The organism is Mycolicibacterium vulneris (assembly GCF_002104765.1).
GTDB classification, from domain to species: Bacteria; Actinomycetota; Actinomycetes; order Mycobacteriales; family Mycobacteriaceae; genus Mycobacterium; species Mycobacterium vulneris.
Genome location: NZ_NCXM01000034.1, coordinates 1 through 57211, shown reverse-complemented (window position 1 = coordinate 57211; position 57211 = coordinate 1). Strand labels below are relative to the sequence as shown.

The following is a 57211-nucleotide window of genomic DNA, read 5'->3' as shown; positions in this document are numbered from 1 at the left end:
AACGGCGTGAACCCGATCGGCTGACCGGCCTTCTCACTGGTAGGGGTTGGGAACCCGCCCCGCGCTGGCCTCGGTCAGCTCGGGCAGCGTGGAGAACGTGACCGCAGGTAACCGCAGGTCGCCACCGCTCTTGAGGTGTGCGCGTCCCCACGAACCGCGGTGGAAACGCAGCCCGTCGATGTCGTCCCAGCGCACCCGCCGGCTGCCGAAAAGCGTCCGAACGGTCACGCCCTGGTCGTCGGCGACGGTGCGGAGCCGGACGATCATCGCCGACAGCAGCACCGGAAGGATCAGCAGCGGGAACGACGGCGGCCACAGCATCACCGGAATCAGCAACCCCAAGATCAGGAACCCGACGGCAAGATGCGCTATCGGCGACACCTTGATCACGACTGGCGCTGCGGAGGGTGTTTGGGGGGACGAACCGGTAGCCACCCCACCATCATTTCACCCGGCACCCGGGCTCGGTCCGGCGAGCGCCCGCCCGGCGACGCCGTCGCCAACCGCGCTGGTGACCGGGGCGCCGAAGATCACGGATTTGACTGCTGAGCTGTGCGAAGGCTACCGTCGGACGCTATGGATACCGCCGGAAAGCCCGGGATGCTCGTAGTAATTAGTCAGCGCGTTGGTGGCTGACTTGCTCTTGTGCATGTGAAGCAATCCAGCACCAACGCGCAACCCTCGTGCAGCAGATGAGCTGTCGGGGGTTTTTTGTTGCCCCCAGCGAGACTCCCGGAATGAATAAGGACTGAACGACAGTGAGCGCTCCCATCAGGCAGCACGCCTCCGCGGCACCGGACGCTGCCGACATCGCCACGGACGCGGCCAAGCCCGCCGCGAAGTCTGCGGCCGGCAAACCGAAACGTATTGGGCCCGAGCAACTTACCGGCGCACAGTCGGTGATCCGCTCGCTGGAGGAACTCGGCGTAGAGGTCATCTTCGGCATCCCCGGCGGCGCGGTGCTGCCCGTCTATGACCCGCTGTTCGACTCGAAGAAGCTGCGCCACGTACTGGTCCGCCACGAGCAAGGCGCCGGCCACGCCGCCAGCGGCTACGCGCACGCCACCGGCAAGGTCGGCGTCTGCATGGCGACGTCGGGGCCCGGCGCCACCAACCTGGTGACCCCGCTGGCCGACGCCCAGATGGACTCGATACCGGTCGTCGCCGTCACCGGCCAGGTCGGGCGCTCGCTGATCGGCACCGATGCGTTCCAGGAAGCCGACATCTCGGGCATCACGATGCCGATCACCAAGCACAACTTCCTGGTCCGCTCGGGCAACGAGATCCCGCAGGTGCTCGCCGAGGCGTTCCACATCGCCTCCTCGGGCCGCCCCGGGGCGGTGCTCGTCGACATCCCCAAGGACGTGCTGCAGGGCCAGTGCACGTTCAGCTGGCCGCCGCGGATTGATCTGCCCGGCTACAAGCCGAACACCAAGCCGCACAGCCGGCAGATCCGTGAGGCCGCCAAGCTGATCGCGGCCGCCCGCAAGCCGGTGCTCTACGTGGGTGGCGGGGTCATTCGCGGTGAAGCGACCGAGCAGCTGTACGAGCTGGCCGAGCTCACCGGCATCCCCGTGGTGACCACGCTGATGGCGCGCGGCGCGTTCCCGGACAGCCATAAGCAGCACATGGGCATGCCCGGCATGCACGGCACCGTCGCCGCGGTGGCGGCCCTGCAACGCAGCGACCTGCTGATCGCCCTGGGAACCCGCTTCGATGACCGGGTGACCGGGCAGCTGGACACCTTCGCCCCCGAGGCCAAGGTCATCCACGCCGACATCGACCCGGCCGAGATCGGCAAGAACCGGCATGCGGACGTGCCGATCGTCGGCGACGTGAAAGCCGTCATCATCGAGCTGCTCGAGCTGCTGCGCCAGGACGGGATTCCCGGGAAGCTCAACATGACCGAGTGGTGGGCCTACCTGAACCAGGTTCAGTCCACTTACCCGCTGAGCTACGACCCGCAGAGCGACGGCAGCCTCGGCCCGGAGTACGTCATCGAGAAGCTGGGCCAGATCGCCGGTCCGGACGCCCTGTACGTCGCCGGCGTCGGCCAGCACCAGATGTGGGCGGCCCAATTCATCTCGTACGAGAAGCCGCGCACCTGGCTCAACTCCGGCGGGCTGGGCACCATGGGGTTCGCCATCCCGGCGGCCATGGGCGCCAAGATGGCGCGCCCGGACGCCGAGGTGTGGGCGATCGACGGCGACGGCTGCTTCCAGATGACCAACCAGGAGCTGGCCACCTGCGCGATCGAGGGCGTGCCGATCAAGGTGGCGCTGATCAACAACGGCAACCTGGGCATGGTGCGCCAATGGCAGACGCTGTTCTACCAAGAGCGGTACTCGCAGACCGATCTGGCCACTCACTCGCACCGCATCCCGGACTTCGTGAAGCTGGCGGAGGCATTGGGTTGCGTCGGATTGCGTTGCGAGCGTGAGGAAGACGTCGAAGACGTGATCAACCAGGCGCGGGCGATCAACGATCGCCCGGTGGTGATCGACTTCATCGTCGGGGCCGACGCGCAGGTGTGGCCGATGGTGGCCGCCGGCACCAGCAATGACGAGATTCAGGCGGCCCGCGGAATCCGCCCGCTGTTCGACGATGAGAGCGAAGGGCACGCCTGATGCACATGCATACCCTGTCGGTGTTGGTCGAGGACAAACCCGGCGTGCTCGCCCGGGTGGCGGCGCTGTTCTCGCGGCGCGGGTTCAACATCGAATCGCTGGCCGTCGGTGCCACCGAGCAGAAGGACATGTCGCGGATGACCATCGTGGTGTCCGCCGAGGAGACCCCGCTCGAGCAGATCACCAAGCAGCTCAACAAGCTGATCAACGTCATCAAGATCGTCGAGCTCGACGACGACAACTCGGTGTCCCGGGAATTGGCGTTGATCAAGGTGCGCGCCGACGCCGGCATCCGCAGTCAGGTGATCGAAGCGGTGAACCTGTTCCGCGCCAAGGTGATCGACGTGTCGCCGGAGGCGCTGACGATCGAGGCGACGGGTGACCGCGGCAAGATCGAGGCGCTGCTGCGGGTCCTGGAGCCCTTCGGGATCCGCGAAATCGTCCAATCCGGAGTGGTGTCGCTGGCTCGCGGTTCGCGCGGAATCGGCACGGCCAAATAAGTTTTCAGCTGAAACAAGAAGGAGATAGTGAAGTGGCTAACCCGTCTGGGGAGACATTGCCGATGTTCTACGACGACGATGCGGACCTGACGATCATCCAGGGTCGAAAGGTCGGTGTCATCGGATACGGCAGCCAGGGACACGCGCACTCGCTGAGCCTGCGCGACTCGGGCGTGCAGGTGAAGGTGGGCCTCAAGGAGGGTTCGAAGTCGCGGGCCAAGGTGCAAGAGCAGGGCCTTGACGTCGACACCCCCGCCGAGGTCGCCAAGTGGGCCGACGTCATCATGCTGCTGGCGCCCGACACCGCGCAGGCCGACATCTTCAAGAACGACATCGAACCCAACCTCAAGGATGGGGACGCGTTGTTCTTCGGCCACGGCCTCAACATCCACTTCGACCTGATCAAGCCGCCGGCCAACGTCACCATCGCCATGGTGGCACCGAAGGGCCCGGGGCACCTGGTGCGCCGGCAGTTCGTCGACGGCAAGGGAGTGCCCGCGCTGATCGCCGTCGACCAGGACCCGAACGGCGACGGCGAGGCGCTGGCCCTGTCCTATGCCAAGGCCATCGGCGGCACCCGCGCCGGTGTCATCAAGACCACCTTCAAGGACGAGACCGAGACCGACCTGTTCGGTGAGCAGGCCGTGTTGTGCGGTGGCACAGAGGAATTGGTGAAGACCGGTTTCGACGTGATGGTCGAGGCGGGCTACCCGCCGGAGATGGCCTACTTCGAGGTGCTGCACGAGCTCAAGCTGATCGTCGACCTGATGTACGAGGGCGGGATCGCGCGGATGAACTACTCGGTGTCCGACACCGCGGAATTCGGCGGCTACCTCTCGGGTCCGCGCGTCATCGACGCCGGCACCAAGGAGCGGATGCGAGAGATCCTGCGCGACATCCAGAGCGGCGAGTTCACCAAGAAGCTGGTCGCCAACGTCGAGGGCGGCAACAAGCAACTCGAGCAGCTGCGCAAGGAGAACGCCGAACACCCCATCGAGGTCACCGGCAAGAAGCTGCGCGACCTGATGAGCTGGGTCGACCGGCCGATCACCGAAACGGCCTAGCGTTTTCGCGCCGAGCTTCGTCGACACTGAAACTACGCACACCCGTTGCGGCGTGTCGTGTGCGTAGTTTCAGTGTCGCGGCGCAGAACCCAGCCGGTCGGCGACGGCGACCACCCGGCGGGCCAGATGCTCGAGCGCGGTGCCGGTCGGTTCGTCGAATTCCTTGATGTTGTCGTGGGTGGTGACCAGGCTCGCCCCATAGGGATTGCCGTCGACGAACTTGCACGGGTCCGTGTATCCCGGCGGCACGATGATGCCGCCGAAGTGCATCAGCGTGATGTAGAGCGAGAGCAGGGTGGTCTCCTGGCCGCCGTGCACGGTGTTGGACGACGTGAAGCCCGCGTACACCTTGTCCGCGAGCTTGCCCTGCGCCCACAGCCCGCCCAGCGAGTCGAGGAACGCGCGCAATTGCGCTGCCGGAGAACCGAACCGGGTCGGCGAACCGAAGATCACCGCATCGGCCCAGACGATGTCGTCGCCGCTGGCCGTCGGAAGGTCTTTGGTGGCCTCATAGTTCGCCGTCCAGGCCGGGTTGTGGGCGAATGATTCGGGATCCTGTGTTTCGGCGACGTGCCTCAGGCGGACTTCGGCCCCCGCCGACTCGGCCGCGGCGGCCACGCGCTGCGCCATCGTAGTGCCATGGCCGGTGGCCGAGTAGTAGATGATCGCAAGCTTCGTCACGGCGTCATCGTAGGCCGCAGATCCGGGATCGTGTCGATCCCGAATTCCCGGCGCAATAACGTGCGTGCCGCGTAGTAGCCGGCCATGCCGTGCACACCGCCGCCCGGCGGCGTGGCCGCGGAGCACAGGTACACCTTGGGAATGGGTGTGCGCCAAGGGTTTAACCGCGGCGTCGGGCCGGCGATCGCCCGCCAGGCGGAGTTGCCACCCATCCCGATGTCGCCGCCGACGTAGTTGGCGTTGTGGTCGCACAACCGGGCGGCCGGCACCGCGCGCGCCGCCACCACGACGTCGCGGAAGCCGGGGGCGAACCGCTGGACTACCGCGGTCACCGCTTCGGTCGCGTCGACGGTGGACCCCGCCGGCACGTGGGCGTAGGTCCAGAAGGGCCGGCGACCGGCGGCATCGATGCGGCCGGGGTCGACCACGTGCGGCGACGCGGCCAGCACCATGGGCCACTGCGCGTGACGGCCCGCGGCGATGTCGGCCTCGGCGCGAGCCATCTGCGCCCGGGTGCCGCCGAGATGCAGGGTCGGGGCCTGCCGCAGCCGGGGGTCCGACCACGGAATCTCGTCGTTGAGCACGAAGTCGACCTTGGCAACCCCGGGACCAAAGGCATAGCGCCGCAACGCCTTAGCGTAGCGAGCGGGCAGGGCTTCGCCGTAGATGCGCAGCAGCGCGGTCGGCGCGGTGTCGAAGGCGGCGACCCCGCCCGGCGGCGACGTCACCTCGGTGCCCGCCGTGAGCTCGCCCCCATGCGCGCGCAGGTCGGCGATGAGGGCGTCGGTGATCGCCTGGCTGCCGCCCACCGGAATCGGCCATCCGACCGAGTGCGCGAGGGTGGCCAGCATCATCCCGGCACCGGCCGCGGTCAGCGACGGCATTCGCGAAATGATATGCGCGGCAACGCCGGTGAATAGCGCGCGGGCGTCCTCGCCGGCCAGCGTCCCCCACGCCGGGGTGCCTTGGGTCAGCATCCGCAGACCCAGCCGCAGCGCCGACGGCAGCGAGTTCGGCACCGACCTTTTGTCGCCCAGCAGCAGGGCCACCACGTCGTCGGAACGCTCGACCAGCGGGCCGAGCAGGCGTTTGAAGGACGCGCCGTGCTCGAGTTCGGCGCAGGTGCGGTCCAGGTCGCGGTAGGCGATGACCGCGGGGCGCCCCGGCAGCGGGTTGGCGTACGAGATCGCGGGCACCGCCAGCTGGACGCCGCGGGCGGGCAGGTCGAATTCTTTGAAGAACGGCGACGCCAGCGCCAACGGGTGCACGGCCGAGCAGATGTCGTGCAAGACTCCCGCAGAATCTGGGTCGGGTGCGGTCCGCGCACCCCCGCCAAAGGTCGGCTGAGCTTCGACGACCTGCACTTTCAGGCCGGCCCGGGCGCAGATTGCGGCAGCCGTCAACCCGTTGGGTCCGCTGCCGACGATGGTGACGTCCACGCGTCAATTACAGCCGATAGGCTGGCCGGGTGAATCTGCCTGTTGTACTCATTGCCGACAAGCTCGCCGAATCCACCGTCGCCGCCCTGGGCGACCAGGTCGAGGTGCGCTGGGTAGACGGCCCCGATCGGGAGAAGCTGCTGGCGGCCGTACCGGAGGCCGATGCGCTGCTGGTGCGTTCGGCCACCACGGTCGACGCCGAGGTGCTGGCGGCTGCGCCCAAGCTGAAGATCGTCGCCCGCGCCGGGGTAGGCCTGGACAACGTCGACGTAAACGCGGCCACCGAGCGCGGTGTGCTGGTGGTCAACGCGCCGACGTCGAACATCCACAGCGCCGCCGAACACGCGCTGGCGCTGCTGCTGTCCGCGGCCCGCCAGGTTCCGGCCGCCGATGCCACGCTGCGCGAGCACGCCTGGAAGCGGTCGTCCTTCTCGGGCACCGAGATCTTCGGCAAGACGGCCGGCGTGGTGGGCCTGGGCCGGATCGGGCAGCTGGTTGCCCAGCGGCTCAGCGCCTTCGGCACCCACCTGATCGCCTACGACCCCTACGTGTCGCCGGCGCGCGCCGCGCAGCTGGGCATCGAACTGCTGACGCTGGACGAACTGTTGAGCCGCGCCGACTTCATCTCCGTGCACCTACCGAAGACGCCCGAAACCGCGGGCCTGATCGACAAGGACGCGCTGGCCAAGACCAAGCCGGGCGTCATCATCGTGAACGCCGCCCGCGGTGGCCTGGTGGACGAGGCCGCGCTGGCCGACGCGGTGCGCAGCGGCCACGTGCGCGCGGCCGGCCTGGACGTCTTCTCCAAGGAGCCGTGCACCGACAGCCCGCTGTTCGAGCTGCCGCAGGTGGTGGTCACACCCCATCTGGGCGCATCGACCGAAGAGGCGCAGGACCGGGCCGGCACCGACGTCGCGGCAAGCGTGAAGCTCGCTCTGGCCGGGGAATTCGTTCCCGACGCGGTCAACGTCGGCGGCGGGGTGGTCAACGAGGAGGTAGCGCCCTGGCTGGACCTGGTGCGCAAGCTCGGGGTGCTGGCCGCCACGCTGTCCGACGGCCCGCCGGTGTCCTTGTCGGTGCAGGTGCGCGGCGAACTTGCCTCCGAAGATGTTGAGGTGCTTAAACTTTCGGCGCTGCGCGGGTTGTTCTCGGCTGTCGTCGAGGGGCCGGTGACGTTCGTCAACGCCCCGGCGCTGGCCGAAGAACGCGGCATCACCGCCGAAATCGGCACCGCGTCGGAAAGCCCGAACCACCGCAGCGTGGTCGATGTACGCGCGGTTGCGCACGACGGCACCGCCGTCAACGTCGCCGGCACGCTGTCGGGGCCGCAGCTGGTGGAGAAGATCGTGCAGATCAACGGGCGCAACTTCGATCTGCGCGCCCGGGGCACCAACCTGGTGATCAACTATGTCGATGCGCCCGGCGCGCTGGGCAAGATCGGCACCCTGCTGGGTTCGGCCGGAGTGAACATCGAAGCCGCACAACTCTCCGAGGACGCCGAGGGCCCGGGTGCGACGATCCTGCTGCGCCTGGACCGCGACGTGCCGGGTGATGTGCGGGCCGAAATCGGCGCAGCCGTCGGCGCCAATAAGCTTGAGGTGGTTGATCTGTCGTGAAGCTCGCGGTGATCGAAGGCGACGGCATCGGGCCCGAAGTCATATCCGAGGCCATCAAAGTTTTGGACGTGGTGCTGCCCGGGGTGGACAAGACGAGCTACGACCTGGGTGCGCGGCGCTACCACGCCACCGGTGAGCTACTGCCGGACTCGGTCGTCGACGAGCTGCGCGCGCATGACGCCATTCTGCTCGGGGCGATCGGTGACCCGTCGGTGCCCAGCGGCGTGCTGGAGCGAGGGTTGTTGCTGCGCCTGCGTTTCGAGCTGGACCATCACATCAACCTGCGGCCGGGCCGGCTGTATCCGGGAGTGAACAGCCCGCTGGCCGGCAACCCCGACATCGACTTCGTGGTGGTGCGCGAGGGAACCGAAGGGCCCTACACCGGCACCGGCGGCGCCATCCGCGTCGGAACGCCCAACGAAGTCGCCACCGAGGTAAGCCAGAATACGGCTTTCGGTGTGCGCCGGGTGGTGGCCGACGCGTTCGAGCGGGCCCAGCGGCGCCGAAAGCACTTGACGCTGGTGCACAAAACCAACGTGCTGACCTTCGCCGGCAGGCTGTGGTCGCGCATCGTGGCCGAGGTCGGACGCGACTATCCCGACGTCGAGGTGGCGTATCAACACATCGACGCCGCGACCATCTTCATGGTCACCGACCCGGGCCGCTTCGACGTGATCGTCACCGACAACTTGTTCGGCGACATCATCACCGACCTGTCGGCGGCGGTGTGCGGCGGAATTGGCTTGGCGGCCAGTGGAAATATCGACGGCACCCGGACCAATCCCTCGATGTTCGAGCCCGTGCACGGCAGTGCGCCGGACATCGCGGGCCAGGGCATCGCCGATCCGACGGCCGCCATCATGTCGGTGGCACTGCTGCTCGCCCATCTCGGTGAGGACGCCGCCGCTACGCGGGTGGACCGGGCCGTCGAGCAGTATCTCGCAACGCGTGGGGACGAACGGCGCGCCACCACCGAAGTCGGCGAACGGATTGCTGCCGGGCTCTAGTTTCCAGGCCGGGCGGCACCAACCGCGTCGGCACCAGCGGCACCGCCGCCAGCGGGAACAACGCGCACAACATCCACGCGGGGGGGTATTTCGCGGCCGAGATCAACGCACCGAACAGCGGGGGGCCGGCGGCGGCCATGATCCGCTGGGTGGTGTTCTGGATGCCCAGGGCGCGTCCGCTCCAGTAGGGGCCGGCGAATTCGGTGATGGCCGTGGCCTCTAACCCGTTGTCGAGGACCGCGATCACCGAGATGGCGACCATCAGCCCCGCCTGCCACCGCGAGTTCACGTAGTCGGCCCACGCCAGCAGCAGCAGGATCAGCACGGCGGCGGCCGCGATGTAGCGCACCGGCCGCATGCGCGAGCCGAGCCGATCGGACCAGCGGCCCACGGCCACGCGTCCGAGCGCACCGAGCAGCTGCGACAGGGTGACCAATCCGCCGGCGGCCGCGACCGACCAGTGCAGGTTCTTGATCAGCCACACCAGCATGAACGTCACCGTGACCGTTTGCGGCATCATCATCAGGCCTGCCACCGCGTGAATTCGCCATAGCGTCAACGACCCTCGATACGGGCTGGCAAGTTCCTGATCGCTGGCACTGGCGCGGGGTTTGCGCGGCGGGTCGACGATTCCGACGACGCTCACTACCGCTCCGAACACGCACGCCAGCGCGGTGAACCGGAGCCCGGCCTGCGGCCCGTGTTCGGCGAGCTCGGGAATTATCATCGCGCCCAAGGCGATTCCCAGCGGCTGCGCGGTTTGGCGGATGCCCATGGCCAGCCCGCGCTGGTGTGGTGGGAACCAGGCGGACACCAGCCGCCCGCCGGCCGTGTTGCAGCTGGCGGCGGCCATACCGCCGAGGAAGAGGTATACGGCGATCATCACCATCGAATGCGCCGACGCCGCCGCGTACGCGGCTATGGCGGTGAGCGCCGAGCCCGTCGCCATCACCACCCGCTCGCCGACCCGGTCGAGCACGTATCCCCAGAGCACCAGCGTCACCACCATGCCCCAGCTGGGCATCGAGGCGAGCAGACCGGCCTCGTCGAGCCGGATTCCGCGCGCGCCTTGCAGCGACGGGATGAGGAACGCGACGCCGTTGATGAAGAGGAACGAACTTGCCGTTGCCAGCAGCGAAACGATCATGATCGACCAGCGGGCGCCCGCGCCGATTTCGGGCGTCGCGGCCTGGTCGGACTGCATTCCCCATGCTTGCATACCGGCGGGAAATTTACGGGCAGGACCTGTGCCGTCGCCCGTCATTGGCACCCCCAATTTCGCGCCGGATGGTGCCGGCCCGCCACGCCCGGCTACGCCGCGCTCGCGACCGTCACTGGCTCGGATGGTGCCGGCCCGCCACGCCCGGCTACGCCGCGCTCGCGACCGTCACTTGCTCGGATGGTGCCGGCCCGCCACGCCCGGCTACGCCGCGCTCGCGACCGTCACTGGTTCGAATGGTCAGCGCTCCTCAGGCCGTCACGGCCCGAATCGTCGCCAGACTAGGCTCAACCAAATGCGCCTTGGTCGAATCGCCAGCCCGGACGGTGTCGCCTTCGTCAGTATCGAAGGTGACCTCAACGACCCAGCCGAGATGATCGCGCGCGAGATCGCCGAACATCCATTCGGCACGCCGAACTTCACCGGCCGTTCATGGCCGCTGGCCGACGTACGGCTGCTCGCCCCGATACTGGCCAGCAAGGTGGTGTGTGTCGGGAAGAACTACGCCGATCACATCGCCGAGATGAAGGACATGACCGGCCCCGCCCCGGTGGATCCGGTGATCTTCCTCAAGCCCAACACCGCGATCATCGGGCCGAATGTGCCGATTCGGTTGCCGGCCAACGCATCACCGGTGCACTTCGAGGGCGAGCTGGGGGTGGTCATCGGCCGGCCCTGCAAGGACGTCTCGGCAGCCCAGGCGGCGGAGAACATCCTCGGCTACACCATCGGCAACGACGTCTCGGCGCGCGATCAACAAAAATCCGATGGACAGTGGACCAGGGCCAAGGGGCATGACACCTTCTGCCCGGTGGGGCCGTGGATCGTCACCGACCTCAAACCGCTGGACCCCGGCGATCTGGAATTGCGCACCGAGGTCAACGGCGACGTGAAGCAGCACAGCCGTACCTCGCTGCTGATCCACGACATCGGTTCGATCGTCGAGTGGATTTCGGCCGTGATGACCCTGCTGCCCGGCGACATCATCCTCACCGGCACGCCGGCGGGCGTCGGGCCCATCGAGGACGGCGACACCGTCTCCATCACCATCGAGGGCATCGGCACCCTCACCAATCCCGTGGTCCGTAAAGGAAAATCGTGACTGCACCAGCACAAGCACCCATGGTCCGGGTCCGATTCTGTCCCTCGCCCACCGGAACCCCGCACGTCGGAATGGTCCGCACGGCGCTGTTCAATTGGGCGTACGCCCGACACACCGAGGGCACCTTCGTGTTTCGCATCGAGGACACCGATGCGCAGCGCGACAGCGAGGAAAGCTATCTGGCGCTGCTGGACGCGCTGCGCTGGCTCGGCCTGGATTGGGACGAGGGGCCCGAGGTGGGCGGACCCTATGGCCCGTACCGCCAGTCGCAGCGCAGTGAGATCTATCACGACGTGGTGAACCGGCTGCTCGAAGCGGGCGAGGCGTACTACGCCTTCTCGACGCCGGAGGAGGTCGAGGCGCGCCATGTTGCCGCGGGCCGTAATCCCAAGCTGGGCTACGACAATTTCGACCGTCAGCTGACCGATTCCCAGCGCGCCGCGTTCCTGGCCGAGGGCCGCAAACCCGTGGTGCGGCTGCGCATGCCCGACGAAGACCTCGCGTGGGACGACCTGGTTCGCGGCACCACCAGCTTCGCCGCAGGGTCGGTGCCGGATTTCGCCCTGACCCGCGCCAACGGAGATCCGTTGTACACCTTAGTGAACCCGTGTGACGACGCGCTGATGAAGATCACCCACGTGCTGCGCGGCGAGGACCTGCTGCCGTCGACCCCGCGTCAGCTGGCGCTGTATCAGGCGCTGATCCGCATCGGCGTGGCCGAGCGGACCCCGCAGTTCGCGCACCTGCCAACGGTATTGGGGGAGGGAACCAAAAAACTCTCCAAGCGCGACCCGCAGTCGAACCTGTTCGCCCATCGCGACCGCGGCTTCATCCCCGAAGGTCTGCTCAACTATCTCGCGTTGCTCGGCTGGGCCATCGCCGACGACCACGACGTGTTCAGTCTCGACGAGATGGTGGCCGCGTTCGATGTGGTCAACGTCAACTCCAATCCCGCCCGCTTCGACCAGAAGAAGGCCGATGCGCTCAACGCCGAGCACATCCGGATGCTGGCGCTCGACGACTTCACCGCCAGGCTGCGCGACTATCTCAACGTCCACGGCCATCGCCTCGACTTGGACGACGCCGGCTTCGCCACTGCCGCCGACCTGGTGCAGACCCGGATCGTGGTGCTCGGCGACGCGTGGGACCTGCTGAAGTTCCTCAACGACGACGAATACGCGCTCGACCCCAGGGCCGCCGCCAAGGAGCTGGGAGTCGACGGCGCCGCAGTGCTGGATGCGGCGCTGCCCGCGCTGGATGCCGTGACGGAGTGGACGGCGCCGCAGATCGAGGCCGCGCTCAAAGCCGCGCTCATCGACGGCCTGGGCCTCAAACCGCGCAAGGCGTTCGGCCCGATCAGGGTGGGGGCCACCGGGACGACGATCAGCCCGCCGCTGTTCGAGTCGCTGGAGCTGTTGGGCCGCGACCGAAGCATGGGGAGACTGCGGGCCGCGCGCGAGATGGCCGGGCGGGACCCCGCTTGAGCGACCGGGACCACGCGTGCGAAGTGTCCGCCGAGACTTTGGTAGTCTGCACTGCGGTTTAGGAAAGGCCGACAACGGCTGGCGGCGGCGGACTCCAAAGTGCTTATGAAAGCCCGCAATCGACGCTGACCAGCGGTTTTAGGCAGCCAATGGGGTATGGTGTAATTGGCAACACAGCTGATTCTGGTTCAGCCATTCTAGGTTCGAGTCCTGGTACCCCAGCAAAACTCTCGCTAAACCCTCCGACCCTCAAGCGATTAGGTGGGCTTAGCGGGGTGAGCTATGCTGACTGCTCGGATCGTTTCTGGCCCCGTCGTCTAGCGGCCTAGGACGCCGCCCTCTCACGGCGGTAGCGTGGGTTCGAATCCCATCGGGGCTACAAATATCGCAGCTACTGGCCGGTCCCCAGGACCGCCGGTGCTGTCGATCCACCCACCGGCATGGCCGGTAGGCCGAGTTTGCGGTGATCCCACGAACGAGCCCGACGGGCCACGATGCGAACGCAGACCCGCTTGTTCATCATCTGCTCGACGAACGGCTTCATGTCGTCGCTGTAGGGACCGGTGTAGCGCTCCCACACGCTGACGCCCACGCGGTGTGAGACGTCGGGATCGTCGACGATCTCGGCCACGCCCTCGAAGGACACCCCGCGCAGTGTGTCGTACGTGTTGCCGTCCTCGATCAGAAAGCTCACCCGCGGATCGCGCTTGAGGTTGATTGCCTTCTGCGACTTGGCCTTGGTCTCCAGCCAGATCTCGCCGTCGACGACGGCGTACCACATGGCGGTCAGGTGTGGCTGGCCGTCGGTGCCGATGGTGGCCAGCGTGCCGGTGCGGCTTTTCACGACGAAATCGGCGATCTCGTCTTCGGACATGACGATGCTCGCGCGCTGATTGGTTCCCATGCCGGTCAGTCTGTCAGGCCAGCTGCGATCCGGTGTGGGCCGGTGGCTCAGAGGCGGCGGGTGAGTGCCTCGGCGGCGGACAGGAGGTCGGCGGCCCAGCGCGCCCCGGGGCGCCGGCCGATCCGGTCGATGGGACCCGACACCGAGATGGCCGCGACGACGGCACCACGGCCATCGCGCACCGGCGCCGACACACTCGCCACGCCCGGCTCGCGTTCGGCCACGCTTTGGGCCCAGCCCCGCCGCCGCACTTCGGCCAGGGTTCGTTCGGTGAATTTCGCCGTCGCGAGGACGGTTTTCTGGGTGGCCGCGTCGCTATGGGCCAGTAGCACTTTGGCGCCCGACCCGGCCGTCATCGGCAATCGGGCCCCGATCGGGACCGTATCGCGAAGGCCCGCAGCGGGTTCCAGGGCGGCCACGCAGACGCGGTCGGTGCCCTCGCGGCGGTACAGCTGCACGCTCTCACCGGTGGTTTCGCGCAACAGCGGCAGCACCGCGCTGCTGGCGGCCAGCAGCGGATCGTTGACGTGGGCCGCGAGTTCGGTGACGGCCGGGCCCAGTAGCCAGCGTCCTTCGTCGTCGCGCGCCATTAGGCGATGCACTTCGAGGGCGGCGGCCAGCCGGTAGGCCGTCGCGCGGGGCAAGGAGGTCCGCTCACACAGTTCGGCTAACCCACAGGGTGATTGGGAGATCGTGTGGAGGATACCCACGGCTTTGTCCAGGACGCCGATACCGCTATGCTGTCTCACAAGAAGATACTAGCGTCTCGTATTCTGAGATCACAGCCCGAATGGTCGGCGAGCCGCTAACGAGGCGAATTGAGGCGAGTTCGATATGGGAATCGACCAAGGGGTGGCGGGGGCCGCCACCAAACCGCGCACTCTGGCCGAAAAAGTTTGGGATGACCACGTTGTGGTATCCGGTGGTGCCAGCGAGCCGGACCTGATCTACATCGATCTGCATCTGGTGCACGAGGTCACCAGCCCGCAGGCTTTCGACGGCCTGCGCCTGGCCGGCCGGCCGGTGCGCCGCCCCGATTTGACGCTGGCCACTGAGGATCACAACGTTCCGACCACCGATATCGACAAGCCGATTGCCGACCCGGTGTCGCGAACCCAGGTCGAGACATTGCGGCGAAATTGTGCCGAATTCGGTGTGGGGCTATATCCAATGGGCGACGTCGAGCAGGGCATCGTGCACGTCGTCGGCCCGCAGCTAGGCCTCACTCAGCCCGGAATGACGGTCGTCTGTGGGGATAGTCACACGTCGACGCACGGCGCATTCGGCGCGCTGGCCATGGGAATTGGCACCTCGGAGGTCGAGCACGTGTTGGCCACCCAGACGTTGCCGCTGCGGCCGTTCAAGACGATGGCGGTCAATGTCGATGGGCAGCTGCCCGCCGGCGTGACGGCCAAGGACATCATTCTCGCGCTGATCGCCAAGATCGGTACGGGCGGCGGGCAGGGCCACGTCATCGAATATCGCGGCAGCGCCATCCAATCGCTGTCGATGGAAGGCCGGATGACGGTCTGCAATATGAGCATCGAGGCCGGTGCCCGGGCGGGAATGGTGGCTCCGGACGAAACCACGTTCGAGTTCCTGCGCGGCCGCCCGCACGCCCCGCAGGGGACGCAATGGGATGCGGCGATGAGCTATTGGCAGCAGCTGCACACCGACCCAGGGGCCGAATTCGACACCGAGGTCTACCTCGACGCCGCGTCGCTGAGCCCGTTTGTGACGTGGGGCACCAACCCCGGCCAGGGCGTTCCGCTGGCCGATGCGGTGCCGGATCCCGAGCTGATGACGGACGACGCGCAGCGCCAGGCGGCTGAGAAAGCGTTGGCATATATGGACCTTCGACCGGGCACGCCGATGCGTGACGTCGCCGTTGACACGGTGTTCGTGGGCTCTTGTACCAACGGTCGTATCGAAGATCTGCGCGTGGTCGCCGACGTGCTGCGTGGCCGCAAGGTCGCGCCCGGGGTGCGGATGCTGGTGGTGCCGGGCTCGATGCGGGTGCGCGCGCAGGCCGAAGCCGAAGGGCTGGGTGAGGTTTTCACGTCCGCCGGCGCCGAATGGCGCCAAGCGGGCTGCTCAATGTGTCTGGGGATGAATCCCGACCAGCTCGCGCCGGGGCAGCGGTGCGCCGCGACGTCCAACCGCAACTTCGAAGGACGCCAGGGTAAAGGCGGCCGCACGCATTTGGTGTCTCCGGCCGTTGCCGCGGCGACAGCCGTTCGCGGCACATTGTCTGCTCCAGCCGATTTGAGCTGACGTATTTCGACTGTTGAAGGGATGAGCATGGAAGCATTTCACACCCACACCGGTATCGGTGTGCCGCTGCGGCGCTCCAATGTCGACACGGATCAGATCATTCCGGCGGTGTATTTGAAGCGTGTCACCCGAACCGGTTTCGAGGACGGCTTGTTCGCCAGCTGGCGGTCGGATCCGTCATTCGTGCTCAACCTCAGCCCCTTTGACCGGGGGTCAGTGCTAGTCGCCGGTCCCGATTTCGGGACGGGGTCGTCGCGTGAGCATGCGGTGTGGGCACTGATGGACTACGGGTTCCGGGCGGTCATCTCGTCTCGATTCGGTGACATTTTCCGTGGCAACGCCGGCAAGGCGGGGCTGCTGGCGGCCGAAGTTTCTCAGGACGGTGTGGAGCTGCTCTGGAAGCTCATCGAGCAGAGCCCGGGCTTGGAAATCACTGTCAATCTTCAAGATCGAAATATCACCGCGGGAACGACGGTGCTGCCGTTCACGATTGACGACCACACCGCATGGCGACTACTCGAAGGCCTTGACGATATAGCCCTTACGCTGCGGAAACTCGATAAAATCGAGTCATTCGAAGCGGCGTATCCGGAGTGGAAACCGCGTACTCTGCCCACCTCTTGAGTAGTCGGTCGACGCCGATTTTCTGCTTGATCGGCTAACTAAACCGAGCCGATTTTCACCGCCCCCACCGGTCAAGGGCGGCAACCAGATTGCGAAATCGGCGGGCGCCTTGCCCTGAAATTGCGCGTGGCTCTTGGAAATTTGCTGGGTGAGGGTTTACCGTGTCCACTAGTCGGTTCAAATCGAGGACCACTAGCGTCGGAGGGATTGATGAATAAGGCAGAGCTCATTGATGTGCTCACAACTAAATTGAACACGGACCGTCGACAGGCGACCGCTGCGGTCGAGAATGTTGTCGACACCATTGTGCGTGCGGTACACAAGGGCGACAGCGTCACTATCACCGGCTTCGGTGTGTTCGAACAGCGGCGTCGCGCAGCGCGGGTGGCCCGCAACCCGCGGACCGGTGAGACCGTGAAGGTGAAGCCGACGTCCGTCCCGGCGTTCCGCCCCGGTGCTCAGTTCAAAGCGGTTGTGTCTGGCGCACAGCGCCTCCCGTCGGAAGGCCCAGCCGTCAAGCGCGGTGTGGTAGCGGGTGGTGCGGCTAAGAAGACAGCCGCGAAGAAGGCTCCCGCCAAGAAGGCTGCGGCCAAGAAGGCTCCCGCCAAGAAGGCGGCGGCCAAGAAGGCTCCGGCTCGCAAGGCCGCGACCAAGGCCCCGGCCAAGAAGGCCGCGACCAAGGCTCCGGTGCGCAAGGCGGCGACCAAGGCTCCGGCCAAGAAGGCTGCGGTCAAGAAGGCTCCGGCCAAGAAGGCCGTGACCAAGGCTCCGGCCAAGAAGGCTGCGAGCAAGGCTCCGGCCCGCAAGGCTCCCGCCAAGAAGACGACCGCGCGTCGCGGTCGCAAGTAAGCGGAGTCAAGTTCTAGACACGAATACCCTTCGGGCGGCAACGGTGCCCCCGAAGGGTATTCGTGCGCTTAGCGGCGGTCGCAAGCGCGGCGGAGCCGGGTGCAGCGGGCCGCCGCCATCGTGTTAGCGGCGGTCGCAAGCGCGGCGGAGCCGGGTGCAGCGGGCCGCCGCCATCACGCTAGGCCCGGACGTTGGCGGCCAGTGCACCACCGATGTGGTCGGCGGCCACCAATCGACCGTCGAACAGAGACAGCACCCAGGTGCTGCCCTTGTGGTTGCGCGACTTGTCGGGCCGCACGCCATCGCGTTCACACCACCACGCGATCAAGTCCGGAATCACCTTGCCCTGGGTGCAGACAACCGGTGTGCCTTGTTGCTCGGCGATTTCCAGCATTCGGTGGCGCCCGCGTTTCGCATTCTTGAGATAGGCCTCTTCGGTGAGGGCGGGCTCGTTGTGTATGGGTACGCCCAATTCGGCGGCAAGCGGTTCCACGGTCTGGTGACAGCGGACGCGGTCGGCCGCGTACACCTGTGACGCACCGAAGGCGAGGAGCTGCGGCACCAGCGCCTCGGCCTGTGCGCGGCCGCGCTTGTCCAGCGGCCGCATGGCATCATTGCCGGAGAAACGCGATTTGCGTCCAGCCGTGGCGTGCCGCACCACCAACAAGGTTTTCGTGGCGGCGGGTTTTCTATTGAAGTGGCGCAACACTTTTCGGTCTTGCGAGTAATCGAGCCTCTGCATTGCCTCGGCGAGCGGGAGCCAGAGCAACCGGTCCACCTCGTGGTTCGGCACGAATTCGCCGCCGATGGCGCGGGCCGCCCAGTAGTAAACCTTTTTGACGCCCTGGTCGATTGGATAGCTCACCAAGTCGAGCCGCCTGCCGAGGACTGCGTGCTGCCCCGTCTCCTCGCGCACCTCGCGCACGGCGGCCACCGGGGCCGTCTCGCCGGGGTCCACCTTGCCTTTGGGCAGTGACCAGTCGTCATACCGGGGACGGTGAATGACGGCGATCTCGACGTGGTGGTCGTCCGCGGCAGCATTGCCCGGTCGCCACAGCACCGCGCCGGCGGCATGGACGATTCGGCTTCCGGAGCGCCGAGCGGTGGACGAGTTCTGGGTCGGCACCTCAACTCCTGCAGATCAATTCACCTCAGAGCCGCACGCTTGACCACGGTCGGCCCGCAGAAACAACCGGAAGTCACCGCACAGAGCTAAGGACTGCGATGCCGCTCCATCAAGGATACTTGGTGGTCACGCACGGTATGGCCCTCTTGTGGCGATGGGGTCCACTGCCCGTCGGGCCCCAGTTCCCAGCACCGGGTCGACGGATCCAGTGCGGATTCGAACAATTCATCGAGCTGCGCGGTGAGCCTGGGGTCCTTGACCTGAGCCAGCACCTCCACGCGCCGATCGAGATTGCGGTGCATCATGTCCGCGCTGCCGATCCAGAACTCGTTGATGTTGCGGAAATGGATGATCCGCGAGTGCTCCAGGAAGCGGCCGAGAATGGAGCGGACGAAAATGTTTTCGGAGAAACCCTCGGCGCCCGGGCGCAGCGCGCAGATGCCGCGCACCACGACCTCGACCCGGACGCCCGCCTGCGACGCCCGATACAGCGCGTCGATCACCTGCTCGTCGACAAGCGCATTCATCTTCAGGCGGATGCGCCCGTTGCCGCGTTCGCGGTGCGCTTCGATCTCGCGTTCGACGCGTTCGATGATGCCGGCGCGAATTCCGTGCGGCGCCACCAGCAGATTGCGGTAGGAGACCTTACGCGAATAGCCGGTAAGCGAATTGAACAAATCGGTGAGGTCCGCGCCGATGTCGGGGTTCGCCGTCAGCAGGCCGACATCCTCATACAGGCGTGCGGTCTTGCTGTTGTAGTTGCCGGTTCCGATGTGGCAGTAGCGCCGGATCGCTGAACCCTCGCGGCGCACCACCAAGCAGGTCTTGCAGTGCGTCTTGAGACCGACGAGCCCGTAGACCACATGCACGCCCGCCTGCTCGAGTGCGCGCGCCCAACGGATGTTGGCCTGCTCGTCGAATCGCGCCTTGATCTCGACGAGTGCCACGGCCTGCTTTCCGGCCTCGGCCGCTTCGATCAGCGCCCGCACGATCGGCGAATCACCGGAGGTGCGGTACAGCGTTTGTTTGATCGCGAGCACGTTGGGGTCCGCGGCGGCCTGCTGGATGAAGCGCTGCACGCTGGTGGAGAAGGAGTCGTACGGGTGGTGCACCAAGACGTCGCCCTCGCGCAGCGTCGCGAAGATGCTCTTGGGAGATTCGCGGTCGGCGAAGGCGGGGTGGGTGTCCGGCACGAACGCCGGGTCCTTGAGCGCCGGCCGGTCCAGGCCGTAGATCTGCCACAGCGACGAAAGGTCGAGCAGGCCCGGCACTTCGATGACGTCACCGGGATGCACGTCGAGTTCGCGCAGCAGCAATTCCAGCATGCCTTCGGTCATGTCGTCGGCGATCTCGAGTCGCACCGGCGGGCCGAACCGCCGGCGCGCCAATTCCCGTTCCAGCGCCTGCAACAGATCCTCGTCGCGGTCTTCTTCGACCTCCATGTCGGCGTTGCGGGTGATGCGGAAAGCGTGATGCTCCACGATTTCCATGCCCGGGAACAGAAGAGGAAGGAAGGCGGCGATCAGCTCTTCCATGGGCAAGTACCGGACGACGGTCCGCCCCGAGCCGTCAGCGCTGTTGATGGCGGGGAGTTCGACGAAGCGATCGACGTTGTTGGGCACCTTGACTCGCGCGAAGTGCTGCCCGCCGTCCTCAGGCTGGCGCACCATGACCGCCAGGTTCAGGCTCAGCCCGCTGACGAACGGGAACGGGTGCGCGGGATCGACGGCCAGCGGTGTCAGGACGGGGAAGACCTGTTCGGTGAAATAGGACGACAATTCGTCGCGCTCGGCCTGATCGAGGTCGGCCCACGTCACGATGTGGATACCTTCCTCGGCGAGCGCCGGCCGCACCGAATCGAGGAACACCCGCGCATGCCGGGTCGCGATCCGCTGAGTCTGTTCCCCGATGAGGGCGAGCTGCTTGCGCGGCGTCAAACCGTCGGCGGAGCGAACCGACAGCCCCATCTCGTCCCGGCGCTTGAGGCCGGCGACGCGCACCATATAGAACTCGTCGAGATTGGAGGCGAAGATTGCCAGGAACTTGGCGCGTTCCAGCAGCGGCAACGAGTTGTCGTCGGCCAGCGCCAGCACGCGAGCGTTGAAGTCCAGCCAGCTCAGTTCGCGGTTGAGGTAACGATCGTCCGGCAGATCGGTCAGCGCGGCCTGGGTCGCAGCCGGTGGTGCCGCCACGGCCGAGTCGCCTGAACGCCACAAATTCTCGTCGGGTCGCGCCTCAGCTTCGATTTCAGTCACCCTGCGATCATTGCTCATCACGCGCGGATGCTGCTAGCGCTCGAGGGACATCCATTCGCCGTTGGGACGACGTTAACCCATCGGACAGATTTGTCCAGGGTGAGCGAAATCAGTGCGGTGCGATGGCCCGGGCGGTCGCAGCCCCCACCCCGAGGCGGCGGGCGGCGGCGAGGTCGGTGGGAGTGTCGACGTCGCACCGCAGGCCGGGCCAGGCGCCGGTGAGCTCGATCGCGCCCGAACTGCGGTGCCGCGCCGAGGAATCGGACCCGAACCGGGGGTCGAGCGGACTGCCGAACGCAAACAGGGCGGCGGTGCCCGTCGCCAGCCGGTCGGCGACGAAGCTACGCCGGTGCTGGCGCGCGGCGGCGATCGCCTCGTTCAGTTCCTGAGTCTGCAGCGCCGGTAAATCCCCTTGCAGCGCAACGACATTGGCGAATGATCTGCCCACCGCGCGCTCCGCGGTGGTGATGGCGTTGTTCAGCGGATCGGGGTGACCCTCGGGCGTCGGGTCGGCGAGCACGTCAGCGCCCAGCTCGGTGGCCGCGGCCGCCGCGGCGTCGTCGGGCGTGATCACGGTGATCGAGCCCAGCGATCGGACCCGTCCTGCGGCGGTCAGCGTGTCGATCAACATGGCGAGCACCACGCTTTCCCGGGTGCGCGCCGAGAAGACCGGCGCCAGCCTGGTCTTGGCCGCGGCCAACCTCTTGACGGCGATGATCAACGCCACGTCGCCAGCGCCGTTGGCCGGTATGCCGCTCATGAGATGTCATCCTGCCAGCGCCGCGCCGCGGATCGCTCGCGAGCCAGCGGGATCGCGCGGGACACGCTGACTCGCGTGACGCCCGGTCCGTCGCTGATCTAGGGTGTAGCGGCTGCGCGTGCCGCGTGAGCAACACCGACCACGGACAGGGGGTGGTACATGACCAACGCATCATCGGGTGCCGTCGCGGTCATGGGTGCCGGGGCGTGGGGAACGGCGTTGGCCAAGGTGCTGGTCGAAGCCGGGGGACCGGAGGCCAGGGTCATGCTGTGGACCCGCAGGCCCGAGCTCGCCGAGCAGATCAATTCCACCCGGTGCAACCCCGACTACCTGCCCGGCACGGAGTTGCCGCCGGGCATCCGCGCCACCGCCGACGCCGCCGAAGCGCTGCGCGACGCCTCGACGGTGTTGCTGGGCGTGCCGGCGCAGACGATGCGCGGCAACCTCGAGCGCTGGGCGCCGCTGATTCGCCAGGGCGCGACCCTGGTCAGCCTGGCCAAGGGCATTGAGCTGGGCACGCTGATGCGGATGAGCCAGGTCATCGTCTCGGTCACCGGCGTCGACCCGTCCCAGGTCGCGGTGATCTCGGGGCCGAACCTGGCCAGCGAGATCGCCGCATCCCAGCCCGCCGCTACCGTCATCGCGTGCAGCGACTCGGGCCGGGCGGTCGCCCTGCAGCGCATGCTGAACAGCGGATACTTCCGCCCGTACACCAACAGCGACGTGGTCGGCACCGAGATCGGCGGGGCCTGCAAGAACGTCATCGCCCTCGCGTGCGGGATGGCCGTCGGCGTCGGGCTAGGCGAGAACACCACGGCGGCGATCATCACCCGCGGCCTGGCCGAGATCATGCGGCTGGGCATTGCGCTCGGCGCCAAGGGCGCGACGCTGGCCGGGCTGGCCGGCGTGGGCGACCTGGTGGCGACCTGCAGCTCACCGCGTTCGCGCAACCGCTCCCTGGGCGAACGGCTCGGCCGGGGAGCGACCATCCAGTCGCTGCTGGGGGGCACTCCCGACGGCGGTGACGGGCACGTCGTCGAGGGCGTGACCTCGTGCGAGTCGGTGCTGGCGCTGGCCGCCAGTTACGACGTCGAGATGCCCCTCACCGACGCCGTGCACCGCGTGTGCCACAAAGGGCTGTCGGTCGACGAGGCGATGGCCCTGCTCCTGGGCCGCAGCACCAAGCCCGAATAACCGACGCCGAAGTTGGAAAGGCCAGGCAAACGCCCGCCACCCGACCGGTTCGGCTGCCACCCGGTAGCCTCTTGAGATTGTGAATGCCAGCGAGCGGTCGACGCCGCACCCCAGCGCTCGGGGTGGCGATCGGGTACGCGTCGCCGTCGTTTTCGGCGGGCGCAGCAACGAACACGCCATCTCGTGCGTCTCGGCGGGCAGCATTCTGCGCAACCTGGACCCGGAGCGGTTCGACGTGGTCGCGATCGGCATCACCCCGCAAGGTTCGTGGGTGCTCACCGACGGCGACCCCGCCGCGCTGGCGATCACCAACCGCCAACTGCCCGAGGTGACCGCCGAATCAGGCACCGAATTGGCGCTGCCGGCCGATCCCCGGCGCAGCGGCCAGCTGGTGTCGCTGGTACAGGGCGCCAGTGAGGTGCTGGCGTCGGTCGACGTGGTCTTTCCGGTGCTGCACGGTCCCTACGGCGAGGACGGCACCATTCAGGGTCTGCTGGAACTCGCCGGTGTGCCGTATGTGGGGGCCGGCGTGCTGGCCAGCGCCGCCGGCATGGACAAGGAGTTCACCAAGAAGCTTTTCACCGCCGAAGGATTGCCGGTCGGCGACTACGCGGTGCTGCGCCCGTCGCGTTCCAGGCTGCGCCCCGAGGAGTGCGAGCGGCTGGGTCTGCCGGTGTTCGTCAAACCCGCGCGGGGCGGCTCCTCGATCGGTGTGAGCCGGGTATCGAGCTGGGATCAGCTCGACGGCGCGGTCGCCGCAGCCCGCCGCCACGACCCCAAAGTTATTGTCGAGGCGGCGATCGTCGGCCGTGAGCTGGAATGCGGTGTGCTCGAAATGCCAGACGGCACAGTCGAAGCCAGCACGCTGGGCGAGATCCGGGTGGCCGGGGTGCGCGGTCGCGAGGATTCGTTCTACGACTTCTCCACCAAATACCTCGACGACGCGGCCGAATTGGATGTGCCCGCCAAGGTGGACGACGAAATCGCCGACACCGTACGCCGATTGGCGGTCCGGGCGTTCCGGGCCATCGACTGCCAGGGGCTGGCCCGGGTGGACTTCTTCCTCACCGAAGACGGCCCGGTGCTCAACGAGATCAACACCATGCCGGGATTCACCACGATCTCGATGTACCCGCGGATGTGGGCGGCCAGCGGCGTGGATTACGCGACCCTGCTGGCGACGATGGTCGAGACCGCGCGGGCCCGCGGCGTCGGCCTGCGCTAGTGGCGATCGCAAGCGCGGCGCAGCCGGGCGCGGCGGGTCGCCACCATTGGAGCTAGTGGCGATCGCAAGCGCGGCGTAGCCGGGCGCGGCGGGTCGCCACCATTGGAGCTAGTGGCGATCGCAAGCGCGGCGCAGCCGGGCGCGGCGGGTCGCCACCATTGGAGCTAGTGGCGATCGCAAGCGCGGCGTAGCCGGGCGCGGCGGGTCGCCACCATTGGAGCTAGTGGCGATCGCAAGCGCGGCGTAGCCGGGCGCGGCGGGTCGCCACCTGTACCCAGCGCTGCTAACGCGGCTGGCCCGGGTCGATGGGTGCCGCCGGGATGCTGTGGTCGATCACCTCGGATAGCCGCTGGATCGGCGTCGGGCCCGACCCGGTCGGCAGCGTGAGCGCCACATAGGTTCCGCGGTCCACCGCGTACCAGGTGGATCTGCCCGCGTCCCCGGCGGACTGCTGTTCGGCACGCACCTGGAACCACTGCACCCGGTCGACGACCTGGATCGGGGAGCCGAGGACGAACTCGGCCGGGCGGTCCAGCCCGCAGCGCAGCACCACCGGGTCACTGTCCGGTCCGCTGCGCCAGGCGGCGGCGCCCCGGGGGGCCGGCTGCTCGAGGGGTGCGCGCTGGTAATCCCCGAGCCGCTGCGGCAGCGCGCCCATCAGCGCCCGGCACGCGGAGCCGTCGGCCTGCGGCGCCGGGACCGCGGGAACGGCCACCGAACGCGGGGGTGCCTCGCGGGTGGCCGCGATGCCCAGGATCACGCCGATCGTCGCGACGGCCAGCGCGATCGCGGCGATGATCAGCGCGCGCGGCGGCCCGGCATCGGCGTCCGATTCGGCTGCCACCGCCCGTACCTCCTTGTCCCGCTAACCACTATCGCCTTCGTTTACCCGGGTGCCAATTTATTCTCGGGCCGAAACGGGTCCGCGTAGCCCCCGGGTTCGAGCCCTATCGTGGGTGGCGTGCAAGACGAATCGGGCGAGTCGCTGCAGCAACTCGGTGAGTTCGCCGTGATCGATCGCCTGGTGCGGGGTCGCGAGCAGCCCGCCGCGGTCGAGCTCGGGCCGGGGGACGATGCAGCGGTGGTGTCGTCGCGTGACGGCCGCGTCCTGGTGTCGACCGACATGCTGGTGCAGGATCGGCACTTCCGGCTGGACTGGTCGACGCCGCACGACATCGGGCGCAAGGCGATCGCGCAGAACGCCGCGGATATCGAGGCGATGGGCGGGCGGCCGACGGCCTTCGTGGTCGCGTTCGGCGCGCCCGGGGACACGCCCGCGGCGAAGGTGGACGCCCTGGTCGACGGGATGTGGGACGAGGCGCGGCGGATCGGTGCCGGGATCGCCGGCGGTGACCTGGTCCACTGCCCGCAGTGGGTCATCTCGGTCACGGTGCTGGGCGACCCGGAGGGGCGTGCGCCGGTGCGGCGCTCGGGCGCGAAGCCGGGTGGGCTGATCGCCGTTGCCGGGGAGCTGGGCCGCTCGGCCGCGGGATTCGACCTGTGGGGCAACGGCATTGACGGCTTCGATGAGCTGCGGCGCCGGCATGCGGTGCCGCGGCCGCCCTACGGTCAGGGAGCGGTGGCCGCGGCCGGCGGCGCGCAGGCGATGATCGACATCTCCGACGGCCTGATCGCCGACCTGCGTCATGTCGCCGAGGCGTCGGGGGTGGGCATGGATCTGTCCACGGCGGCGCTGGCAGGGGACCGCGACGCGCTTTCCGCCGCCGCGGCCGCTGTCGGCGCCGATCCCTGGCATTGGGTGCTGGGCGGTGGGGAGGACCACGCGCTGGTGGCGTGTTTCGCCGGTCCGGCGCCGGCCGGATGGCGCATCATCGGGCGGGTGCTCCACGGGCCGGCCCGGGTGCTGGTCGACGATCAGGAGTGGAGCGGCTACGCCGGCTGGCAGTCGTATTAGGGTGACGCGGTGACCGTTTACGCGATCGCGAAGAGCCGATGATGACCGCGCGTCCGTTGGGTGAACTGGTCGAGCCTGGCTGGGCGAGTGCGCTGAAGCCGGTGTCCGACCAGGTGGCCGAGATGGGGCAATTCCTGCGGGCCGAGATCGCGGCCGGGCGCAGGTATCTGCCGGCGGGGCCGAATGTGTTGCGCGCCTTCACCTATCCCTTCGACGATGTGAGGGTGTTGATTGTCGGGCAGGACCCGTATCCGACGCCCGGACACGCTGTGGGGCTGAGCTTTTCGGTGGCGCCCGAGGTGCGGCCGCTGCCGCGCAGTCTGGCCAACATCTTTCAGGAGTACACCGCGGACCTGGGCCATCCGCCACCCTCGTGCGGTGACCTGACACCCTGGGCGCAGCGCGGCGTGCTGCTGCTGAACAGGGTGCTGACGGTGCGCCCCAGTAATCCCGCCTCGCACCGCGGCAAGGGGTGGGAGGCGGTGACCGAATGCGCCATCCGGGCGCTGACGGAGCGGTCGCGTCCGCTGGTGGCGATCCTGTGGGGTCGCGACGCATCGACACTCAAACCGATTCTCGCCCAAGGAAATTGCGTAGCCATCGAGTCGCCGCATCCGTCACCGCTGTCGGCGTCGCGCGGGTTCTTCGGTTCGCGCCCGTTCAGCCGCGCCAACGACCTGCTGGCCGGGATGGGCGCCGACCCGATCGATTGGCTTCTGCCGTGAGCGAGATGACCGCGCTGCGGGCGCACCGGCGGGGTGGCCCGGAGCAGCTGGTGCTCGAACGGGCGCCGATCCCGGTGCCGGCAGCGGGCGAGGTCTTGGTGGCCGTGCACGCGGCCGGGATCACCTTCGACGAGCTGACGTGGGACGAGACCTGGATCCGCGACGGGGCCAGCCGCATCCCGGTGATCCCGTCACACGAGGTGTCGGGCGTCGTCAAGGCGGTTGCCGCCGACGTCACGGATTTCGAGCCCGGCGCCGAGGTGTACGGGTTGATCGGATTCGACCGCGACGGTGCCGCGGCCGATTTCGTCGCGGTACCCGCGGCCGACCTGGCCACCAAGCCGTCGACGGTGTCGCACGCCGTCGCCGCCGCGCTGCCGCTGGCCGGCCTGACCGCCCTGCAGGCGTTGGTCGACCACGCCGCGGTGCAACCGGGAGAGACCGTCCTGGTGACCGGAGGCGCCGGGGGAGTGGGGCTGTTGACGGTTCAGTTGGCCGCGATGCTGGGCGCCCGGGTCACCGCGACCGTGCGCAGCGACACCGCCAATCTCCTGCGCGGGTGCGGCGCGCAGCGCGTGATCGACGTGCGCACCGAGGCATTCGACGAACCCGGCGCCGGTTACGACGCCGTCATCGACACGGTCGGCGGCCAGACGCTGGAGCGGTTGTTCGGCGTGCTGCGCCGCGGCGGGCGGTTGGTCACCTTGCCGGCGCCGCCTCCGGCCGGCAGGGCCGACGAGTTCGGCTTCACCGCAACCTTCTTCATCGTCACGCCGAATCGCGATCAGCTCGACGAACTCGCCGCGCTGGTGGACAGCGACCGGCTGCACGTCGCGATCGCCCAGACGTTCGGCCTCGACGACGGCCGGGAAGCGTATGAAAGCCGCGACATCGGCACGCGCGCCGGCAAGACGGTCCTCATCGTGCGGGACTGACAGCCGCCCCATAGTCGGGCGGCAAGTGGCGTCATGAGTCCGCGAAATTGACGTCCTTCGTGACGGCCTTCCACTCCTCGATCGACGCCGACATCGCAGTGATCTTGTCCCGCATGGCCTTCAGCACGTCACGGCCCAGCAGCAGCCGCAGTGGCGGCTCGTCGAGCGTGGTCACCATGAGCACCGCGTCGGCCACCTTCTTCGGGTCGCCGGGCAGGTGATCGGCGAACTGCTTGATCAGGTCCTTGCGCGCGGCGACGTCGGCGTAGTCGGAGATCGGGCGCCCGGATTCCTTCATCGACCGCGTCGCCCAGTCGGTGCGGAACGCGCCCGGCTCGATCGCGGTCACCTTGATGCCCAGCGGGCGCACCTCGGCGGCCAGCGCCTCGGTCACCGCCTCCAGCGCGAACTTGGTCGACGAGTAGTAGGCGTTGGGCGGGTTGGCCACCAGACCGGTCATCGAGGAGATGTTGATGATGTGCCCCGACCCGCGGGCGCGCATCGCCGGCAGCACCGCCTTGATCATATCGACGGCACCGAAGTAGTTGACGTCGAACAGCTTTCGGACCTCGGCGTCCTCGCCCTCTTCGACCGAGGACAGGTAGCCGTGGCCGGCGTTGTTGACCAGGATGTCGATTCCGCCGAACGCCTCGTCGGCCACCGACACGGCCGCGGTGATCTGGGCGGCGTCGGTCACGTCGAGGGCCACCGCCACGGCCCGATCCCCGAACTCGTCGGCGATGTCCTGCACCGCCTCGGCCCGCCGCGCGGTCACCACCACGCTGTGGCCGGCTTGCAGCGCGGCGCGCGCGATCTCGCGACCGAAGCCGGTGGAGCATCCCGTGATCAGCCAGCGCGCCATCGTCAGATCGTCCCTTCCGGCAGGCGGCGCAGATAGGCTTCGCGACGCTCGGCCAGTTCCGTTGCCCGCTGTTGCTGGTCGACCCGAGGCAGGTGCGGCACCTCGGCGTCGAGCCGGTCCAGCTTGATCACCCGCCCGCGCGCCCCAAGGTTTTCCAGCGGACCGCCCTCGCCGAACTCCGCCATGCGGAGCGTCAAAATGGCCTCCCGCAGTCCGTCGGAGTCGATCCAGTTCGCCACGCCGGGATCGACGGGTGAGATCACATAGGTGTACGAGCCGTCCTCGTTGGGCACCGACTGCGCCTTGTTGAGGCTGCCGGAGCGGTCGACGAGATCGAGCGTGGTGCCCCAGATGTTGCTCAGCGGCACCGTGAAGTACTCGGCGCCACCGTCGTTCAGGTCGACGACGAACGCCTCGTCGGGGGCGAGGTCGAACCGGCCCATGACGTAGACCTGGTTGCGCATCGCGCCGACCTTGTCGGCCGACCAGGCCAGGTTGAAGTGGTTGGCCGGCATTTTGTAGACGCCGTGGCTGAGCTTGCCGGTGAAGTTCGCGAAGTAGTCCATCATCGCCGCGGTGGCCTCGGCCTGCTCATCGAGTGTGCGCGCCGGAGTTGCCGGCGGGCCGCCAAGCCGTTGCACCTCAATATGATTGGGGTCGTCGCGGCCCCAGTCCAGCAGCACGTCGCGGATGTAGAACTCGTGGGCTTCCGCCGTGGTCTGCACGTGGTTGGGCCGGCCGTTGGCAGGGTTGGCGTCGACCGTGATGGTGTAGCCGCCGTCGGAGTCGACGAGCATCGTGCGGCCGTTGAGCACGGCGACGGTGCCCATGTGCGCGTCCCACAGCGTAAAGTAGTTCTCGGTCATCCGGTGTTCGCCGACCCTGCCGTGGATCTCATAGCGCTCGTCGCCCGAGATCGGGATCACCCGGTACACGCTGTCGGGATTGTCGATGCCCCAACGTGATCCGGGGATGCGGCGCCCGTCCACCGGGTGCGCGAGCCGGGTGATGCAGCTGACCTTCGGCCGCAGCTTGTCCTGATTGGACGACCACATCGCCGCCGAGAACATCACCTCGGCGAACGCGTCGTCGAACCGTTCGCGCATCGCGTCCGACGCCTTGGCCCGGCCCAGCCAGGTCTCGGCGACGCTTCGGTAGGCGGCCTTGACGGTGGGGTGCTCGATCAGGTCGAGGGCCGCCAGCTCCTGTTCGTGCTGGGAAGCCGTCGCGACCGGGTCATCACGCATGCGCTGTTCCTCCGATGTGCTGTCCAAAACGCTTGCTGTACAACGTGAACCGCTCGGCGACCTGCTCGGGACGTAGTCCGTAGTTCTCCAGCCCGTAGGGCGGGCGCGGCAGCTCCCGGGGGCGGTGCGCCAGCCAGCGCCGCATCGCCTCCTCGGCGTCTGCCGTCAGCGCCAGCTTGATGGCGTCGTAGACGCGGGCCACCTGACCGATCGGGTCGGCCACCGCCTCGTCGAATCCGACGTCGGTGACCACGGCACCCTCATCGGTCCAGCCGGCGCGGGTCGTCATCGCCCGATCATTGGTCCAGCCCATCCGCTGCAGCCATTGCGCACCGACCCGGTCCGCGTCGACGATATCGGCGTGCATCGCGTGCAGGGTCGCGTTGAGGCTGGCCCCCGAGGCGATCGTGGTACGCGGGTCACGATGCATGTGCACGATGTGCAGGTCGGGAAACTGCGCCCGCAGGAGATCCAGGTACCCAAGGTGTGCAGGCGATTTGAGCACCCAGCGCCGGCCCTGCACACCGCGCTGACGTTTCTGCCACTGCAGGAACTGCAGCATGCGGTGCAGATAGTCGTAGGCGGGGGAGAAGTCCTGCTCGTCGAGCCAGGACCGGTAATTGGGCAGGTGCGCGCCCGATTCCGGGACGTGCGACAGGAACGCATCGGCCAGAAAGACGATTTCCTCCTCGGCCTCCCGCGCGTACATCGGGTGGATGGAGAACAATTCGGGCGCCAGTTCGCGTGACTTCGCTTCGCGCGCTTCGCTGATCGCGATCCGTGGATCGGCGGCCTCGGTGAACCGATGGTCCAGCCGCGGCGCGGCCTCGACGACTTCCCAGCCGTACGCGCAGACGAAGCGCGGATCGGCGGCCAGCAGCCGCTGCAGCAGCGTGGTGCCGCTGCGCATCATCCCGACGACGACGACCGGCGCGGCCACCCGCTCGTCGAGGATCTCCGGATGCCGGCGGATCCACTCCTGCGTGCGCAGCCGCATCCTCAGGCTGTGCACGAGGCCCGAGCGCAGGATGTGCACGCCGATGGCGTTGAGGTCGGCGCGGGCATAGTCGGCCAGCAACACGGCCAGCGGGCCCTCGAATTCGCCGGGGCCCCAATCGGTGAGGCCTTCCTTGCGTTGCGCATCGGCCAGCACGGCGGCCGGGTCGAACGGGCCGTCGGACGCGCTCGCGCATGCCACGGGTCAGAACTTCAGATGCTGGCTGACGTCGCCGACCTGGTCGACGAACATGGTGCGGCTGTCGAAGCGCCAGGCTCCGTCCACGCGGTGAAACGTGTCCTTGTAATGCCCGGTCACGATGACCTGCAGCGGCAGCTCCGGGGTGGCCTGCGTGACGCAGTAATACGAGGTGCTCCGCGCGGTCCCGGCCCCCTCGTCGATGTAGAGCTGCACGTTGGTCGTGTTGTGTTTGGTCTTCGGGGTGCCGTCTTCGTAGATCCGGGTGGCCATGTCATACATCTCCCGCACCCGGGTGGAACCCGCGAACACCGTCTCTGGTGGGCCGTCCTCCACCCCACAGATGCGGCCGTGCTCGAAGAGCCGGGCCACGCCGTCCAGGTCGCCGCCGTCGAGAAGCTGCGCATAGGTGTAGATGAGGTTGGTGATCTCGGTGGCGCTGTCACTCATTGTCCAACCGCCTCGGGAGTCTTCCGCTCTGTTCCGCAACAATGTTGGCAGAACCGGTCCAACTTACATAGAACCGACCATTACTCTTGATCGCCGTGACCTTACCGTGGACGCCGAGCCGGCTGGGCAACCTCACCGGCAAACGCGTGATCGTGACCGGAGCGACCAACGGCGTCGGGCTCGGCACCGCGCGTGCGCTCGCCAAAGCCGGTGCGCACGTGATCCTGGCCGTCCGCAACACCCAACTCGGCGAGCAACGCGCGACGGAAATCGGCGGTTCGACCGCCGTGGTCAAGCTCGACCTCGCCGACCTGTCGTCGGTGCGCGCGTTCGCGGGCCTGATCGACGAGCCGGTGGACATCCTGATCAACAACGCGGGGGCCCTGACCGACCGGCGCACCGAGACCGTCGACGGCTTCGAGATGACGCTGGGCACCAACCTGCTCGGGCCCTTCGCCCTGACCAATCTGCTACTGGGAAGGGTGCGCTCGCAGATCATCAACGTCGGCTCCGACGCGCACCGGTCGGCGACGCTGCGGCTCGACGACTTGCACCTGCGTCAGCACAAGTGGACGCGGCTGGGCGCGTACGCGCAGTCGAAGCTCGCGGTCATGCTGTGGGGGCTGGAGCTGGATCGCAGGCTGCGCGCGGCCGGATCGCCGATCGTCACGCAGCTCACCCACCCGGGCTGGGTTGCCTCCAACTTGTCGAACCTGGGCGACTCGCCGCTGATGTCGCTGGCCCACAAGGGGGTCAAGGCGGTGGCCGACCGGTTGGCCAACGACATCGACGAAGGTGCGGCGCCCACGCTCTACTGCATCAGCGAGCCGATTCCGCCGGGCAGCTACGTCGGGGTCAGCGGCAGGTTCGGGCTGCGCGGCGGGCCGGTGCTCATCGGCCGCACGGCGCTGGCGTGCGATTACGACACCGCCGGGCGCTTGGTGGCCTTCGCCGAGCGCGAGACCGGCACGACACTGGAGGTGTAGTCATGGGTGAATTCGACAACACGGTTGCCGTGATCACCGGCGCCGCGCGTGGCCAGGGCCGCAGCCACGCCGTGGCGTTGGCCGAGCAGGGCGCCGACATCATCGCCGTCGACATCTGCGCCGATCTCGAGGCGATCCCGTACTCGTTGGGAACCAAGGCCGATCTCGAGGAGACCGTACGGCTGGTCGAAGCCGCCGGGCGCAAGGCCGTGCCCGTCGTCGCCGACGTCCGCGACCTGGCACAGCTGGAGGCCGGGGTGCAGGGCGCGATCGACGCCATCGGAGAGGTGGACATCGTCATCGCCAACGCGGGGGTGGTCGCGATCGGTGACACCGACGCCCATTCCGAGCCGGTGTTCAACTCGATCGTGGACACGAATCTCAAGGGGGTCTGGCACACGCTGCTCGCGACGGTGCCGTCGATCATCCGCAAGGGCCGGGGCGGCTCGATCGTGATGATCAGCTCGTCGCAGGGTCTGACCGGGCGGGGCGGCGACGGCAGTTCCGCGATGTTCGCCTACGCCGCTTCCAAGCACGGCGTCGTGGGTTTGATGCGTTCGGCCGCCAATGCGTATGCGCCGCACAAGATCCGGGTCAACTCTATCCACCCGGCCGGTGTCATGACGCCGATGATCCTCAACGACTTCGTCGTGAACCGGATGCTGGAGAACCCGAATCCTGCCGTCTCCCAGATGCTGCTGCCGGACGTGCCGCTGGTCGAACCGCAGGACGTGACCGAGGCGGTGCTGTGGCTGGCCGGCCCGAAAGCACGTTATGTGACGGGCGTGTCGGTGCCCGTCGACGCCGGGCACATCGTGATGTAGCTGCGGCGACCCGCTGCGCCCGGCTACGCCGCGCTTGCGATCGCCCCTAGCCCGATGGCGGCGACCCGCTGCGCCCGGCTACGCCGCGCTTGCGATCGCCCCTAGCCGCGGACGACCTTGCCGGCCTTGATGCAGGACGTGCAGACGTTCAAGCGCTGCTTGTTGCCGCCCGGACGGGTGACGACGTGCACGGTCTGGACGTTGGGGTCCCACCGGCGGCTGGTGCGGCGGTGGGAGTGCGACACCGACTTACCGAAGCCGGGGCCTTTCCCGCAGATGTCGCACACAGCGGCCATTGTTCAAGCTCCTCAAATCTCGGGGGTCCGGCAATCTGGCCGGGACAGCCCAGGTTCGCCCGGGCTCGACCAGAATACCGACTGTGGTGGCAACCACCAAAACGGTCACCACCGGCTGACCCTGCGATTACGGGGCGTCAGCGGGTCGACTGTGTGCTGGCACCCCTCTTGCCGTCGACATGGAGTCGATCACAGTTGCCGGTCGCATCGGGGTTGCTCGGGCAAACCGCCGCTAGGATGGCGTCGCCGCCGATGGTCGGTGTTGTCCCGCGTCAGGCGTGGACGGCGCGCCGGCCGTGGCTGAAGTTTTCTTCCCGGTGGTGCCGGCCCGCGCGGAGCTGCGGATGAGGCTGGGAAGCAATATCGGCAGGCTTTGAGGGGAGTGCGCGGAGTGGTTGCGCGCGCCGAAAACACCGCTGGTTCCGCCCGTGTCGAAAACCGACGCGGCTGTCCGGCGGGCGTACGACGGTTGTTATCGCGGTTGCGACGGGTCGCGGCGGCTTATCTGGTGGTGGCGGCGCTGGGCAGCGTCGCCATCGGTAGCACCTCGGGTATCAGCGCGACCGGTATGGCCGGGCCGGGCCCGAAGGCGTCATGGGCCGGCCAAGCCGGTGCCACTGCGTTGTGGTGGCAGCCCGTCAGCCTTCCTGCCGCGGTGCACGAGGATGCCGCCGTGCAAAGCCCGATTCAGCTGTCGCAGGTGGGTTTCGACGGTCGGGGAGCGTGGCCGGAGGGACCGGATGCGATCCGGGGCTACCTGGAAGAGGCGCTGACGCGGATAGGCATTACCGACGCGCCGGCCCGCGGCCATTGGATCGAGGGGATGATGACCATCGCCGATCACGAGGCTCAGTTCCACTCGGGTGCCATCAACCTGTCGGACAGCAACGCCTACGGGCCTTCCCAGCTGGACGGAGGCCCGCTGCACGCGACCCGGGGCCCGTGGCAGCTGATGCCCGATACCTTCGCGGCTTTTCACCAGGCGGGGACATCGAACTCGGCATGGGATCCGGTGGCCGCCGCGTGCGCGTCGATCAACTATCAGATGAGGCGTTACGGGGTGAGCCGCGACGGCAGCAATCAGCGCATGCTCGTGGGGCAGGCCAATCCCGGTATCAGACAGGGCTATTAAGCCCGCCCACGGTTTATCCTTGCGAAGGTGAATGGCGTCGAGGACCACCTCGATCAGATGGATCCGATGCTCGCTGCTCAGGCTTTCGCAACGTCGCCGAGCAACTGAACGCAGCGGCTCCATCGCACGGCTACGCTGGCGCCCACCCCGGATTTGGTGCTGAGGAGGTGGGTCACCCTGGGCACTGCTGACGAGTCGCACGATCGTCTCCTGGACGCGGTCACCCTGCGCGACTGGGCGCACACCGCCGTCAGCGACCTGATCACGCACATCGACGAGATCAACCGGCTGAATGTCTTCCCCGTCGCCGACTCCGACACCGGCGCCAACATGCTGTTCACCATGCGTTCGGCCCTGGCCGAGGCCAAGGTGGGCGCCGGCGCCGAGGGCGGCTCGACCTGCGTGGCGCGGGCCGCGGCGGCGCTGTCGACCGGCGCGCTGAACGGCGCGCGCGGCAACTCCGGGGTGATCCTGTCGCAGATACTGCGCGGCATCGCCGACGCCACCGCGACGGCCGCGGCCGTCGCCGGGGGCGAACTGGCCCACATCGACGTCGTCGTCCTCGCTGCGGCGCTGCAACGCGGCGTGGAGCTGGTGATCAGCTCGATGGGCGGTGAGGAGGTCCCCGGGACCATCGTGTCGGTGCTGCGGGCGGCCGCCGGTGCGGTTGCGCAGTGCGGCAAGGCCGGGGACGGGCTGGTGCCGGCGGTCATCGCCGCCGGTGACGCGGCGGTGGTGGCGCTGGAAAAGACCCCCGAACAGCTCGACGTGCTGGCCGACGCGGGCGCCGTGGACGCCGGCGGGCGCGGTCTGCTGGTCCTGCTGGACGCGTTGCGGTCCACCATCACCGGGCAAGCGCCGGCCCGCACGGTGTACGAGCTGTCGCCGCGAGCGCCGAAGCCGGAGGCGGCCGCGCAGCGCCCGGCGCCCCAGTTCGAGGTGATGTACCGGCTGGACGGCTGCGAGCCCCCGGCGGCGGACACGCTGCGCGACCGGCTGGGTGAGCTGGGTGATTCGGTGGGCATCGCCTCGGCGCCGTCGTCGGCGCAGCGGACCTATTCGGTCCACGTGCACACCGACGACGCCGGCGCCGCGGTGGAGGCGGGGCTGGCGGCCGGGCGGCTCAGCCGGATCGTCATCTCGGCGCTGAGCTCCGGCATCCCCGGCCTGCCCACCGGTGGCTGGACGCGGGAGCGCGCCGTGCTCGCCGTGGTCGACGGCGACGGCGCGGCCGACCTGTTCGCCGGCGAGGGCGCCTGCGTGCTGCAGCGCGACCCGGCCGGGCACGATCCCGTCACCAACATCAGCGCGCACCAGCTGATGCGGGCGGTCGTCGACACCGGCGCCGCCCAGGTGATGGTGCTGCCCAACGGCTATGTCGCGGCCGAGGAGCTGGTGGCCGGCTGCACCGCGGCCATCGGCTGGGGGATCGACGTGGTGCCGATCCCGAGCGGGTCGATGGTGCAGGGGCTGGCCGCGCTGGCCGTGCACGAAAGCGATCGGCAGGCGGTGGACGACGGCTACACCATGGCCCGTGCCGCCGGCGCGGCACGGCACGGCTCGGTTCGCATCGCCACCGAAAGCGCGTTGACCTGGGCGGGGCGCTGCCGCCCCGGCGACGGCCTGGGCATCGCGGGCGACGAGGTGCTGATCGTGGCCGCCGACGTGGTCGGGGCGGCGATCGGCCTGCTCGATCTCCTGCTGGCCTCCGGCGGCGACCTGGTGACGGTGCTGCTGGGCGCCGGCATCGACACCGACGGTGACGCCGGCGCCGTCGGCGACATCTTGGAAGAACACATGCACGACCACCACCCCGGAACCGAACTGGTCACCTACCGCACCGGCCACCACGGTGACGCGCTGCTGATCGGGGTCGAGTAGCGATGGTGTCGCTGAGCGACCGGCTGGACTTCGTTGTGGGCGCCAAGGCCGCCGACTCCCTCGACGAGGTGTTCGGCATCCGGACCGTCGACGACCTGCTGCGCCACTACCCGCGCAGCTACACCGAGGGCGCCAGTCGCTGGGAGGCCGACGGCGAGCGACCCGAAACGGGCGAGCACATCACCATCATCGACACGATCGCCGAAACCAAGACGTTCCCGATGAAGAAGACCCCGAAGAAGATGTGCCACCGCATCACGCTGGGCGCCGGGCGCAGCAAGGTGACCGCGACGTTCTTCAACGCGAATTACCTGAAGAAGGACCTGGTCAAGGGCGCCAAGGTGATGCTTTCCGGCGAGGTCGGATTCTTCAACAACGTGATGCAGTTGACGCACCCGGCGTTCCTCATCCTCGACGGACGCAACCGCGGGACCCGATCGTTGAAGAACATCGCCGATGCCTCGGGTGCGACCAGCGGCGAAGAACTGCTGGACGCCTACGAACGCCACTTCTTCCCGATCTATCCGGCCAGCACGAAACTGCAGAGCTGGGACATCTTTTCGTGCGTCCGCCAGGTGCTCGATGTGCTCGAGCCGGTGCCGGATCCACTGCCCGACGAACTGCGCGCGAAGCTCGGCCTGGTCTCCGAGGACGAGGCGTTGCGCGACATCCATCTGGCTGAGAGCGAGCCGCGGCGGCAGCGGGCCCGGGAGCGCCTCACCTTTGACGAAGCCGTCGGCCTGCAGTGGGCGCTGGTGGCCCGCCGCCACGGCGAGCTGTCCGAGTCGGGCCCGCCGGCCCCGCCGCGTCCGGACGGATTGGCCGCAGAACTGTTGGGGCGCTTACCCTTCGAGCTGACCGCGGGGCAGCGCGAAGTGCTCGGTGTGCTGTCCGACGGGCTCGCGGCGAGCCGCCCGCTGAACCGCCTGCTGCAGGGCGAGGTGGGTTCCGGTAAGACGATCGTCTCGGTGCTGGCGATGCTGCAGTTGGTCGACGCCGGCTATCAGTGCGCGCTGCTGGCGCCGACGGAAGTGCTTGCCGCGCAACATCTCCGGTCGATTCGCGACGTGCTCGGTCCGTTGGCGATGGCGGGACAGCTGGGTGGCGCCGACAACGGGACCCGGCTGGCGCTGCTGACCGGTTCGATGACCGCCGCACAAAAGAAGCAGATCCGCGCCGAGATCGCGGGCGGCGAGGTCGGCATCGTCGTCGGCACCCACGCGCTGCTGCAGGACGCGGTGGAATTCGACAACCTGGGCATGGTGGTGGTCGACGAACAGCACCGCTTCGGTGTCGAACAGCGAGACCAGTTGCGCTCCAAGGCCCGTCCCGGCGTGACACCGCACCTGCTGGTGATGACGGCGACGCCGATCCCGCGCACCGTCGCGCTCACCGTGTACGGCGACCTGGAAACCTCGACGCTGCGCGAACTTCCGCGCGGCCGCCAGCCCATCACCAGCAACGTCATCTTCGTCAAGGACAAGCCCGCGTGGCTGGACCGGGCCTGGCAGCGCATCACCGAGGAGGTCGCGGCAGGCCGCCAGGCCTACGTGGTGGCGGCGCGCATCGACGAGAGCGACGACCCGGGCGACCAGGAGCAGAACGCCAAGGCGCCGGAGACCGCCGAGGGCCTGTACGCCCGGCTGCGCTCGGGCGAGCTGGCGAACCTGCGGCTCGGCCTGATGCACGGGCGGCTGTCGGCCGACGAGAAGGACGCCGCGATGGCGGCCTTCCGGTCGGGCGAGGTCGATGTGTTGGTGTGCACCACCGTCATCGAGGTGGGCGTCGACGTGCCCAATGCCACCGTCATGCTGGTGATGGACGCCGACCGGTTCGGGATCAGTCAATTGCATCAGCTGCGCGGGCGGATCGGCCGCGGCCGGCATCCGAGCCTGTGCCTGTTCGCCAGCTGGTCCGCGCCGGGTTCGTCGGCCGGCCGGCGGCTGAGCGCGGTGGCCGGGACGCTGGACGGCTTCGCCCTGGCCGACCTCGACCTCAAGGAACGCCGGGAGGGAGATGTGTTGGGCCGCAACCAGTCCGGCAAGGCGATCACGCTGCGGCTGCTGTCCTTGGCCGACCATCAGGAATTCATCGAGGCGGCGCGGGACTTCTGCGTCCAGGCCTACACCGACGACCGCGCCAACCCCGGCTTGGCCGTGTTGGCAGCGCGATTCACCGACACCGACCGCATCGAATATCTGGACAAATCGTGACCGCCGGCGACGATGCAGAGCCTAGCGATGAAGAGGAGCGGCGCAGGTGAACCGCAAAGTGCTGCTGTGGCTGGCCGCGGCGGCGGCGCTCGCGTTGCTGGTGGCCTACCAGACCGCGGGCTCCTCGACGGCCCGGCATTCGGCCGAATACGCCGCGCGCGCCGACGTTCCGACGGTGCAGCCCGGCACCGACGTGCTCGCCGGCGTCGCCGTCGTGCCGCTGCGCCAGCACCGCTACGACTACCTGCGGTCGGCGTTCGGCGAGGCATGGGACGACGACAACGATGCGCCGATGGGGCACAACGGATGTGACACCCGCGACGACATCCTCAACCGCGATCTCGTCGACAAGACATACGTGTCAATCAAGCGGTGTCCGGACGCGGTGGCCACCGGCACGCTGCACGACCCCTACACCAACAAGACCATCGCCTTCCACCGCGGGCCCAAGGTCGGCGAATCCGTTCAGATCGATCACATCGTCCCGCTCGCCTACGCCTGGGACATGGGCGCCAGCGGCTGGCCCGCTCCCGAGCGGCTGCGTTTCGCCAACGACCCCGCCAACCTGCTGGCCGTCGACGGGCAGGCCAATCAGGACAAGGGCGATTCGCCGCCGGCGCAATGGATGCCGCCGAACGCGGCGTTCGCTTGCCAGTACGCCATGCAGTTCATCGCGGTGCTGCGCGGCTACGCGCTGCCGGTGGACCAGGCGTCCACCGGCGTGCTGCGGGAGGCCGCGACGACCTGCCCGACGGGATAGCGGGCTACGAGCCTGTGTAGGTCTCCGGGTCCGGGCGCAGCCGGGTGCCGTCGTTGAGGCCGTTGATCGCGTCCATGTGCTCGTGGGCCAGCTCGAAGTCGAACACGTCCAAGTTGGAGGCGATGTGCTCGGGGTTGGCCGACCGGAAGACGACCGCGTTGCCCAGCTGCAGGTTCCACCGCAGCAGCACCTGCGAGGCGGTCTTGCCGTATTCGCCGGCGACCGAATTCACCGTCGCGTTGTCGTTCAGCTTGCCCAGCGCCAGCGGCGTGTAGGACTGCGTGAGCACGTTGTGCTCGGCGTTGGTCTTGCGCAGCGCTTCCTGGTTGAGCAGCGGATGCAGCTCGATCTGGTTGACCGCCGGGGTGACGAAGGTGAGGTCGATGACCGTCGTCAGGTGCTCGTCGGTGAAGTTGGAGACGCCGATTGAGCGGGCGAGACCATCCCCCCGCGACTGGATCAGCCCGCCGAAGGAGTTGACGTACGTCCCCAGCGACGGGGCGGGCCAGTGGATCAGGTAGAGGTCCACGTAGTCCAGGCCGAGGCGCTCGAGGCTCGCGCTGCACGCGTCCATCGCCCCCTTGAAACCCTGGTCGGGGGTCGCGAGCTTGGTGGTGACGAACAACTCGGCACGGGGAATGCCGGAGGCGGCGATCGCGCGGCCGACGGCGGCTTCATTCCCGTAGACCGCCGCGGTGTCGATCAGCCGGCAGCCGATCTCCAGCGCCGCCGACACCGCGCGTTCGGTCTCGTCGTCCGACAATTCCGCGACGCCCAGGCCCAGGGCCGGAATCGTGTTTTCGTCGTTGAGAGCAATTGAGGGTAAGGCGGAGCCCGACTCGCCGGCCAATTCATTCACCTGCCTGTGAAATTGAAGGTTCGAGATTGTGCACCGAGCCGGGTTCCGTCATCGAGCGAGAGATCAACGCCGTTCGGCGCCGAGTTCGAGGCGCTCGGTTCGATCGCGTCGAAGTTGCTCGCAATCCGATGACAGCTCACCGACTTGTGGATCACGATATTACCGAGTCAGTAAATGCAACCCAATCAACACCTGGGCAGGTGTCTATCCGCGCCTTCTGCATCGTGTACGCCACCCCGTACAGTTGGTCGCGCGGCACACCGGAATCGGCAGCCGATCGGCCGGTCTTGCGTATGACGCGGGGGCGGCGGTGATGTCGATTTGCCGGTCACCGACGACGGCGGCGCTGACCGCCCGTTTGGTGGCCGCCGGGGCCGGCAAGCCTCGAGACGACGGGTAGCGGTAACCGAATAACCGTTCGTCGTCGAGCGTTAGCACGTGTTGTTTAAGGGGGTTGCCCATGACCAGGCCTCTGTCAGGCGCACCGGAGCTCGAGTACGGAGCCGCCCGCGCCTCGGTGCCGCTGGCCAGTCGCATCCAAGGCGCCGTCACCAGCGTCGGGGCCAAGGTCATCCCGTGGATCCCGACCGCGATCAGGCGAGGGCTGGTCCGCGGCCGTTCGGTCATCATCGATGGCAACACGCTGGATCCGACGTTGCAGCTGATGCTTTCGGGCCTGCGCGCCGTGGGCGTCGACGGGCTGGTCGTGGACGACGACCCGCGGGCGTCGCGCGCGCAGATGCGCGAGTCGACCGTCGGGTTCCCCGGGCCGCAGATCCACGTCGACGTGGACGAGCTGTCGCTGCCCGGCCCGGCCGGCGACACCCCGGCCCGCCACTACCGCCCGGCGAGCGGCGAGGCGGCGCCGCTGCTGGTCTTCTATCACGGCGGGGGCTGGTCGATCGGCGACCTGGACACCCACGACGCCTTGTGCCGGCTGACCTGCCGCGACGCCGGCATCCACGTGTTGTCGATTGACTACCGGCTGGCCCCCGAGCACCCGGCGCCGGCCGCCATCGAGGACGCCTACGCGGCCTTCACCTGGGCCTACCGGCACGCCGGCGAGCTGGGCGCGACGCCGGGGCGGGTCGCGGTCGGCGGCGACAGCGCTGGCGGCAACCTGGCCGCCGTCGTCAGCCAGATGGCGCGCGACGAAGGCGCCCCGGCGCCGGCGCTGCAATGGCTGATCTATCCGCGCACCGACTTCACCGCGCAGAACCGGTCGCTGACCCTGTTCTCGCGCGGCTTCCTGCTGACCAAGCGGGACATCGACTGGTTCGAATCGCAGTATCTGCGGCGCTCGGAGCTCGACCGCACCGATCCGCGGGTATCCCCGGCGCTGGCCGAATCGCTGACCGGCCTGGCGCCCGCGCTGATCGCGGTCGCCGGCTTCGACCCGCTGCGCGATGAGGGCGAGAGCTACGCCGAGGCGCTGCGGGCCGCCGGGGTCGCGGTGGACCTGCGGTACCTGGGTTCGCTGACCCACGGCTTCGCCAATCTGTTCCAGCTGGGCGGCGACAGCATGGTCGCGACCAGCGAGCTGATTTCGGCCCTGCGCGCACACCTGAGCCGGGTCTGATTCCTTGGGCGACCGGCGCCGGTAATCTAGAGGCGCTTTGTCCGATCGCTTTGTCCGCAACCGGGCAGACCGACAACTCGTACCGAAAGATCAGGGAACCTGTGGCCGACAAACCCAAACGTCCCCCGCGATTCGACATGAAGTCGGCCTCCGGCGGTAAGTCGAGCCGACTCGTCCAAATCGGCGGCACCGCATTCGTGGTGATCTTCGCGGTCGCCCTCGTCTTCTACATCGTGACGTCGCACCACAAGAAGACCGGCCCCACCGGCGCCGGCGACACCGTCCGAGTGACGTCGAGCAAGCTGGTCACCCAGCCGGGCACCAGCAACCCCAAGGCCGTGGTGACGTTCTACGAGGACTTCCTGTGCCCGGCGTGCGGCAACTTCGAGCGCACCTTTGGCCCCACGGTGTCCAGGCTCATCGATCTCGGCGCCATCGCCGCCGACTACTCCATGGTGTCGATCCTGGACAGTCCACGGAACCAGAACTATTCGTCGCGCGCGGGGGCCGCGGCCCTGTGCGTCGCCGACGAGTCCCAGGACGCGTTCCGGCGCTTCCACTCCGCACTGTTCAGCACCGACATCCAGCCGAGCGAAACCGCCAAGACCTTCCCCGACAACGCGCGGCTGATCGAACTCGCCCGCGAGGCCGGGGCGGCGGGCAAGGTGCCGGACTGCATCAACAGCGGCAAGTACCTGTCCAAGGTCACCGGCGAAGCGGCGACCGCGCACATCAACGCGACGCCGACCATCAAGATCAACGGTGACGACTACGACCCGTCGACACCCGATGCGCTGGTCAACAAGATCAAAGAGATCGTGGGCAACATTCCGGGCATCGACGGCGCGGTCGCGCCGGCATCCATGTGACCGGTGCGGTGTCCACAGCAGCTGCTGACCCGACGGGCGGGCTCACCCCGGATACGTCGCCGGCGCCGCGAGTGCCGGCGCTCAGCGCCTGGTGGGTGCTGATCGCCGGTCTGATCGGCTTGGTGGCGTCGATGACGCTGACGATCGAGAAGATCGACATCCTGCTCAACCCGTCGTACGTGCCGTCCTGCAACATCAACCCGATCCTGTCCTGCGGCTCGGTGATGATCACGCCGCAGGCGTCGCTGCTGGGCTTCCCCAACCCGCTGCTGGGCCTGGTGGCCTTCACCGTGGTGGTCGTCACCGGGGTGCTGGCGCTGACGAAAGTGGCGCTACCGCAATGGTATTGGGTGGGGCTGACGGTCGGGGTGCTGGTCGGTGCGGTGTTCGTGCACTGGCTGATCTTCCAGAGCCTGTACCGCATCAACGCGTTGTGCCCGTACTGCATGGTGGTCTGGGCGGTCACCATGTCGCTGCTGGTGGTGGTCGCCTCGATCGCCTATCGTCCGGCCCTGCAAGAGCGCCAGGCCGGCCCCGCGTGGGTGCTCTTCCAGTGGCGGTGGTCGATCGCCGCGCTCTGGTTCACCGCGGTGTTCCTGCTGATCATGGCGCGGTTTTGGGACTACTGGTCGACGCTGCTGTAGGTAGTTGCAGGTGACCCGGATCATTGGCGGCGCGGCCGGGGGACGTCGCATCGCGGTTCCGCCGCGCGGCACCAGGCCCACCACCGACCGGGTCCGCGAGTCGCTCTTCAACATCCTTAACGCGCGTCTGGAGCTGACCGGGCTCAGCGTGCTGGATCTCTACGCCGGCTCGGGCGCGCTGGGATTGGAGGCGCTTTCCCGCGGCGCCGCCGCCGCGCTCTTCGTGGAGTCCGACCCGCGCACCGGATCCGTCATCGCGCGCAACATCGACACCTTGGGCCTGCCCGGCGCGACGCTGCGCCGGGGAGCGGTGGCGACCGTGCTGGCGGCCGGGACCGCGGCCGCATTCGATCTGGTGCTGGCCGACCCGCCCTACGACGTCGACGCCGCGGAAGTCGAGGCCGTGCTGGCCGCGTTGGCCGCGCACGGCTGGGTGCGCGGGGGCAGCGTCGCGGTGGTGGAGCGCGCGGCCGGCGGCGCGCCACTGAATTGGCCGGCCGGGTGGTCGGTGTGGCCGCAACGGGTTTACGGCGACACCCGTCTGGAGCTGGCCGAGCGCCAGTGAGGTGGGCGTGTACCGTCATTCGTCATGGCGCCGCTCCTCAGCATCGCTTCGCTCTGCAACATCTCGGCGCGCGTCATGGCGAGACGACCCCTTCACGTCGGAGCGCCCGCATGACCGGCGCGGTGTGCCCGGGCTCGTTCGACCCGGTGACCTTGGGCCACATCGACGTCTTCGAGCGCGCGTCGGCTCAGTTCGACGAGGTGGTGGTGGCGATCCTGACCAACCCCGCCAAAAAGGGCATGTTCGATCTGGACGAGCGGATCGCGATGATCAACGAATCGACGACGCACCTGCCCAACCTGCGGGTGGAAGCTGGGCAGGGGCTGGTGGTGGATTTCGTCCGGTCGCGCGGCATGACCGCCATCGTCAAGGGGTTGCGCACCGGCACCGACTTCGAATACGAGCTGCAGATGGCGCAGATGAACAAGCACGTCGCCGGCGTGGACACCTTTTTCGTCGCCACCGCCCCGCGCTATTCGTTCGTGTCGTCCTCGCTGGCCAAAGAGGTCGCGATGCTCGGCGGTGACGTGTCGGAATTGCTGCCCGAACCGGTCAATCGTCGCCTGCGTCAAAGGATTTCGGATATCTCCTGACCCGGTTGCCCGGCGCCGAAAGCCCTTCGCGGCAATCGGATTGACGGGGCCGGCGGCGCCCTGGAGTTCCCGGGCGCGCAGCGGGTACCCGAAGGTTTCGGGTTCTCCGTCGATTACCCATGAGTCCCTCGCAAGGGGCAGTCGACGGGTTCGAGCGCGCCACCGGCAACCAAGTCCACCGGAATAGATCGCAGACGCCCACGCAGAACGTATGTTGAAGATCTGATCCGAAGGAGGGAGTACGCGGGGTCGCCGACGTCGATAGGGGAACGGCATTCATGACGGTAGACAATCCATTCGACGTACCCGAGGCTGCGGCCGATCTGATCGCGCTGCTCGCCGACGAGGGAGTCGCGCACTTCTTCATCAACCCCGGAACAGATTCCGCGCCGATCCAGGAGGCGCTGGCGGCGGCGCGCGCCGCAGGCACGCCGAGCCCGCAGGCGGTGTTGTGCGTGCACGAGAGCATCGCGCTGGCGGCGGCCATCGGCCATCACATGGCCAGCGGCCGCCCGCAGGCGGTCATGGTGCACGTCGACGCCGGGACGCTGAACCTGGGCTGCCAGCTGCACAACGCGCAGCGCAACGGAACTCCGGTGGTGATGTTCGCGGGGCGCACTCCCTACAGTTCGGCGCCGCAGGTGCGCGGTCACCGCGATACCTATATCCATTGGCAGCAGGAGCAACTCGACCAGCCGGCCGTGGTGCGCAACTACGCCAAGTGGCACATGGAGGTGCCCCGCGGCCGCGAGCTGGCCCCGATCGTGCGGCGGGCTTTTCAGGTCGCCCAATCCTGCCCGTCCGGTCCCGCCTACGTCATGCTGCCGCGAGAAGCGTTGATGGAGCCGGGCGTCGGTGCGTTGCCGCGCCGGTTGCCGCCGGCCGTACCGCCCGGCCCCGACCCGGGCGCGCTCGGACGGTTGGCGGGAATCCTGGTGGCGGGCAAGCGTGTTGTCATCGTCACGTCCAGGACCGCGGCCGACCCGGGGACCGCGACCGTGCTGGGGCGCATCGCCGAGCTGCTCGGCGCGCCGGTCATCGATCAGGGCGACCGCGCCAACCTGCCGCCTGGGCATCCGCTGCACGTGGTGGGCGACGCCGCCCCGCTGGAAAGCGCCGACACCGTGCTGCTGCTGGACTCCGAGGTGCCCTGGGTGCCGTCGCAGCTGTCCCCGCCCGCGGACGCCCGTGTGGTTCAGATCGACGGGGATCCGGTCAAACCGAGCATGCCGCTGTGGTCGTATCCGGTCGAGGTCGCCTTGACCGCCGACACCCGCGTGGCGCTGCTGCTGCTCGAGCAGACCCTGTTGCGGCTGGCCACCGACGAGCTGCGGGAGAAGTGGGCCGCGCGCCGGCAGGCGGCGGAGGCCGAGACCGCCGAACGCGACCGCGAAGCGATCCGCCGGGCCGCCTCCGACCAGCCGGCGGATGTGCCCGATGCGATGCTGGCCGCGCTGGGCCGCGCCCTGCCCGACGACGCGATCGTGGTCCAGGAGGCCGTGACCAACCGGGCCGCCGTGGCCCGGCAGGTGCGCCGAGCTCCCGGGCACCTATTCGACACGGGCGCACCGGCTTTGGGCTGGGCGCTCGGCGGCGCCTTCGGGGTCAAGCTCGCCCGGCCGGAGGCGCCCGTCGTCGCCATCTGCGGTGACGGTTCGTTCAACTTCGGCGTGCCCACCGCCGCGCTGTGGTCGGCGCATCGCCACGGTGCGCCGTTCGTGACCGTCGTCTTGAACAACAGGTCTTACCTGGCCTCCAAGCTGCCGGTAATGGGGTTGTACCCGGACGGAGTGTCGGTGCGGGAGAACGACTTCAGCGAAACCTGGCTCACCCCGGACACCGACTATGCCGCACTCGCCAGGGCCTGCGGCGGCAGCGGACGCAGCGTGCACACGCCGGCGGAGATGAGCGAGGCCATCGGATGGGCGCTCGGCGAGGCCGACCAAGGGCGTTGCGTGGTGCTGGACGTGCGGTTGCCACAACCCTGACGCCGGTCAGTGGTGATGTTCGGTTTCGCCGGCGCCGGGGGAGCCGCCCATCATGCGCACCATCGGCAGGCCCCCGGACGTGACGAACCGGGCGACCAGGATGGCCGCGAGCGCCAGGAACGCGATGTTGAGCCAGGTCGTGTAGTTCCATGAGATCGACGCCTCGATCACCGTCGCGTTGCGCTGCGCGGGAATGAGATTTGTTGTGCCGAAGATCAATTCGACCAGATACCCGGCGGCGACCATCGCGGCGTAGAAGGTGCCCAGTAGCGTCAGCATCATCGTGGTGCCGTAGTACTTGCGGTAGATATTGAGGATCGGAAGGATCAGCAGGTCGGCGTAGATGAACGCGATGACGCCGCCGAAGCTGATGCCGCCGTTCCACAGCACCGCGGCCAGCGGGACATTGCCGATGGAGCATACGAAGGACACGATCGCCACGATGGGCCCCACGATCGGCCCCCATATCGCCGAGAGGCCCGGGTGATCGGCCAAAAAGAAGACCTGCCAGAACTTTTCGGGCACCCAGGCCCCGACGGCGCCCGCGATCAGCAGGCCCAGGACGAGGTCGCGCAGGATCGCCAGCCACTCCATCACGAACACGTGCGAGACCGAGGTCAGGCCCACGGGGGAGAACAGCCGTCGCCAGAACGAGCCTTCCCCCTGGATGGACATGTCCATGGCGGCATGGCCTTCCATCACGCCGGCGATTCCCCGCTCGGCCTGCTCGCGGGCGGCGTCGACGAGCCGCGACCGCACGAACAGCCGGAACAACACGGCCAGCGCCACGATCATCAGTGGGCCGCCGACGAGCTCGGCGGCGGTGAACTGCCAGCCCATCAACAGCGCCAGGATGATGCCCAACTCCACCACCAGGTTGGTGGACCCGATTTCGAACGCCATCGCGGCGGTGAAGTCCGCGCCCTTGCGGAACAGCGATCGCGCCAACGCCACGGCGGCGTACGAGCACGACGATGACGCCGCCCCCAGTCCCGCCGAGACCGCCAGGGTGCGCGGCCGGTCGTCACCCATCAACGCCACGATCGTGGAGCGGCGCACGACGGCCTGCACCACCGCCGAGAGGGCGAAGCCCAGGATCAGCGCCCAGAGGATTTCCCACGTCATCGAGCCCGCGAGCGTCAAGGCGTGCCCGACCGCCGATAGCACCGTCATTGAGAATCCTCCTGCGGGAAACGCGTCGCTTCCGGGGACGCCGCGCCCACCCGCGGATTATACCCCTTGGGGGTATAGCAGACGGGCGTAATGTCGCCGGTGCCCCCGCCCCCGGCACAGCCAGACGCGTCGTGCCCGCCGCGGCGGTGACGGCCTCGGATAGTGCCCCGGGCCGTCCGCGACCTAGAATCGCTGGCACATAGCCGGGTCCCCGGCGCGTCGACGCGAATGCCGGGCCGCAGCCCCACCCGCATCGGCGGGGTCCCGGCAACGAATATGGATGAACCACCCCGCGCGGCCGCCGTGGCCGCGGTAACAGCGTGAATGGGCGCTTCTGCGATGACACTGACTTCCAACCGCCGGGCCGGAAACACCGGACCAGGGCGTTTGCGGCGCACCGAACGGGCCAATACCCGACACACCGGTGTCGCCACCGCAGTCACAGGGACATCACCAGGCACACTAGTAACAACCGGATCTTTGCAGACGCCAGGAGGGTATGGCCGTGTATCGAGTCTTTGAGGCGCTGGACGAACTCAGCGCCATCGTGGAAGAAGCCCGTGGCGTTCCGATGACGGCCGGCTGCGTAGTGCCTCGTGGCGACGTGCTGGAGTTGATCGACGACATCAAGGATGCGATCCCGGGCGAACTGGACGACGCCCAGGACGTCCTGGATGCGCGCGACTCCATGCTGCAGGACGCCAAGGCGCACTCCGAGTCCATGGTGTCCTCGGCGACCACCGAGTCCGAATCGATGCTCAACCACGCGCGCTCGGAGGCCGACCGGCTGCTGTCCGACGCCAAGGCGCAAGCCGACCGGATGGTGAGCGAAGCGCGCCAGCACAGCGAGCGGATGGTCGGCGAGGCCCGCGAAGAGTCGGTGCGCATCGCCACGGCCGCCAAGCGCGAGTACGAGGCCAGCGTCGGGCGCGCCCAGGCCGAAGCCGACCGGCTGCTCGAAAACGGCAACATCTCCTACGAGAAGGCCGTGCAAGAGGGCATCAAGGAGCAGCAGCGCCTGGTGTCGCAGAACAGCGTGGTGGAGGCGGCCAACGCCGAGGCCACCCGGCTCATCGACTCGGCGCACGCCGAGGCCGACCGACTGCGCGGCGAATGCGACATCTATGTCGACAACAAGCTCGCCGAGTTCGAGGAATTCCTCAACGGCACCCTGCGGTCGGTGGGACGCGGACGTCACCAGCTGCGGACAGCGGCCGGTACCCACGACTACGCGGTGCGGTAGCCCTTCGCGGCTGTTTGCCGGGCGGGCGCGCCCTGGAATTATGCGGTCAGCGCCGTAGGATTTCCGATATGACGCGGCAGCACAGCACACCATCGACTCGGTCACGCCTGGCCGCACCGATGGCGTTCGACATCACCCGGCTCGGGCGCCGCCCCGGGGCGATGGTGACCCTGCGGCAGACCGTGCCCAGTCCGTCGCGCATCGGGCTGGACATGATCGCGATCGAGGCGGACGCCCCACTCGAGCTGGATTTACAGATCCAATCGGTGTCCGAGGGCGTCCTGGTGACCGGGACGGTCACCGCGCCCACCGCCGGCGAGTGTTCGCGTTGCCTGACCAAGCTCGAGGGACAGGTGCAGGTGCGGCTCACCGAGCTGTTCGCCTACCCGGACAGCACCACCGAGGCGACCACCGAGGAAGACGAGGTGGGCCACATCGTCGACGACACCATCAACCTCGAGCAGTCCATCGTCGACGCCGTGGGACTGGAACTTCCGTTCTCGCCCGTGTGCTCGCCGGACTGCCCGGGGCTGTGCCCCGAATGCGGTGTTTCGCTGGCCGCCGAGCCGGATCATCAGCACGATCGCATCGATCCGCGCTGGGCCAAGCTGGCGGGCATGTTCACCGCTGAGTCGGACGAGCCACGGGGTGAGCGGTGAGTTCACGCCAACCGCTGCTCGACGCCCTGGGGGTTGAGCTGTCCGAGGAACTGCTGTCCCTGGCGCTCACGCATCGCAGCTATGCGTACGAACACGGCGGCCTGCCGACCAACGAACGCCTGGAATTCCTGGGCGACGCCGTGCTGGGCCTGACCATCACCGACGAGCTGTACCACCGGCATCCCGACCGCACCGAGGGTGATCTGGCCAAATTGCGGGCCAGCGTGGTCAACACCCAGGCGCTGGCCGACGTCGCGCGCAAGCTGTGCGACGGGGGCCTCGGCGTCCACCTGATGCTGGGGCGCGGGGAGGCCAACACCGGGGGCGCCGACAAATCGAGCATCCTGGCCGACGGCATGGAATCGCTGCTGGGCGCGATCTACCTTGATCACGGCATCGACGTCGCGCGCGAGGTGATTCTGCGGTTGTTCGGCCCGCTGTTGGACGCCGCGCCGACGCTGGGCGCCGGGCTGGACTGGAAGACCAGCCTGCAGGAACTGACCGCGGCCCGCGGCATGGGTGCGCCCTCCTACGTCGTCACCTCCACAGGACCCGACCACGACAAGGAATTCACTGCGGTCGTCGTGCTGGCCGAGACCGAATACGGCACGGGTGTGGGCCGCTCCAAGAAGGAGGCCGAGCAGAAGGCCGCGGCGGCCACCTGGAAGACGCTCGACTTGCTGGACCCCGCGGGAAAAACCAGCGTCTAGATGCCCGAACTGCCCGAAGTCGAGGTGGTGCGCCGCGGCCTGCACGCCCACGTCGTCGGCAAGACGATGACTGCCGTCCGGGTGCATCACCCGCGCGCGGTGCGTCGTCACGAAGCCGGGCCCGCGGACCTCACCGCCCGGCTGCTGAACGCGCGAATCACCGGAACCGATCGGCGCGGCAAGTACCTGTGGCTGCTGCTCGACACGGAACCCGCTGGGCGGGAATCGGATACGGCGCTGGTGGTGCACCTCGGCATGAGCGGGCAGATGCTGCTGGGTGAGGTGCCGCGCGCCGACCACGTCCGGATCTCCGCGCTGCTCGACGACGGGACCGTGCTGAGCTTCGCCGATCAGCGCACCTTCGGTGGGTGGATGCTCGCCGATCTGGTCGAGGTGGACGGCAGCGTGCTGCCGGAGCCCGTCGCGCATCTGGCGCGTGACCCGCTGGACCCCCGCTTCGATGCGGATGCCGTAGTAAAAGTGTTGCGGCGCAAGCATTCCGAGATCAAGCGGCAGCTTCTCGATCAGCAGGTGGTGTCCGGCATCGGCAACATCTACGCCGACGAGGCGCTGTGGCGCGCCAAGCTGAACGGCGCCCGGATCGCCGACACGCTGAGCCGCAAGCAGTTGATCGCCGTGCTGGACGCGGCGGCCGAGGTGATGCGCGATGCGCTGGCCCAGGGCGGGACCTCGTTCGATTCGCTGTACGTCAACGTCAACGGCGAATCCGGATACTTCGACCGATCGCTGGACGCCTACGGCCGCGAGGGCGAAGCCTGCCGCCGGTGCGGGGCGGTGATGCGCCGGGAGAAGTTCATGAACCGCTCCTCGTTCTACTGCCCGAAATGCCAACCGCGACCGCGTGTTTGAGTATCTTCGGCCGACTCAATCGAAGATGTCGTGGTGCAGCGCCCCGGTGGGCAACGCCGGGTCGACGAACCACTCGTGGCTGAACAGCGTACCGAACACCTGAGGCGGCAACCGGAGCAGCAGCCCGAACACCTTTGCGGCCAGGCCGGAAGCGCCGATCTGAGAGCGGTGCGCGGCGAATGCGTCGCGCTTCTGGCGCGCGAAGCGAAAGACATTGATGCGGTGGGTGATTGTGGCGCGCGGCGCGTAGGCACCGCGAACGATGTCGCGCTCGTACGGGCCGGGCAGCCGCAACAGGTGCGCGACATCGCTGACGCGGAGCAGCATTTCGCGCGGCATCGTCACCTCCAGCACCCGCGGGGTGGCGGCGAGTTCGGCGGCCCGCTTGCCGACGTGGTGCACCTGGACGTGGTCCCGATGGCCGTAGCCGCCGTTGGGCTGGTAGCTGAGCAGCAGGTCGGCGTGTTCGTCGCGCAGGATGCGGGCCAGCCGCCCGGCGGCCTCGTCGAGATCGGCCCGCCCGAACCGGGTGCGCCCGGGGGGGTCCGGATAGAACAGCGGGCCGTAGCCGCTGTCCGCATACCCGAGGCACTCCACCCGGTGCGCCCCGAGAATGCTTGCGCTTCGGCGTAATTCGTCGAGCCGGTAGTTGCCGTCCTCGTTGTGGATGCGCCCGTCGGTGGCCGTGACCACGACCACCCGGTGCCCGGCCGTGGCCGCCCGCGCCAGGGTGCCGCCGGTGAGCACGACCTCGTCGTCCGGGTGGGCGTGGAAAGCGACCACGGTGGCCATGCCAAGCAGTATGCCCGCGCCTCCGAGTTCGCCTCGCCCGGTAGAAATAAGCCATGGCCGAACTATGGGTGGAACGCACCGGAACTCGCCGCTACACGGGGTACAGCTCGCGCGGCGCGCAGGTGCCGATCGGTTCCGAGGACGTCGACGGCGTATTCACGCCCGGCGAGCTGCTCAAGATCGCGCTCGCGGCGTGCAGCGGGATGTCCAGCGACCTGCCCCTGGCCCGCCGGCTGGGCGACGACTACAAGGCGGTCATCAGGGTCTCCGGCGCCGCCGACCGCGAGCAGGAGCGCTATCCGCTACTGGAAGAGACCCTGGAACTGGACCTGTCGAGCCTGGCCGACGACGAGAAGGAGCGCCTGCTGGTCGTGGTCAGCCGGGCCATCGATCAGGTCTGCACCGTCGGGCGCACGCTCAAGTCCGGTACCACGGTCAACTTCGAGGTCAGCTCCGAGGCGAAAAATGTCGGAGCCTGACACCCGGCTCACCGCCTGGGTGCACGGCCGGGTCCAGGGGGTGGGTTTCCGCTGGTGGACGCGGTGCCGCGCGCTGGAGCTGGGCCTCACCGGTTACGCGGCCAACCAGGCCGACGGCCGCGTCCTGGTGGTCGCCCAGGGGCCGCGGGCGGCCGGCGAGGAGCTGCTGCACCTGCTCGAAGGCGGCACGGCCTGGCCGGCGCGGCCCGGTCACGTCGACAACGTGGTCGCCGACTGGTCGCAGCCGCAGGGGCGGTTCGAGGGATTCGTCGAGCGCTGACGGGCAGTTGGCGACAACCGCCCCCTGGGTGCGTCACATCTGTCACACCGGCCACGGGTGGAAGGCCACAATCCCCTTCTCTCCGTGGCGGATGTGACCACTGTGACCACTGCGCCGACCGCTCGGAGCGCGGCGCTATTTCGGGCCTGCCGACACCCCTCGGTGAAGCCGTCCGGGCTGATTTGAGCGGTAGTCTGGCTCGCCGTGTACCTCAAGAGTCTGACGCTGAAGGGCTTCAAGTCCTTCGCCTCGCCGACGACTCTGCGCTTCGAGCCGGGCATCACCGCCGTCGTCGGGCCCAACGGCTCCGGCAAATCCAACGTCGTCGACGCGCTGGCCTGGGTGATGGGGGAGCAGGGAGCAAAGACACTGCGCGGCGGCAAGATGGAAGACGTCATCTTCGCCGGGACCTCGTCGCGGGCCCCGCTGGGACGCGCCGAGGTCACCGTCACCATCGACAACTCCGACAACGCGCTGCCCATCGAATACTCCGAGGTGTCCATCACGCGGCGGATGTTCCGCGACGGCGCCAGCGAGTACGAAATCAACGGCAGCAGTTGCCGTTTGATGGATGTTCAGGAGCTGCTGAGCGACTCCGGGATCGGCCGGGAGATGCACGTCATCGTCGGGCAGGGCAAGCTCGACGAGATCCTGCAATCGCGGCCCGAGGACCGTCGCGCGTTCATCGAAGAAGCTGCCGGTGTGCTCAAGCACCGCAAGCGCAAGGAAAAGGCCCTCCGCAAACTCGACGCGATGTCGGCGAACCTGGCCCGGCTCACCGACCTGACCACCGAACTGCGCCGGCAGCTCAAGCCGCTGGGCCGCCAGGCCGAGGTGGCCCGTCGCGCCCAGACCATTCAGGCCGACCTGCGTGACGCTCGGCTGCGGCTGGCCGCCGACGACCTGGTCAACCGGCAGGGCGAGCGCGAGGCGATCTTCGAGGCCGAGGCCGCCATGCGCCGCGACCACGATCAGGCCGCGTCGCGGTTGGCCGTGGCGTCCGAGGAGCTGACCACCCACGAGGCCGCGGTCGGCGAGTTGTCGAGCCGGGCCGAGTCGGTGCAGCACACCTGGTTCGCCCTGTCCGCCCTGGCCGAACGGGTCGCCGCGACGGTACGCATCGCCAGCGAGCGGGCCCACCACCTGGATGTGGAGCCGGTTGCCCCCAGCGACACCGACCCCGACGCCCTGGAAGCCGAGGCCGAGCAGGTCGCGGTCGCCGAGCGGCAGCTGCTCGCCGAACTGGCCGGCGCGCGCACCCGCCTGGACGGCGCCCGCGCCGAATTGGCCGAGCGCGAGCGCGAAGCCGCCGAGGCCGACCGGGCCCATATGGCGGCGGTGCGTGCGGAGGCGGATCGCCGAGAAGGCTTGGCGCGCTTGGCCGGTCAGGTGGAGACGATGCGGGCGCGCGTCGAATCGATCGACGACAGCGTGGCGCGCCTGTCCGAACGCATCGAACAGGCCGCCGCCCGCGCGCAGCAGGCCAAGGTGGAATTCGAGACCGTGCAGGGCCGGGTCGGTGAACTCGATCAGGGCGAGGTGGGTCTGGACGAACACCACGAGCGCACCGTCGCCGCGCTGCGGCTGGCCGACGAGCGGGTGGCCGAGCTGCAGTCCGCCGAGCGGGACGCCGAACGCCAGGTGGCGTCGTTGCGGGCCCGCATCGACGCCCTCGCGATCGGGCTCGACCGCAAGGACGGCGCGGCGTGGCTCACCCAAAACCACGGCGGCACAGGTCTTTTAGGGCCGATGGCCAAGCTGGTCAAGGTTCGCTCCGGCTACGAGGCGGCGCTGGCCGCGGTGCTGGGAACGGCGGCCGACGCGCTGGCCGCCGAAAGCTTCGGCGCGGCCCGTTCGGCCGTCGCCGCCCTCAAGGAGGCGGACGGCGGCCGCGCCGCGCTGGTGCTGGGCGACTGGCCCGCCGATCAGCCCCCGCCGCAGCCCGCCCCGGCGGGCGCGCGGTGGGCGCTCGACCTGATCGACGCGCCGGCGCGGCTGCGCGGCGCGATCACGGCCATGCTCTCCGGCGTCGCGGTGGTCGACGACCTGGACCAGGCGCTGACCCTGGTGGCGGCGCACCCCCAGCTGCGCGCGGTCACGCTCGACGGTGACCTGGTGGGCGCCGGCCGGGTGAGCGGCGGCTCGGACCGCAAGCTGTCCACGCTTGAGGTGACCTCGGAGATCGACAAGGCCGGCGACGAGCTGACCGCCGCGGAGGCCCGGGTCGCCCAGCTGACCGCGGCGTTGTCCGGGGCGCTGACGGAGCAGGCCGCCCGCCAGGACTCGGCCGAGCAGGCGCTGGCCGCGCTCAACGAGTCCGACAGCGAGATCTCCGGGATGTACGAGCAGCTGGGCCGGCTCGGCCAGGAGGCCCGGACGTCCGAGGACGAGTGGAGCAGGCTGCTGCGGCAGCGGGAAGAGCTCGAGGCGGGCCGGACCCAGACCGTCGCCGAAGTCACCGAACTGGAAACTCGGCTGCGCAACGCCCAGGAGACCCAACACGCGCCGACCGAAGAACCCGTGAACCGTCAGCAGATCGCCGCGGCGACCGAAACCGCCCGCAGCGTCGAGGTGGAGGCCCGGCTGGCGGTGCGGACCGCCGAGGAGCGTGCGAATGCGGTTCGCGGGCGGGCGGATTCGTTGCGCCGCGCGGCCGCGGCCGAACGCGAAGCCCGCTTGCGGGCCCAGCAGGCGAGGGAGGCGCGGCTGCGCGCCGCCGCGGTGGCAGCGGCGGTGGCCGACTCCGGGCGGCTGCTGGCGCAGCGGCTGAACGGGGTCGTCGACGCCGCCGCCAAGATCCGCGACGCCCTGGCCGCCGAACGCCAGCAGCGGGCGACCGCGATGGCCGCGGTGCGCGACGAGGTGAACGCGTTGGGCGCCCGGGTGGCCGCCCTGACCGACTCGCTGCACCGCGATGAGGTGGCCAACGCCCAGGCGGCCATGCGGATCGAGCAGCTCGAACAGATGGTGCTCGAGCAGTTCGGCATGGCACCGGCCGACCTGATCGCCGAGTACGGGCCGGAGAATCAGCTGCCGCCCTCCGACCTGGAGATGGCCGAATACGAGCAGGCTAAGGAGCGCGGCGAACAGGTATTCGCGCCCGCCCCGATTCCCTACGACCGGCCCACCCAGGAGCGGCGGGCCAAGCGGGCCGAGCGTGAGCTAGCCGAACTGGGCCGGGTCAACCCGCTGGCGCTGGAGGAGTTCGCCGCGCTCGAGGAGCGCTACAACTTCCTGTCCACCCAGCTCGAGGACGTCAAGGCCGCCCGCAAGGACCTGCTCGGGGTGGTCGACGAGGTCGACGCCCGCATCCTGCAGGTGTTCAGCGAGGCCTACACCGACGTCGAACGCGAGTTCACCGAGGTCTTCACCGTGCTGTTCCCCGGCGGTGAGGGCCGGCTGCGGCTGACCAACCCCGACGACATGCTCACCACCGGCATCGAGGTCGAGGCCCGCCCGCCGGGCAAGAAGGTCACCCGGTTGTCGCTGCTGTCCGGTGGCGAGAAGGCGCTGACGGCGGTGGCGATGCTGGTCGCGATCTTCCGCGCCCGCCCGTCGCCGTTCTACATCATGGACGAGGTGGAGGCCGCCCTCGACGACACCAACCTGCGGCGGCTGATCTCGCTGTTCGAGCTGTTGCGGGCGCGGTCGCAGCTCATCATCATCACGCACCAGAAGCCCACGATGGAGGTCGCCGACGCGCTCTACGGCGTGACCATGCAGGGCGACGGCATCACCGCCGTCATCTCCCAGCGGATGCGTGGCCAGCAGGTGGACCAGCTGGTCACCAGTTCGTCGTAGCGCCGGTCGTGAGCGCGGCGTAGCCGGGCGAGGCGGGCCGGTGCCATCCGACTAGCGCCGGTCGTGAGCGCGGCGTAGCCGGGCGAGGCGGGCCGGTGCCATCCGACTAGCGCCGGTCGTGAGCGCGGCGTAGCCGGGCGAGGCGGGCCGGTGCCATCCGACTAGCGCCGGTCGTGAGCGCGGCGTAGCCGGGCGAGGCGGGCCGGTGCCATCCGACTAGCGCCGGTCGTGAGCGCGGCGTAGCCGGGCGAGGCGGGCCGGTGCCATCCGACTAGCGCCGGTCGTGAGCGCGGCGTAGCCGGGCGAGGCGGGCCGGTGCCATCCGACTAGCGCCGATCGCGAGCGCGGCGTAGCCGGGCGAGGCGGGCCGGTGCCTAGCGCCCGAAGGTGGTGGCTGCCCGGCGGCCACGCCGCCCCTGGAACAATGTCAGCGTGTCCCAAGGTCTTTGGATCGCCATCGCGGTCGTCGCTGCCCTGATCGTCATTACCGCGCTGGTCCTGGGCCTGCTGCGGTATCGGCGGCGCCGCATCAGCTTCTCGACCCGGACCGAGCCCGGGGTGATCGACCGGTCCGGCGGCTACACCGCGTCCTCCGGCATCACCTTCAGCCAGACCACGACGGCCGACCGGCTCGACACCACCGGCCTGCCCGCGGTAGGCGACGACGCGGCGATTCCGCGAGACGCGCCGCGCCGGACCATCTCGGAGGTCGAACTCCCCGAACCCGCACCCCAGC

The 57211-nt window shown here is 68.5% G+C and carries 53 protein-coding genes, 2 tRNA genes and 1 pseudogene (1 of these 56 cut by a window edge); 38 read left to right on the top strand and 18 right to left on the bottom strand.

Features of this window, described 5'->3' with window-relative positions; genetic code table 11:
- Positions 1-24, top strand: the 3' end of a protein-coding gene (locus B8W69_RS25320) for a DoxX family protein (protein WP_085292451.1). It extends 840 nt beyond the left edge of the window; 24 of the gene's 864 nt are visible here — the last part of the coding sequence; its start codon lies beyond the left edge, outside the window; the stop codon is at positions 22-24.
- 9 nt (positions 25-33) lie between these two features.
- Here the strand turns inward: B8W69_RS25320 and B8W69_RS25315 are convergent, their stop codons facing one another.
- Positions 34-390: a PH domain-containing protein gene (locus tag B8W69_RS25315; RefSeq protein ID WP_085292450.1), complete on the bottom strand. Its 357-nt coding sequence runs from the start codon at positions 388-390 to the stop codon at positions 34-36.
- Positions 391-758: 368 nt separating this feature from the next.
- Here B8W69_RS25315 and B8W69_RS25310 point away from each other — a divergent pair, with 368 nt between their 5' ends.
- The 3 genes from B8W69_RS25310 (at position 759) to ilvC (ending at position 4191) form a co-directional block, all read left to right on the top strand.
- Positions 759-2627, top strand: a complete 1869-nt coding sequence (locus tag B8W69_RS25310; protein WP_085292449.1) for an acetolactate synthase large subunit — start codon at positions 759-761, stop codon at positions 2625-2627.
- On the top strand, positions 2627-3127 hold the full coding sequence (gene ilvN, locus B8W69_RS25305; protein ID WP_085292448.1) for an acetolactate synthase small subunit: 501 nt from the start codon (positions 2627-2629) through the stop codon (positions 3125-3127). Before B8W69_RS25310 ends, ilvN begins: the two co-directional genes overlap by 1 nt.
- Before the next feature lie 62 nt (positions 3128-3189).
- Positions 3190-4191 carry a ketol-acid reductoisomerase gene (ilvC, locus tag B8W69_RS25300; protein ID WP_085292447.1) on the top strand — a complete coding sequence of 334 codons (1002 nt, stop codon included), beginning with the start codon at positions 3190-3192 and terminating at the stop codon, positions 4189-4191.
- 69 nt (positions 4192-4260) lie between these two features.
- On the opposite strand, the gene wrbA is transcribed toward ilvC, so the two are convergent.
- Entirely contained in the window at positions 4261-4872 is a 612-nt protein-coding gene (wrbA, locus tag B8W69_RS25295) for an NAD(P)H:quinone oxidoreductase (RefSeq protein ID WP_085292446.1), read from the bottom strand.
- Complete coding sequence (locus B8W69_RS25290; protein ID WP_085292445.1) at positions 4869-6311, bottom strand: phytoene desaturase family protein; 1443 nt, start codon at positions 6309-6311, stop codon at positions 4869-4871. The genes wrbA and B8W69_RS25290 overlap by 4 nt, the downstream gene beginning before the upstream one ends.
- Before the next feature lie 29 nt (positions 6312-6340).
- Here B8W69_RS25290 and serA point away from each other — a divergent pair, with 29 nt between their 5' ends.
- On the top strand, positions 6341-7927 hold the full coding sequence (gene serA / locus B8W69_RS25285; protein WP_085292444.1) for a phosphoglycerate dehydrogenase: 1587 nt from the start codon (positions 6341-6343) through the stop codon (positions 7925-7927).
- Positions 7924-8934 carry a 3-isopropylmalate dehydrogenase gene (locus B8W69_RS25280; protein WP_085292443.1) on the top strand — a complete coding sequence of 337 codons (1011 nt, stop codon included), beginning with the start codon at positions 7924-7926 and terminating at the stop codon, positions 8932-8934. Before serA ends, B8W69_RS25280 begins: the two co-directional genes overlap by 4 nt.
- Here the strand turns inward: B8W69_RS25280 and B8W69_RS25275 are convergent.
- Complete coding sequence (locus tag B8W69_RS25275; protein WP_110882056.1) at positions 8834-10138, bottom strand: MFS transporter; 1305 nt, start codon at positions 10136-10138, stop codon at positions 8834-8836. The two genes, B8W69_RS25280 and B8W69_RS25275, sit on opposite strands and share 101 nt — an antisense overlap.
- Positions 10139-10448: 310 nt before the next feature.
- On the opposite strand from B8W69_RS25275, the gene B8W69_RS25270 reads away from it, so the two are divergent.
- The 4 genes from B8W69_RS25270 to B8W69_RS25255 all read left to right on the top strand — a co-directional run bounded on the left by B8W69_RS25270 (position 10449) and on the right by B8W69_RS25255 (position 13118).
- A complete protein-coding gene (locus B8W69_RS25270; protein ID WP_064950747.1) occupies positions 10449-11255 on the top strand; it encodes a fumarylacetoacetate hydrolase family protein in 807 nt (268 codons plus the stop codon).
- 20 nt (positions 11256-11275) lie between these two features.
- A complete protein-coding gene (gltX, locus tag B8W69_RS25265) occupies positions 11276-12739 on the top strand; it encodes a glutamate--tRNA ligase (protein WP_085292441.1) in 1464 nt (487 codons plus the stop codon).
- Between the two features lie 150 nt (positions 12740-12889).
- Positions 12890-12961 (top strand) — tRNA-Gln (locus B8W69_RS25260).
- A gap of 84 nt (positions 12962-13045) precedes the next feature.
- Positions 13046-13118 (top strand) — tRNA-Glu (locus B8W69_RS25255).
- A gap of 12 nt (positions 13119-13130) precedes the next feature.
- On the opposite strand, the gene B8W69_RS25250 is transcribed toward B8W69_RS25255, so the two are convergent.
- Together B8W69_RS25250 and B8W69_RS25245 are read right to left on the bottom strand one after the other, a co-directional pair.
- Positions 13131-13643: a pyridoxamine 5'-phosphate oxidase family protein gene (locus B8W69_RS25250; protein WP_085292440.1), complete on the bottom strand. Its 513-nt coding sequence runs from the start codon at positions 13641-13643 to the stop codon at positions 13131-13133.
- A gap of 47 nt (positions 13644-13690) precedes the next feature.
- Entirely contained in the window at positions 13691-14392 is a 702-nt protein-coding gene (locus B8W69_RS25245; RefSeq protein WP_085292439.1) for an IclR family transcriptional regulator, read from the bottom strand.
- An 85-nt stretch (positions 14393-14477) separates the two neighbouring features.
- Here B8W69_RS25245 and leuC point away from each other — a divergent pair, with 85 nt between their 5' ends.
- From leuC to B8W69_RS25230, 3 genes are all read left to right on the top strand, one after another.
- On the top strand, positions 14478-15917 hold the full coding sequence (gene leuC / locus B8W69_RS25240) for a 3-isopropylmalate dehydratase large subunit (RefSeq protein WP_085292438.1): 1440 nt from the start codon (positions 14478-14480) through the stop codon (positions 15915-15917).
- A gap of 27 nt (positions 15918-15944) precedes the next feature.
- Positions 15945-16541 carry a 3-isopropylmalate dehydratase small subunit gene (gene leuD / locus B8W69_RS25235; protein WP_085292437.1) on the top strand — a complete coding sequence of 199 codons (597 nt, stop codon included), beginning with the start codon at positions 15945-15947 and terminating at the stop codon, positions 16539-16541.
- Positions 16542-16751: 210 nt separating this feature from the next.
- Positions 16752-17390 (top strand): HU family DNA-binding protein, encoded by a 639-nt coding sequence (locus B8W69_RS25230; protein ID WP_085292436.1) that lies wholly within the window; start codon positions 16752-16754, stop codon positions 17388-17390.
- Positions 17391-17568: 178 nt separating this feature from the next.
- On the opposite strand, the gene mutT1 is transcribed toward B8W69_RS25230, so the two are convergent.
- The 3 genes from mutT1 to cofC all read right to left on the bottom strand — a co-directional run bounded on the left by mutT1 (position 17569) and on the right by cofC (position 21531).
- Positions 17569-18516 (bottom strand): 8-oxo-(d)GTP phosphatase MutT1, encoded by a 948-nt coding sequence (gene mutT1, locus B8W69_RS25225; RefSeq protein ID WP_085292435.1) that lies wholly within the window; start codon positions 18514-18516, stop codon positions 17569-17571.
- A gap of 86 nt (positions 18517-18602) precedes the next feature.
- Positions 18603-20792, bottom strand: coding sequence for an RNA degradosome polyphosphate kinase (locus tag B8W69_RS25220; RefSeq protein ID WP_085292434.1), 2190 nt, complete (start codon positions 20790-20792; stop codon positions 18603-18605).
- Between the two features lie 88 nt (positions 20793-20880).
- On the bottom strand, positions 20881-21531 hold the full coding sequence (gene cofC / locus B8W69_RS25215) for a 2-phospho-L-lactate guanylyltransferase (RefSeq protein WP_085292433.1): 651 nt from the start codon (positions 21529-21531) through the stop codon (positions 20881-20883).
- A gap of 159 nt (positions 21532-21690) precedes the next feature.
- On the opposite strand from cofC, the gene B8W69_RS25210 reads away from it, so the two are divergent.
- Both B8W69_RS25210 and B8W69_RS25205 read left to right on the top strand, forming a co-directional pair.
- A complete protein-coding gene (locus tag B8W69_RS25210; protein WP_085292432.1) occupies positions 21691-22725 on the top strand; it encodes an NAD(P)H-dependent glycerol-3-phosphate dehydrogenase in 1035 nt (344 codons plus the stop codon).
- A 79-nt stretch (positions 22726-22804) separates the two neighbouring features.
- Positions 22805-23950 (top strand): D-alanine--D-alanine ligase family protein, encoded by a 1146-nt coding sequence (locus B8W69_RS25205; RefSeq protein ID WP_085292431.1) that lies wholly within the window; start codon positions 22805-22807, stop codon positions 23948-23950.
- Positions 23951-24233: 283 nt separating this feature from the next.
- Here B8W69_RS25205 and B8W69_RS25190 read toward each other — a convergent pair whose 3' ends face one another.
- Entirely contained in the window at positions 24234-24794 is a 561-nt protein-coding gene (locus B8W69_RS25190) for a DUF3515 domain-containing protein (protein ID WP_085292430.1), read from the bottom strand.
- Between the two features lie 117 nt (positions 24795-24911).
- Here B8W69_RS25190 and B8W69_RS25185 point away from each other — a divergent pair, with 117 nt between their 5' ends.
- From B8W69_RS25185 to B8W69_RS25175, 3 genes are read left to right on the top strand one after another with little or no spacing between them, the layout of a single operon-like run.
- Entirely contained in the window at positions 24912-25865 is a 954-nt protein-coding gene (locus tag B8W69_RS25185) for a thiamine-phosphate kinase (RefSeq protein WP_439330641.1), read from the top strand.
- A gap of 41 nt (positions 25866-25906) precedes the next feature.
- Positions 25907-26590, top strand: a complete 684-nt coding sequence (locus B8W69_RS25180; protein WP_085292461.1) for a uracil-DNA glycosylase — start codon at positions 25907-25909, stop codon at positions 26588-26590.
- A 5-nt stretch (positions 26591-26595) separates the two neighbouring features.
- Complete coding sequence (locus B8W69_RS25175; RefSeq protein ID WP_085292462.1) at positions 26596-27525, top strand: NADP-dependent oxidoreductase; 930 nt, start codon at positions 26596-26598, stop codon at positions 27523-27525.
- 31 nt (positions 27526-27556) lie between these two features.
- On the opposite strand, the gene B8W69_RS25170 is transcribed toward B8W69_RS25175, so the two are convergent.
- Genes B8W69_RS25170 through B8W69_RS25155 form a run of 4 tightly spaced genes read right to left on the bottom strand, consistent with a single transcriptional unit; the run spans position 27557 to position 31279 of the window.
- Complete coding sequence (locus B8W69_RS25170; RefSeq protein WP_085292428.1) at positions 27557-28387, bottom strand: oxidoreductase; 831 nt, start codon at positions 28385-28387, stop codon at positions 27557-27559.
- Between the two features lie 2 nt (positions 28388-28389).
- Positions 28390-29634 carry a hypothetical protein gene (locus B8W69_RS25165; RefSeq protein WP_085292427.1) on the bottom strand — a complete coding sequence of 415 codons (1245 nt, stop codon included), beginning with the start codon at positions 29632-29634 and terminating at the stop codon, positions 28390-28392.
- Positions 29627-30832, bottom strand: coding sequence for a sulfotransferase family protein (locus B8W69_RS25160; RefSeq protein ID WP_085292426.1), 1206 nt, complete (start codon positions 30830-30832; stop codon positions 29627-29629). The genes B8W69_RS25165 and B8W69_RS25160 overlap by 8 nt, the downstream gene beginning before the upstream one ends.
- A gap of 3 nt (positions 30833-30835) precedes the next feature.
- Positions 30836-31279, bottom strand: coding sequence for a nuclear transport factor 2 family protein (locus B8W69_RS25155; protein ID WP_085292425.1), 444 nt, complete (start codon positions 31277-31279; stop codon positions 30836-30838).
- Positions 31280-31374: 95 nt separating this feature from the next.
- Here B8W69_RS25155 and B8W69_RS25150 point away from each other — a divergent pair, with 95 nt between their 5' ends.
- Together B8W69_RS25150 and B8W69_RS25145 are read left to right on the top strand one after the other, a co-directional pair.
- Positions 31375-32265, top strand: a complete 891-nt coding sequence (locus B8W69_RS25150) for an SDR family NAD(P)-dependent oxidoreductase (protein WP_085292460.1) — start codon at positions 31375-31377, stop codon at positions 32263-32265.
- A gap of 2 nt (positions 32266-32267) precedes the next feature.
- Positions 32268-33089 (top strand): mycofactocin-coupled SDR family oxidoreductase, encoded by an 822-nt coding sequence (locus tag B8W69_RS25145; protein WP_085292424.1) that lies wholly within the window; start codon positions 32268-32270, stop codon positions 33087-33089.
- 101 nt (positions 33090-33190) lie between these two features.
- On the opposite strand, the gene rpmB is transcribed toward B8W69_RS25145, so the two are convergent.
- On the bottom strand, positions 33191-33385 hold the full coding sequence (gene rpmB / locus B8W69_RS25140; RefSeq protein WP_046185726.1) for a 50S ribosomal protein L28: 195 nt from the start codon (positions 33383-33385) through the stop codon (positions 33191-33193).
- 469 nt (positions 33386-33854) lie between these two features.
- Here rpmB and B8W69_RS25135 point away from each other — a divergent pair, with 469 nt between their 5' ends.
- From B8W69_RS25135 to B8W69_RS25120, 4 genes are all read left to right on the top strand, one after another.
- Positions 33855-34517 carry a hypothetical protein gene (locus B8W69_RS25135; RefSeq protein ID WP_342744716.1) on the top strand — a complete coding sequence of 221 codons (663 nt, stop codon included), beginning with the start codon at positions 33855-33857 and terminating at the stop codon, positions 34515-34517.
- A 177-nt stretch (positions 34518-34694) separates the two neighbouring features.
- Positions 34695-36398, top strand: a complete 1704-nt coding sequence (locus B8W69_RS25130) for a fatty acid kinase ATP-binding subunit FakA (RefSeq protein WP_085292458.1) — start codon at positions 34695-34697, stop codon at positions 36396-36398.
- A 2-nt stretch (positions 36399-36400) separates the two neighbouring features.
- Positions 36401-38611: an ATP-dependent DNA helicase RecG gene (gene recG, locus B8W69_RS25125; protein ID WP_085292423.1), complete on the top strand. Its 2211-nt coding sequence runs from the start codon at positions 36401-36403 to the stop codon at positions 38609-38611.
- Positions 38612-38657: 46 nt separating this feature from the next.
- Entirely contained in the window at positions 38658-39371 is a 714-nt protein-coding gene (locus B8W69_RS25120; protein WP_085292422.1) for an HNH endonuclease family protein, read from the top strand.
- A 4-nt stretch (positions 39372-39375) separates the two neighbouring features.
- Here the strand turns inward: B8W69_RS25120 and B8W69_RS25115 are convergent, their stop codons facing one another.
- A complete protein-coding gene (locus B8W69_RS25115) occupies positions 39376-40221 on the bottom strand; it encodes an aldo/keto reductase (protein ID WP_085292457.1) in 846 nt (281 codons plus the stop codon).
- A gap of 469 nt (positions 40222-40690) precedes the next feature.
- Here B8W69_RS25115 and B8W69_RS25110 point away from each other — a divergent pair, with 469 nt between their 5' ends.
- The 6 genes from B8W69_RS25110 to B8W69_RS25085 all read left to right on the top strand — a co-directional run bounded on the left by B8W69_RS25110 (position 40691) and on the right by B8W69_RS25085 (position 46468).
- Positions 40691-41809 carry an alpha/beta hydrolase gene (locus tag B8W69_RS25110; protein WP_085292421.1) on the top strand — a complete coding sequence of 373 codons (1119 nt, stop codon included), beginning with the start codon at positions 40691-40693 and terminating at the stop codon, positions 41807-41809.
- Between the two features lie 101 nt (positions 41810-41910).
- Complete coding sequence (locus B8W69_RS25105) at positions 41911-42678, top strand: DsbA family protein (protein WP_085292456.1); 768 nt, start codon at positions 41911-41913, stop codon at positions 42676-42678.
- The gene (locus tag B8W69_RS25100; protein ID WP_085292420.1) at positions 42675-43322 is read left to right on the top strand and encodes a vitamin K epoxide reductase family protein; all 648 of its coding nucleotides are present in this window, start codon (positions 42675-42677) and stop codon (positions 43320-43322) included. The genes B8W69_RS25105 and B8W69_RS25100 overlap by 4 nt, the downstream gene beginning before the upstream one ends.
- Positions 43323-43332: 10 nt before the next feature.
- A complete protein-coding gene (rsmD, locus tag B8W69_RS25095) occupies positions 43333-43887 on the top strand; it encodes a 16S rRNA (guanine(966)-N(2))-methyltransferase RsmD (RefSeq protein ID WP_085292419.1) in 555 nt (184 codons plus the stop codon).
- Positions 43888-43997: 110 nt separating this feature from the next.
- A complete protein-coding gene (gene coaD, locus B8W69_RS25090) occupies positions 43998-44480 on the top strand; it encodes a pantetheine-phosphate adenylyltransferase (RefSeq protein ID WP_085292418.1) in 483 nt (160 codons plus the stop codon).
- Positions 44481-44758: 278 nt separating this feature from the next.
- A complete protein-coding gene (locus B8W69_RS25085) occupies positions 44759-46468 on the top strand; it encodes a thiamine pyrophosphate-requiring protein (protein WP_085292417.1) in 1710 nt (569 codons plus the stop codon).
- Between the two features lie 6 nt (positions 46469-46474).
- Here B8W69_RS25085 and B8W69_RS25080 read toward each other — a convergent pair whose 3' ends face one another.
- Positions 46475-47641: a permease gene (locus B8W69_RS25080; RefSeq protein ID WP_085292416.1), complete on the bottom strand. Its 1167-nt coding sequence runs from the start codon at positions 47639-47641 to the stop codon at positions 46475-46477.
- A gap of 505 nt (positions 47642-48146) precedes the next feature.
- On the opposite strand from B8W69_RS25080, the gene sepIVA reads away from it, so the two are divergent.
- From sepIVA to mutM, 4 genes are all read left to right on the top strand, one after another.
- Positions 48147-48884 carry a cell division protein SepIVA gene (gene sepIVA, locus B8W69_RS25075; RefSeq protein WP_085292455.1) on the top strand — a complete coding sequence of 246 codons (738 nt, stop codon included), beginning with the start codon at positions 48147-48149 and terminating at the stop codon, positions 48882-48884.
- 68 nt (positions 48885-48952) lie between these two features.
- A complete protein-coding gene (locus B8W69_RS25070) occupies positions 48953-49543 on the top strand; it encodes a YceD family protein (RefSeq protein WP_181447477.1) in 591 nt (196 codons plus the stop codon).
- Complete coding sequence (gene rnc / locus B8W69_RS25065) at positions 49540-50253, top strand: ribonuclease III (RefSeq protein ID WP_085292414.1); 714 nt, start codon at positions 49540-49542, stop codon at positions 50251-50253. The genes B8W69_RS25070 and rnc overlap by 4 nt, the downstream gene beginning before the upstream one ends.
- On the top strand, positions 50254-51123 hold the full coding sequence (gene mutM / locus B8W69_RS25060) for a DNA-formamidopyrimidine glycosylase (RefSeq protein WP_085292413.1): 870 nt from the start codon (positions 50254-50256) through the stop codon (positions 51121-51123). It abuts the gene before it with no gap.
- A 15-nt stretch (positions 51124-51138) separates the two neighbouring features.
- Here mutM and B8W69_RS25055 read toward each other — a convergent pair whose 3' ends face one another.
- A complete protein-coding gene (locus tag B8W69_RS25055) occupies positions 51139-51915 on the bottom strand; it encodes a PIG-L deacetylase family protein (RefSeq protein WP_085292412.1) in 777 nt (258 codons plus the stop codon).
- A 53-nt stretch (positions 51916-51968) separates the two neighbouring features.
- Here B8W69_RS25055 and B8W69_RS25050 point away from each other — a divergent pair, with 53 nt between their 5' ends.
- The 4 genes and pseudogenes from B8W69_RS25050 to B8W69_RS25035 form a co-directional block, all read left to right on the top strand.
- On the top strand, positions 51969-52394 hold the full coding sequence (locus B8W69_RS25050) for an OsmC family protein (RefSeq protein WP_085292411.1): 426 nt from the start codon (positions 51969-51971) through the stop codon (positions 52392-52394).
- Entirely contained in the window at positions 52381-52674 is a 294-nt protein-coding gene (locus B8W69_RS25045) for an acylphosphatase (protein WP_085292410.1), read from the top strand. The genes B8W69_RS25050 and B8W69_RS25045 overlap by 14 nt, the downstream gene beginning before the upstream one ends.
- 204 nt (positions 52675-52878) lie before the next feature.
- Positions 52879-56475 (top strand): chromosome segregation protein SMC, encoded by a 3597-nt coding sequence (gene smc, locus B8W69_RS25040; protein ID WP_085292409.1) that lies wholly within the window; start codon positions 52879-52881, stop codon positions 56473-56475.
- Between the two features lie 432 nt (positions 56476-56907).
- Positions 56908-57211 (top strand): annotated as a pseudogene (locus tag B8W69_RS25035) (signal recognition particle-docking protein FtsY); the annotation flags it as partial.

Coding starts and splice junctions, on each gene's coding strand:
- ilvN (WP_085292448.1), top strand. CDS start 2,627: ATGCACATGCATACCCTGTCGGTGTTGGTCGAGGACAAACCCGGCGTG.
- ilvC (WP_085292447.1), top strand. CDS start 3,190: ATGTTCTACGACGACGATGCGGACCTGACGATCATCCAGGGTCGAAAG.
- B8W69_RS25275 (WP_110882056.1), bottom strand. CDS start 10,138: ATGCAGTCCGACCAGGCCGCGACGCCCGAAATCGGCGCGGGCGCCCGC.
- B8W69_RS25270 (WP_064950747.1), top strand. CDS start 10,449: ATGCGCCTTGGTCGAATCGCCAGCCCGGACGGTGTCGCCTTCGTCAGT.
- gltX (WP_085292441.1), top strand. CDS start 11,276: ATGGTCCGGGTCCGATTCTGTCCCTCGCCCACCGGAACCCCGCACGTC.
- B8W69_RS25250 (WP_085292440.1), bottom strand. CDS start 13,643: ATGGGAACCAATCAGCGCGCGAGCATCGTCATGTCCGAAGACGAGATC.
- leuC (WP_085292438.1), top strand. CDS start 14,478: ATGGGAATCGACCAAGGGGTGGCGGGGGCCGCCACCAAACCGCGCACT.
- leuD (WP_085292437.1), top strand. CDS start 15,945: ATGGAAGCATTTCACACCCACACCGGTATCGGTGTGCCGCTGCGGCGC.
- B8W69_RS25230 (WP_085292436.1), top strand. CDS start 16,752: ATGAATAAGGCAGAGCTCATTGATGTGCTCACAACTAAATTGAACACG.
- cofC (WP_085292433.1), bottom strand. CDS start 21,531: ATGAGCGGCATACCGGCCAACGGCGCTGGCGACGTGGCGTTGATCATC.
- B8W69_RS25210 (WP_085292432.1), top strand. CDS start 21,691: ATGACCAACGCATCATCGGGTGCCGTCGCGGTCATGGGTGCCGGGGCG.
- B8W69_RS25180 (WP_085292461.1), top strand. CDS start 25,907: ATGACCGCGCGTCCGTTGGGTGAACTGGTCGAGCCTGGCTGGGCGAGT.
- B8W69_RS25175 (WP_085292462.1), top strand. CDS start 26,596: ATGACCGCGCTGCGGGCGCACCGGCGGGGTGGCCCGGAGCAGCTGGTG.
- B8W69_RS25170 (WP_085292428.1), bottom strand. CDS start 28,387: ATGGCGCGCTGGCTGATCACGGGATGCTCCACCGGCTTCGGTCGCGAG.
- B8W69_RS25165 (WP_085292427.1), bottom strand. CDS start 29,634: ATGCGTGATGACCCGGTCGCGACGGCTTCCCAGCACGAACAGGAGCTG.
- B8W69_RS25155 (WP_085292425.1), bottom strand. CDS start 31,279: ATGAGTGACAGCGCCACCGAGATCACCAACCTCATCTACACCTATGCG.
- B8W69_RS25145 (WP_085292424.1), top strand. CDS start 32,268: ATGGGTGAATTCGACAACACGGTTGCCGTGATCACCGGCGCCGCGCGT.
- rpmB (WP_046185726.1), bottom strand. CDS start 33,385: ATGGCCGCTGTGTGCGACATCTGCGGGAAAGGCCCCGGCTTCGGTAAG.
- recG (WP_085292423.1), top strand. CDS start 36,401: ATGGTGTCGCTGAGCGACCGGCTGGACTTCGTTGTGGGCGCCAAGGCC.
- B8W69_RS25110 (WP_085292421.1), top strand. CDS start 40,691: ATGACCAGGCCTCTGTCAGGCGCACCGGAGCTCGAGTACGGAGCCGCC.
- coaD (WP_085292418.1), top strand. CDS start 43,998: ATGACCGGCGCGGTGTGCCCGGGCTCGTTCGACCCGGTGACCTTGGGC.
- B8W69_RS25085 (WP_085292417.1), top strand. CDS start 44,759: ATGACGGTAGACAATCCATTCGACGTACCCGAGGCTGCGGCCGATCTG.
- B8W69_RS25080 (WP_085292416.1), bottom strand. CDS start 47,641: ATGACGGTGCTATCGGCGGTCGGGCACGCCTTGACGCTCGCGGGCTCG.
- B8W69_RS25070 (WP_181447477.1), top strand. CDS start 48,953: ATGACGCGGCAGCACAGCACACCATCGACTCGGTCACGCCTGGCCGCA.
- mutM (WP_085292413.1), top strand. CDS start 50,254: ATGCCCGAACTGCCCGAAGTCGAGGTGGTGCGCCGCGGCCTGCACGCC.
- B8W69_RS25055 (WP_085292412.1), bottom strand. CDS start 51,915: ATGGCCACCGTGGTCGCTTTCCACGCCCACCCGGACGACGAGGTCGTG.
- B8W69_RS25050 (WP_085292411.1), top strand. CDS start 51,969: ATGGCCGAACTATGGGTGGAACGCACCGGAACTCGCCGCTACACGGGG.
- B8W69_RS25045 (WP_085292410.1), top strand. CDS start 52,381: ATGTCGGAGCCTGACACCCGGCTCACCGCCTGGGTGCACGGCCGGGTC.